48 protein-coding genes (2 of these 48 cut by a window edge) are annotated in these 56,656 nt (G+C 69.4%); 21 read left to right on the top strand and 27 right to left on the bottom strand.

The genetic code is table 11. The features are described from left to right. The 3 genes from pgk to ACCD06_RS30330 form a co-directional block, all read left to right on the top strand. A protein-coding gene (gene pgk, locus ACCD06_RS30340; protein ID WP_413345810.1) for a phosphoglycerate kinase crosses the window boundary here: on the top strand, positions 1-601 show its 3' portion. 140 nt of this gene lie to the left of the window's left edge; the window shows 601 of its 741 coding nt (coding positions 141-741); the start codon falls outside the window, past its left edge; its stop codon occupies positions 599-601. A 102-nt stretch (positions 602-703) separates the two neighbouring features. Beyond that, entirely contained in the window at positions 704-1,726 is a 1,023-nt protein-coding gene (gene gap / locus ACCD06_RS30335; RefSeq protein ID WP_413345808.1) for a type I glyceraldehyde-3-phosphate dehydrogenase, read from the top strand. 38 nt (positions 1,727-1,764) lie between these two features. Further along, positions 1,765-2,010: a hypothetical protein gene (locus tag ACCD06_RS30330; protein ID WP_413345806.1), complete on the top strand. Its 246-nt coding sequence runs from the start codon at positions 1,765-1,767 to the stop codon at positions 2,008-2,010. Between the two features lie 27 nt (positions 2,011-2,037). Here the strand turns inward: ACCD06_RS30330 and ACCD06_RS30325 are convergent, their stop codons facing one another. The 3 genes from ACCD06_RS30325 to ACCD06_RS30315 form a co-directional block, all read right to left on the bottom strand. Continuing rightward, positions 2,038-3,123 (bottom strand): FUSC family protein, encoded by a 1,086-nt coding sequence (locus ACCD06_RS30325; protein ID WP_413345804.1) that lies wholly within the window; start codon positions 3,121-3,123, stop codon positions 2,038-2,040. 125 nt (positions 3,124-3,248) lie between these two features. Then, positions 3,249-4,880 carry a caspase family protein gene (locus tag ACCD06_RS30320; RefSeq protein ID WP_413345802.1) on the bottom strand — a complete coding sequence of 544 codons (1,632 nt, stop codon included), beginning with the start codon at positions 4,878-4,880 and terminating at the stop codon, positions 3,249-3,251. Between the two features lie 60 nt (positions 4,881-4,940). After that, complete coding sequence (locus tag ACCD06_RS30315; RefSeq protein ID WP_413345800.1) at positions 4,941-5,903, bottom strand: LysR family transcriptional regulator; 963 nt, start codon at positions 5,901-5,903, stop codon at positions 4,941-4,943. Positions 5,904-6,010: 107 nt separating this feature from the next. On the opposite strand from ACCD06_RS30315, the gene ACCD06_RS30310 reads away from it, so the two are divergent. After that, positions 6,011-6,841 (top strand): SDR family NAD(P)-dependent oxidoreductase, encoded by an 831-nt coding sequence (locus ACCD06_RS30310; RefSeq protein WP_109075883.1) that lies wholly within the window; start codon positions 6,011-6,013, stop codon positions 6,839-6,841. Positions 6,842-6,850: 9 nt separating this feature from the next. Here ACCD06_RS30310 and ACCD06_RS30305 read toward each other — a convergent pair whose 3' ends face one another. Continuing rightward, complete coding sequence (locus ACCD06_RS30305) at positions 6,851-6,976, bottom strand: hypothetical protein (RefSeq protein ID WP_413345798.1); 126 nt, start codon at positions 6,974-6,976, stop codon at positions 6,851-6,853. Between the two features lie 55 nt (positions 6,977-7,031). On the opposite strand from ACCD06_RS30305, the gene ACCD06_RS30300 reads away from it, so the two are divergent. Then, the gene (locus ACCD06_RS30300; RefSeq protein WP_413345796.1) at positions 7,032-7,595 is read left to right on the top strand and encodes a histidine phosphatase family protein; all 564 of its coding nucleotides are present in this window, start codon (positions 7,032-7,034) and stop codon (positions 7,593-7,595) included. 37 nt (positions 7,596-7,632) lie between these two features. After that, complete coding sequence (locus tag ACCD06_RS30295; RefSeq protein ID WP_413345794.1) at positions 7,633-8,070, top strand: EamA family transporter; 438 nt, start codon at positions 7,633-7,635, stop codon at positions 8,068-8,070. A 151-nt stretch (positions 8,071-8,221) separates the two neighbouring features. Here ACCD06_RS30295 and ACCD06_RS30290 read toward each other — a convergent pair whose 3' ends face one another. The 8 genes from ACCD06_RS30290 to ACCD06_RS30255 all read right to left on the bottom strand — a co-directional run bounded on the left by ACCD06_RS30290 (position 8,222) and on the right by ACCD06_RS30255 (position 20,701). Further along, positions 8,222-8,872, bottom strand: coding sequence for a response regulator transcription factor (locus ACCD06_RS30290; protein WP_109075886.1), 651 nt, complete (start codon positions 8,870-8,872; stop codon positions 8,222-8,224). Further along, positions 8,872-10,383 (bottom strand): response regulator, encoded by a 1,512-nt coding sequence (locus ACCD06_RS30285; RefSeq protein ID WP_413345791.1) that lies wholly within the window; start codon positions 10,381-10,383, stop codon positions 8,872-8,874. Before ACCD06_RS30285 ends, ACCD06_RS30290 begins: the two co-directional genes overlap by 1 nt. Continuing rightward, complete coding sequence (locus ACCD06_RS30280) at positions 10,380-15,440, bottom strand: AAA family ATPase (protein WP_413345789.1); 5,061 nt, start codon at positions 15,438-15,440, stop codon at positions 10,380-10,382. Before ACCD06_RS30280 ends, ACCD06_RS30285 begins: the two co-directional genes overlap by 4 nt. A 162-nt stretch (positions 15,441-15,602) precedes the next feature. Further along, positions 15,603-16,556, bottom strand: coding sequence for a helix-turn-helix transcriptional regulator (locus tag ACCD06_RS30275; protein WP_413345787.1), 954 nt, complete (start codon positions 16,554-16,556; stop codon positions 15,603-15,605). A 216-nt stretch (positions 16,557-16,772) separates the two neighbouring features. Beyond that, positions 16,773-17,579: an alpha/beta fold hydrolase gene (locus ACCD06_RS30270; RefSeq protein ID WP_413345785.1), complete on the bottom strand. Its 807-nt coding sequence runs from the start codon at positions 17,577-17,579 to the stop codon at positions 16,773-16,775. Between the two features lie 171 nt (positions 17,580-17,750). Next, positions 17,751-18,080, bottom strand: a complete 330-nt coding sequence (locus tag ACCD06_RS30265) for an HPF/RaiA family ribosome-associated protein (RefSeq protein WP_136701983.1) — start codon at positions 18,078-18,080, stop codon at positions 17,751-17,753. 211 nt (positions 18,081-18,291) lie between these two features. Further along, entirely contained in the window at positions 18,292-19,374 is a 1,083-nt protein-coding gene (locus tag ACCD06_RS30260) for a YeiH family protein (RefSeq protein ID WP_413345783.1), read from the bottom strand. A gap of 124 nt (positions 19,375-19,498) precedes the next feature. After that, a complete protein-coding gene (locus ACCD06_RS30255; RefSeq protein ID WP_109075892.1) occupies positions 19,499-20,701 on the bottom strand; it encodes an ATP-dependent DNA helicase in 1,203 nt (400 codons plus the stop codon). A gap of 129 nt (positions 20,702-20,830) precedes the next feature. On the opposite strand from ACCD06_RS30255, the gene ACCD06_RS30250 reads away from it, so the two are divergent. Continuing rightward, positions 20,831-21,805 (top strand): MBL fold metallo-hydrolase, encoded by a 975-nt coding sequence (locus tag ACCD06_RS30250; protein ID WP_413345781.1) that lies wholly within the window; start codon positions 20,831-20,833, stop codon positions 21,803-21,805. 6 nt (positions 21,806-21,811) lie between these two features. On the opposite strand, the gene ACCD06_RS30245 is transcribed toward ACCD06_RS30250, so the two are convergent. Further along, entirely contained in the window at positions 21,812-22,798 is a 987-nt protein-coding gene (locus ACCD06_RS30245; RefSeq protein ID WP_413345779.1) for an aldo/keto reductase, read from the bottom strand. Positions 22,799-22,986: 188 nt separating this feature from the next. Between ACCD06_RS30245 and ACCD06_RS30240 the strand changes: the two genes are divergently transcribed. After that, positions 22,987-24,087, top strand: a complete 1,101-nt coding sequence (locus ACCD06_RS30240) for a hypothetical protein (protein WP_413345777.1) — start codon at positions 22,987-22,989, stop codon at positions 24,085-24,087. Between the two features lie 272 nt (positions 24,088-24,359). Here ACCD06_RS30240 and ACCD06_RS30235 read toward each other — a convergent pair whose 3' ends face one another. Continuing rightward, the gene (locus tag ACCD06_RS30235; protein ID WP_109075895.1) at positions 24,360-24,857 is read right to left on the bottom strand and encodes an Lrp/AsnC family transcriptional regulator; all 498 of its coding nucleotides are present in this window, start codon (positions 24,855-24,857) and stop codon (positions 24,360-24,362) included. 109 nt (positions 24,858-24,966) lie between these two features. On the opposite strand from ACCD06_RS30235, the gene ACCD06_RS30230 reads away from it, so the two are divergent. Next, positions 24,967-25,854, top strand: a complete 888-nt coding sequence (locus tag ACCD06_RS30230; protein WP_413345775.1) for an EamA family transporter — start codon at positions 24,967-24,969, stop codon at positions 25,852-25,854. Positions 25,855-25,885: 31 nt separating this feature from the next. On the opposite strand, the gene ACCD06_RS30225 is transcribed toward ACCD06_RS30230, so the two are convergent. From ACCD06_RS30225 to ACCD06_RS30195, 7 genes are all read right to left on the bottom strand, one after another. Beyond that, complete coding sequence (locus tag ACCD06_RS30225) at positions 25,886-26,986, bottom strand: lactonase family protein (RefSeq protein WP_413345773.1); 1,101 nt, start codon at positions 26,984-26,986, stop codon at positions 25,886-25,888. 105 nt (positions 26,987-27,091) lie between these two features. After that, positions 27,092-28,615, bottom strand: coding sequence for a galactarate dehydratase (gene garD, locus ACCD06_RS30220; protein ID WP_413345771.1), 1,524 nt, complete (start codon positions 28,613-28,615; stop codon positions 27,092-27,094). Between the two features lie 178 nt (positions 28,616-28,793). Then, positions 28,794-30,131, bottom strand: a complete 1,338-nt coding sequence (gene gudD, locus ACCD06_RS30215; protein WP_413345770.1) for a glucarate dehydratase — start codon at positions 30,129-30,131, stop codon at positions 28,794-28,796. 41 nt (positions 30,132-30,172) lie between these two features. Continuing rightward, entirely contained in the window at positions 30,173-31,243 is a 1,071-nt protein-coding gene (locus tag ACCD06_RS30210) for a mannonate dehydratase (RefSeq protein WP_413345768.1), read from the bottom strand. A gap of 67 nt (positions 31,244-31,310) precedes the next feature. Beyond that, entirely contained in the window at positions 31,311-32,699 is a 1,389-nt protein-coding gene (locus ACCD06_RS30205; protein ID WP_413345766.1) for an MFS transporter, read from the bottom strand. A gap of 163 nt (positions 32,700-32,862) precedes the next feature. Next, positions 32,863-33,774 carry a 5-dehydro-4-deoxyglucarate dehydratase gene (kdgD, locus tag ACCD06_RS30200; RefSeq protein ID WP_413345764.1) on the bottom strand — a complete coding sequence of 304 codons (912 nt, stop codon included), beginning with the start codon at positions 33,772-33,774 and terminating at the stop codon, positions 32,863-32,865. Between the two features lie 264 nt (positions 33,775-34,038). Then, positions 34,039-34,770, bottom strand: a complete 732-nt coding sequence (locus tag ACCD06_RS30195; RefSeq protein WP_247871714.1) for a FadR/GntR family transcriptional regulator — start codon at positions 34,768-34,770, stop codon at positions 34,039-34,041. Positions 34,771-35,133: 363 nt separating this feature from the next. On the opposite strand from ACCD06_RS30195, the gene ACCD06_RS30190 reads away from it, so the two are divergent. Beyond that, complete coding sequence (locus ACCD06_RS30190) at positions 35,134-36,714, top strand: aldehyde dehydrogenase (NADP(+)) (RefSeq protein WP_413345761.1); 1,581 nt, start codon at positions 35,134-35,136, stop codon at positions 36,712-36,714. Between the two features lie 58 nt (positions 36,715-36,772). Here the strand turns inward: ACCD06_RS30190 and tcuB are convergent, their stop codons facing one another. Together tcuB and tcuA are read right to left on the bottom strand one after the other, a co-directional pair. Next, a complete protein-coding gene (tcuB, locus tag ACCD06_RS30185) occupies positions 36,773-37,918 on the bottom strand; it encodes a tricarballylate utilization 4Fe-4S protein TcuB (RefSeq protein WP_413345759.1) in 1,146 nt (381 codons plus the stop codon). Continuing rightward, positions 37,905-39,419, bottom strand: a complete 1,515-nt coding sequence (gene tcuA / locus ACCD06_RS30180) for an FAD-dependent tricarballylate dehydrogenase TcuA (RefSeq protein WP_413345757.1) — start codon at positions 39,417-39,419, stop codon at positions 37,905-37,907. The genes tcuB and tcuA overlap by 14 nt, the downstream gene beginning before the upstream one ends. Between tcuA and ACCD06_RS30175 the strand changes: the two genes are divergently transcribed. From ACCD06_RS30175 to ACCD06_RS30135, 9 genes are all read left to right on the top strand, one after another. Next, positions 39,418-39,960, top strand: coding sequence for a hypothetical protein (locus ACCD06_RS30175; RefSeq protein WP_413345755.1), 543 nt, complete (start codon positions 39,418-39,420; stop codon positions 39,958-39,960). The genes tcuA and ACCD06_RS30175 overlap by 2 nt on opposite strands. A gap of 275 nt (positions 39,961-40,235) precedes the next feature. Beyond that, positions 40,236-40,883, top strand: a complete 648-nt coding sequence (locus ACCD06_RS30170; protein WP_413345752.1) for an EboA domain-containing protein — start codon at positions 40,236-40,238, stop codon at positions 40,881-40,883. Between the two features lie 4 nt (positions 40,884-40,887). Beyond that, complete coding sequence (locus ACCD06_RS30165; RefSeq protein WP_413345750.1) at positions 40,888-41,793, top strand: TatD family hydrolase; 906 nt, start codon at positions 40,888-40,890, stop codon at positions 41,791-41,793. A gap of 5 nt (positions 41,794-41,798) precedes the next feature. Then, the gene (locus tag ACCD06_RS30160; protein ID WP_413345747.1) at positions 41,799-43,184 is read left to right on the top strand and encodes an alkaline phosphatase family protein; all 1,386 of its coding nucleotides are present in this window, start codon (positions 41,799-41,801) and stop codon (positions 43,182-43,184) included. Between the two features lie 7 nt (positions 43,185-43,191). Further along, a complete protein-coding gene (locus tag ACCD06_RS30155; RefSeq protein ID WP_413345745.1) occupies positions 43,192-44,385 on the top strand; it encodes a 3-dehydroquinate synthase in 1,194 nt (397 codons plus the stop codon). Next, complete coding sequence (gene eboE, locus ACCD06_RS30150; RefSeq protein WP_413345743.1) at positions 44,385-45,578, top strand: metabolite traffic protein EboE; 1,194 nt, start codon at positions 44,385-44,387, stop codon at positions 45,576-45,578. The genes ACCD06_RS30155 and eboE overlap by 1 nt, the downstream gene beginning before the upstream one ends. Then, complete coding sequence (locus ACCD06_RS30145) at positions 45,554-46,435, top strand: UbiA family prenyltransferase (RefSeq protein WP_413345741.1); 882 nt, start codon at positions 45,554-45,556, stop codon at positions 46,433-46,435. Before eboE ends, ACCD06_RS30145 begins: the two co-directional genes overlap by 25 nt. Positions 46,436-46,554: 119 nt before the next feature. Beyond that, positions 46,555-47,289: a DUF4396 domain-containing protein gene (locus ACCD06_RS30140; protein WP_413345739.1), complete on the top strand. Its 735-nt coding sequence runs from the start codon at positions 46,555-46,557 to the stop codon at positions 47,287-47,289. 86 nt (positions 47,290-47,375) lie between these two features. Continuing rightward, positions 47,376-50,858: a NahK/ErcS family hybrid sensor histidine kinase/response regulator gene (locus ACCD06_RS30135; protein WP_413345737.1), complete on the top strand. Its 3,483-nt coding sequence runs from the start codon at positions 47,376-47,378 to the stop codon at positions 50,856-50,858. 7 nt (positions 50,859-50,865) lie between these two features. Here the strand turns inward: ACCD06_RS30135 and ACCD06_RS30130 are convergent, their stop codons facing one another. Beyond that, the gene (locus ACCD06_RS30130; RefSeq protein ID WP_413345735.1) at positions 50,866-51,549 is read right to left on the bottom strand and encodes a LuxR C-terminal-related transcriptional regulator; all 684 of its coding nucleotides are present in this window, start codon (positions 51,547-51,549) and stop codon (positions 50,866-50,868) included. Between the two features lie 178 nt (positions 51,550-51,727). Here ACCD06_RS30130 and ACCD06_RS30125 point away from each other — a divergent pair, with 178 nt between their 5' ends. Together ACCD06_RS30125 and ACCD06_RS30120 are read left to right on the top strand one after the other, a co-directional pair. After that, entirely contained in the window at positions 51,728-52,825 is a 1,098-nt protein-coding gene (locus ACCD06_RS30125) for a TRAP transporter substrate-binding protein (RefSeq protein ID WP_413345733.1), read from the top strand. 48 nt (positions 52,826-52,873) lie between these two features. Next, the gene (locus tag ACCD06_RS30120) at positions 52,874-53,440 is read left to right on the top strand and encodes a sigma-70 family RNA polymerase sigma factor (protein WP_413345731.1); all 567 of its coding nucleotides are present in this window, start codon (positions 52,874-52,876) and stop codon (positions 53,438-53,440) included. A gap of 22 nt (positions 53,441-53,462) precedes the next feature. Here the strand turns inward: ACCD06_RS30120 and ACCD06_RS30115 are convergent, their stop codons facing one another. The 3 genes from ACCD06_RS30115 to ACCD06_RS30105 all read right to left on the bottom strand — a co-directional run. Further along, the gene (locus ACCD06_RS30115; RefSeq protein ID WP_413345729.1) at positions 53,463-54,764 is read right to left on the bottom strand and encodes a DUF2254 domain-containing protein; all 1,302 of its coding nucleotides are present in this window, start codon (positions 54,762-54,764) and stop codon (positions 53,463-53,465) included. A gap of 5 nt (positions 54,765-54,769) precedes the next feature. Beyond that, positions 54,770-56,257: a DegQ family serine endoprotease gene (locus tag ACCD06_RS30110; RefSeq protein ID WP_413345727.1), complete on the bottom strand. Its 1,488-nt coding sequence runs from the start codon at positions 56,255-56,257 to the stop codon at positions 54,770-54,772. 151 nt (positions 56,258-56,408) lie between these two features. Then, positions 56,409-56,656, bottom strand: the 3' portion of a protein-coding gene (locus tag ACCD06_RS30105; protein WP_109155894.1) for a hypothetical protein. It continues 142 nt past the right edge of the window; the window shows 248 of its 390 coding nt (coding positions 143-390); the start codon falls outside the window, past its right edge — the gene reads right to left on this strand; its stop codon occupies positions 56,409-56,411.

Raw genomic sequence — 56,656 nt, 5'->3', positions numbered from 1 at the left:
CGGCGGCGTGAACCTGTCGGCCAAACTGGACCTGCTGGTCCGGCTGGTGGCGCGGGTCGACGTGCTGGCGTTGGGCGGCGGCATCGCCAACAGTGTCCTGGCGGCGGCCGGCACCGACATGGGCGCCTCGCTGTGCGACTACGAACAGGTCGACGGGGCGCGCAAACTGCTGGACCGGGCGAAGGCCTGCGGCTGCGAGGTGCTGCTGCCGGTCGACGTGGTGGTGGCGACCGAGGCGCGGAAGGGGGCGGAGGACCGCATCGTTTCCTGCGCCGCCATCGGGCCGGAGGACATGGTTCTCGACATCGGCCCGGCGTCGGCGGCCCGGCTGACCGCCTGCGTCGACGCCGCCCGGACGGTCGTCTGGACCGGCCCGCTCGGCGTCTGCGAGATCGCCCCCTTCGACGGCGGCACCGACGCGCTGGCGTGGTTCATCGCCCGGCGCACCCGCGACGCCGGCCTGCGCTCGGTGGCGGCCGGCGACGACACCATCGCGGCGCTGGCCGCGGCCGGGGTGGAGGACCGCTTCAGCGAGCTGACCACCCGCGACGCCCTGCCGGCATGGCTGGATGCGATGTCGCCGCGCGCCGTCCCCGCCTGAACGGACATTGCAATCTTTGCGGGTTGAAACCCGCTTTCCCTGGTTGACACGAGTCTCCGCCCCAATCGGCACGAGACCGCAACCGAACGACTGGAGCACATCATGGCTGTACGGGTAGCGATCAACGGGTTCGGCCGCATCGGCCGTCTGGTTCTGCGCGCCATCTACGAGAGCGGCCGCAAGGACGTGGAAGTCGTGGCGATCAACGACCTCGCCGATCTGAAGGCCAACGCGCACCTGCTGAAGTACGACAGCGTCCACGGCCGCTTCCCCGGCACCATCGAGACCGCCCAATCAGAAGACGGGGGCGGCGTGCTGATCGTCAACGGCCACTCCATCAAGGTCGTGCAGGAGCGTGACCCGGCCAAGCTGCCGTGGAAGGATCTCGGCGTCGAGATCGCCATGGAATGCTCGGGCATCTTCACCAAGCGCGCCGATGCCGCCAAGCATCTGGAAGCCGGCGCGCAGAAGGTGCTGATCTCGGCCCCGGCCACCGACGAGGACATCACGGTCGTCTACGGCGTCAACCACGACAAGCTGACCGCCGAGCACCGGATCGTCTCCAACGCCTCCTGCACCACCAACTGCCTGGCCCCGGTCGCGCATGTCCTCCACAACCTGGTGGGCATCGAGAAGGGCTTCATGACCACGATCCACTCCTACACGGGTGACCAGCGGATCGTCGACACCAACCACAAGGACCTGCACCGCGCCCGCGCCGCGGCCCTGAACATGATCCCGACCTCCACCGGCGCCGCCAAGGCCGTCGGCAAGGTGCTGCCGGAGTTGAAGGGCAAGCTGGACGGCACCGCCATGCGCGTCCCCACGCCGAACGTGTCGGTCGTCGACTTCAAGTTCACCGCCAGGCGCGCCACCTCGGTCGAGGAGATCGTCAAGGCGATTGGTGAGGCCGCCAACGGCCCGCTGAAGGGCATCCTGGCCGCCTATGACGAGGATCTGGTGTCGTCGGACTTCAACCACGACCCGCACAGCTCGACCTTCGCCAGCAGGGAGACGAAGGTTGTGGACGGCAATTTCGTTCGCGTCATGGCATGGTACGATAACGAGTGGGGCTTCTCCAACCGGATGGCCGACACCGCCGTCGCCATGGCGAACGCCAAATAAATCAACCACGCCGACCCAAGACCAAAAGGAGCCGGACGATGAGCAAGACGATCATGTGGACCGAGACCGACGCCAAGGGCTTCGAGTCCGAGTGCCTGTTCAACGAGGACAGCCGCCAGTACGAAGTGATGGTCTGCGCCTCGGGCCGCCGGCTCTGCCGGTCGGAGTCCTTCCCGGCCCAGTCCGACCCGATGCAGGGCATGAGCGACGACGACCGCCAGCAGGCCTTGCAATGCGCCGAACGGCTGGTGACCGAGATCGAGCACGATCTGGGCGACCGCTAAGCGGCCGGTTCCGGCTTTCACCACCGCCTACCCATGGGCGGCGAAGTCGGCGGTCCGTTCGACGAGGTCGTCCAGATTGCGGCGGAACTGCTCCAGCGCGAAGCCGGTGCCGAACATCCGCCACAGCCAGTCGGTCGGCATGTGGCGAGTCTGCCTTGCGGCCCGCGTGCGGTCGATTCCGCTGCGGTAGGCCGCCAGCGCATCGGCGAGTGCGGTGGAACGGTCGGGCGGCTGACCGGTGGCCAGTGCATCGGCCAGACCACGCAGAATGGCCGCTCCCGCCGCGGCGACCGGAGTCCAGTCGGGGCAGACGTCGCGGTCGGGGATGTCCTGCCGCGGCTCCCCCACCGCCCGGCGCAGCATCACCACGTCGTGCCGCAGGCGCATCAGCGTGCGCAGCAGCGGATCGGGATCGGGCATGTCGGCCAGCCGGCTCCGCCGCTCCCGCGCCGCTTCCCCCACCAGGGTTTCCAACCGGGTCAGGGACTGCTGGGTGCGCACAACCAGCCGGTTCATGGTCGCCTGGGAGGCCTCGTCGGCGACGGCCAGCGCGTCGAGCTGGTCGGCCATCAGCCGCGCCACCTCCGCCGCCGTGTCCAGCACGGAGCGGGAGGCGCGGGCCGGCGCCACCAGCAGCGACACCAGGATGGCGACGACGCAGCCGAGCCCGACCTCCAGCATCCGGTCGGTGGCGAAGCTGAGCGGGCCGAGGTTCGCCCCGGCGGTGCCCAGCAGCACGATGATCGCGGTGATCGGCGCGATGCGGAAGCCGGCCGACATGGCGGCGAGATAGGACAGCGGCGCCACCGCCGCCAGAAGCGCCACGGCACGCATCAGCCCGTCGGTGTGCGGAATCAGCAGGCCGATCACCCCGCCATAGGCCACGCCGACCAGCGATCCGACGAAGCGGTCCAGCGCCGCCTTCAGCGATCCGCCGACATTGCTCTGGGTGACGATCAGCGCCGTGATCACCGCCCAGAAGCCCTGCGGCAGGTCCAGCGCCTCCGCCAGCAGGAAGGTCGCCAGGGTGGAGACGGTCATCCGCAGGGCATGCACCAGCTTTGACCGGTTCCGCGCCATCCACGACGCCGGCACGCTCCGCCACCCGCTCATCCCGTCAATCCCGGTCCATCTCCGACTGATGCCCAGTGTCGGGCATGACGACGCAAATCACCAGAGACAGTGCGATGCGGCGGTCGGCCGCCGCAGTCCGCGGCGCGGCGTTCCGGCGTGCCCGCTCAGTCCTCCTCCTCGTCCTCCTGCTCGCCCGGCAGCTCGTCGAGGACGACCGTGTCACCGACGGCGTAGAGCATGCACTCCTCCTTGCCGCCGGCCTGTTCGCACTTCTCCACCGCCGCGGTGCCGGCCTCCTCCTCGCTGTCGCGGTCCCACACCGACGCCCAGCGGCCGGTCAGCGTCAGGGCAAGAGCCTTGTGTCCGGGATTGCGCTGGTAGTTCACCATGCCGACCTTGCGCGTGTGTTCGCTGACGAAGGGCACGCGCGCCGGATCGAAGCGGCCGGAGCCCAGGATCTCCACCGGCATCGGGACGAAGCGCTTGCCCTCCATCACCACCGCGTCGCCGACCGCATAGAGGGTGCAGGGTTCCTCCGCCCGGTACTGGCAATATTGCAGGGCGCTGCGCTTCACGTCCTCCTCGGTCCGGCTGTTGGACTTGTTGGAGAAGTAGGCGTAGTTCCCCTTCGCCGAGATCGCCAGCGCCTTGGGCGACGGCAGTCCCGGATACATGGCCAGCGCGGCCCGCGACTTGCCGCTGAGATAGGGGATCGCCGACACATCCATCGGCGCGGTTGCAGGAGCCGGGACCGGGGCCGGAACCGGGGCTGGTGCCGGCACCGGCGGGGCGGCGAGCGCGGCGACCGACACCGGCGCCCGTTCCGCCGGCGCGGTCCCGCCCAGTTCGGCGACCCGCGCCTCGGCGATCGGGGCGAAGGTGCCTTGCGGGAACTGCTTCAGATAGGCTTCGAACAGGCCGCGGTTGGAGCTGCCCTTGATGCTGTCCCAGAACAGCGTTTCCTTGTCGGCAGCCGCGGCGGACCCGGCGGCCGGCGCATCGGCCGGGGGCGCCGTCACCACCGTGGTCGGCCCCAGGAAATAGAACCGCCCCTCTATGGGGGAGGCCGAAACCCAGGGCTGCTGGACGCCGCCGGAGTTGCGCTTCACCGTGATGCCGACGTCGTTGAAGACGTCGAACACCGCCTCCCCCGGTTTCAGCATGGCCTTCGACAGCGCCTCGGTATAAGGGCTGTTGGCCCCGGCGCCGTCGGCCGCCACCGCGCCGGGCTGGGTCGCATAGGCGATGATCGTGCCGGCCGGCGCCTGCATCTGGGCCAGACCGGGCGACGCCGCGCGCAGGCCGCGCCCGCCGAAGGGGTTGTTGCGGCAGGCGTCCAGGATGACGATGTTCAGCCGGCTTTCCGCCAGCGCCATCTCGTCCAGCACCATGGCGACGTCGATCAGCTCGTACCGGACATCGGCCTCCTTCTCCAGATTGGCGGAGACCGGCAGAAGATAGTTGGTGCCGCGGGCCTGCATGCCGTGTCCGGCATAGAAGAACAGCCCGACATCGGCGCCGCCCAGCTTCGCGCCGAAGCTGCGGATCGCCTTCTCGGTCCCTGCCCGGTCGAGGTCGAGTTGCGGCGCCCCGCCGATCAGCTCGAACCCGGCCGCGCGCAGGGACTCTGCCATCGCCTTGGCATCGTTCACCGGGTTGGGCAGTCTCGGCGCATGGTGATAGCTGCTGTTGCCCATCACCAGCGCCACCCGCTTGTCCGCCGCGGCCTCTCCCGATCCGGCCACCCAGACGAAAAGGGACAGGGCGAGCGCGATGGTGCGTCCCAGGGTGTTCAAGGCCGATGTCCTTCGGGTCGGAAGCGTTGCCGCCACTCTGCCCGCGCAACAGCACGGGTTTCAAGGACGGCGACGATCATCCTGCCGCGGCCGGGCATCCACATCGTCGTCCACCCTGGACTCTACCGCGCGAACCGCGTCGATGAAGGCCCGCAAGGCCGGGGCCATCTGCCGCTGGCGCGGATAGCACAGGAACCGGCCGGGAAAGGCGGCGGACCAGTCCTCCAGCAGCGGAACCAGCTCTCCCGCCGCGATATGGCCGGCCACCGCATCCTCGATACAGAAGCCGATCCCGATTCCCCGCAGGGTCGCGCGCAACGCCATGTCCTTGTCGTTGAAGATCAGCGGCCCCTCGACCGCGACCTCGAACCAGGATCCGTTTCCGAAGAACTCCCAGGCATAGGGCATCACATGGCCCGGCCAGCGCCATCGGATGCAGCGATGGCCGACCAGATCGCGCGGATGAGCCGGCCGGCCATGAAGATCGAGATATTCGGGCGACGCCACGGCGATCTGCCGCAGGTCCGGACCGAGACGCACGGCGACCATGTCGCGGTCGATCACTTCGCCGATCCGGATGGCCGCATCGAAGCCGCCGGCCACCAGATCCACCACCGCGTCGTCCAGCGTGATGTCCAGCACGACGTCCGGAAAGTCCCGGGCGAAGGCCGCCAGCATCGGCTCGATGTAGAGTTCCGCCGCCGCGCGGAAACTGTGGACGCGCACAATGCCGGACGGGCGTTCGCGATACCGGCGCACCTGCCCGATGGCGTCGCCGAGTTCGGAGACGGCCGGCTGGACGCGCCGGAACAGATTTTCACCGGCGTCGGTCAGCGCGACACTGCGCGTGGTCCGGTTGAGCAGCCGCACTCCCACCCGTTCCTCGAACCCGCGTACCAGCTGGCTGAGCGCCGATGGGGAAACGCCCAGCCGCTCCGCCGCGCGGCTGAAACTCAGCGTCTCGCCGACGGCGAGGAACGCGCGAAGCTGGTTGTAGTCGCTGCCGGAGAGCAAGGGATCCATACCGCAAGGAAACATCTTTTTAGCAAGGCTTACAAGTTTCATCAGAAATCCGGCCATTCTGTAAGCCAGTCACCGGATGTATCTCTGGCCGCGAAAGGAGACTTCCCATGACTACATGGTTCATCACCGGCATCTCGCGCGGCCTTGGGCTGGCACTCGCCAAGGCGGCCCTTGCGGAGGGCGACACCGTCATCGGCACCGTCCGCAGCGGCAGGCCGGACCTCTCCGTCGAGCACGGCACCCTGCATGTCCTGACCGCCGATCTCGCCGACGGCGATGCCGCCGAGGCCGCCGTCGGCCGGGCCTTCGCGCTGGCCGGCCGCATCGACGTGATCGTCAACAATGCGGGCTACGGCCTGCTGGGGGCGGTCGAACAGGCGAGCGACGACGAGGTCGCCCGCCTGTTCGCGGTCGACGTGTTCGCCCCCTTCCGCATCATCCGCGCCGCCCTGCCCCGCCTGCGCGCCCAGGGGACAGGGCACATCGTCAACATCACCTCCATCGCCGGACGGGCACCCGGCGCCGGTTCCGGTCTCTACGCAGCGGCCAAACACGCCCTGGAGGGATTGTCCTCCAGTCTTGCGCAGGAGGTCGGCCCGCTCGGCATCAAAGTGACGGCCGTGGCGCCCGGCGCCTTCCGCACCGATTTCCTGTCAACCCATTCGATCCGCAAGAGCGCTGCCGAAGACGCGGCCTACGCCGACAGCGTCGGGCGGATGTCGTCCGCTTTCGACGGCATGGCCGGCCGTCAGGTCGGCGACCCGGATCGCGCGGCGCAGGCCATCCTGGCCGCCGTCCGTTCCGACAGCCCGCCGCTCCATCTGCTGCTTGGGTCCGACGCCCTCCACCGAGCCCGCGCCAAGCTCGACGCCGTGATCGCGGAAATCGACGCCTGGGAAAGCGTGACCCGCGGCACCGACTTCGTCGAACAGGGCTGAGGCTACAGTCTAGGCGATCAGCCGTCCCGACGCCGGCAGGCCCACCCACGGCAGGAGGGCGACCGCCGCCGTGACGGCGAAGCTGGCGGCAACAAGGACACGGGATCGGGTGTTGAGCAGGCGGTTGCGGACCATGATGACGCTCTCCCGGCAAAAGGAGGCGCAGCACCGCTCCCCGATGGAGATGCCAATGCCCACCGTGTTTCGCCGCACCCTGCTGGCCCTGTCCGCCGCCGTCCTGCTGCCGGTCCTGACGGCGGCACCCGCTGCGGCCATGGAGACGGCCGGCCTCGTCGTGCTGATGCGCCATGCGGAGGCGCCCGGAACCGGCGATCCGCCCGATTTCGAGCTGGACGACTGCGCCACCCAGCGCAACCTCGGCGACGGCGGCCGGGCCCAGGCGGCGCGGATCGGCGAGCGGCTGCGGCAGCTCGGCATCGATCAGGCGCGGGTCCTGTCCAGCCAATGGTGCCGCTGCCTGGAGACCGCCCGCCTGCTCGACCTCGGCCCGGTGAAGGAGATGCCGGCCCTCAACTCCTTCTTCGGCCGCCAGGAGGAGGAGAAGGACAGAACCACCCAGCTGCGCCAGTTCCTGGCCGACCTGCCGCGCGACGGCAAGCCGGTGGTGCTGGTCACCCATCAGGTCACCGTCACCGCCCTGACCGGCATCTTTCCGGCATCGGGCGAGGCGGTTCTGCTGCGGGCGAACGGCACTCCCAACCCGGAGCAGATCGACCGGGTGCGCGTACCCTGATACCCAGGGAATTGGAAAGCTGAAGGAAACCAAGAGAATGACCGATGGCCTGCTTCCATCCTGGATGCTGTGGGCGCTGTTGTCGGCCTGCTTCGCCGCGCTGACCGCCATCTTCGCCAAGGTCGGCGTCGAGGGCGTCGGTTCCGACATGGCGACGCTGATCCGAACCGCCGTCATCTTCGTGATGCTGATCGGCATCGTCGTGGCCTCCGGCCAATCGCTGTCGCCGTCGGCGGTGTCGGGCAGGACGTGGCTGTTCCTGCTTCTGTCCGGTCTCGCCACCGGGGCATCCTGGCTGTGCTATTTCCGCGCGCTGAAGCTCGGCCCGGCGTCCCAGGTGGCCCCGGTCGACAAGCTCAGCGTCGTGCTGGTCGCCCTGTTCGGCGTGCTGTTCCTGGGCGAGAAGCTGTCGGGTCCGAACTGGCTGGGCGTCGTGCTGATCGCCGCCGGGGTGATCCTGCTGGCGTTCAAGTGAGCGCCGGACCCATAGCGGACCCGGCGGACCGGTGGTCTTCGGCCTTCAGGCGCTCTCAGGCCGCCCGCACATGGCGAAGGAACTCCTCCGCCTGATCGCGCAGGGACAGCGCCTGCCGACCGACCCCGCCAATGGTCACGTGACGCCGACCTTACTGACCTCGCCCTTCGACCGTCGTCGTCAGCCCGTCGACCATCCGCACCAGTTCGACGACGGAGCGGGCCTCCATCTTGCGCATGGCCTGCCCGCGGTGCAGCTTCACCGTCGCCTCGCTGAGGCCGAGATCGTCGGCGATCTGCTTGTTGCGCAGGCCGGACACCACCATCAGCGTGATCTCGCGTTCGCGCGGGGTCAGCGTCTCGAAGCGGGCGCGCTGGGTGGTCAGCCCGCGCTCCTGGCAGCGGCGCTCGCCATGGGCGGCGATGGCGGCGTGGATGGCGTCCAGCAATTCCTGGTGATGGACGGGCTTGGTCAGGAACTCGAAGGCCCCCGCCTTCATCGCACGCACCGACATCGGCACGTCGGCATGGCCGCTGATGAAGATCACCGGCAGGCTGTTGCCGGACCGCGCAAGCTCCGCCTGGAAATCCAGGCCGCTGCGCCCCGGCAGCCGCACGTCGAGCACCATGCAGCCGACGTCGATGGCCGGGCGCTGGTCGACATACTGCTGCACCGAGCCATAGCTCTTCACCTGCAGCCCGACGGACTCGAGCAGCCCCTCCAGCGCTTCGCGGACGGCTTCGTCATCGTCGATGATGACGACGGTCTCGACCACCGCCACGGCTTCCGCCTTCCTCCCCATCACTTGCCTCCGGGCGATACGGGCAGCACGAATTCGAACACGCTTCCGCCGGACGCGCCGGGCGTCGCGGTCAGCCGTCCGCCATGCAGCTCGACGATCGACCGGCTGATCGACAGGCCCATGCCCAGCCCGTCGGGCTTGGTGGTGTACAGCGCGCGGAAGATGGCGTTGACATCGGTTTCGCCAAGCCCCGGCCCGCTGTCCTCGACCCGGACGCGGAACCAGCCGTCGGCGCTGCCGGTGACGATGCGCAGGCGCCGTTCCGGCAAATCCTCCGCCGACATCGCCTCGATGGCGTTCATCACCAGATTGAGCACCAGCTGCTGCAGCTGCACCCGGTCGCCATGGACCCAGGGCGGTTCGGCCTGCAGGTCGGTTTCCACGATGACGCGGGCGCGGCGCAGCTCCGCCCGCACCAGCTCCAGCGTGTCGGCGACCAGCGCGCTGATGTCGACCCAGCCGGGATCGGCCGGGGTGCGGCGGGCCAGCGCGCGGATGCTGCGGACGACGTCGCCGGCCCGCTGGGCGTCGCGCACGATCCGCTCCACCACCACGCGGGTCTTGTCGAGGTCGGGCTGCGGCTGCGACAGATGCTGCAGACAGGTGCCGGCATTGGTGACGATGGCCATCAGCGGCTGGTTCACCTCATGCGCGACCGCCGCGGCCAGTTCGCCCATCATGGTCAGCCGGCCGATATGGGCAAGGTCGGCCTGGGCCGTCCGCAGGGCCTCGGCGATCCGCCGGCGCTGGGTCAGGTCGCGGAACACCAGGATCGAGCCGACCAGCTCGCCGCGGTCGTCGATGATGGCGGAGCATCGCTCCTCCACCACCAGTCCGGCCGGATCCCCCCCGTCGCGGGGCAACAGCCGGGACTGGCGTTCCGGCGGGGCGAAATCGCCGCTGCGCAGGACGACGGCGGAGAAATCCTCCAGCGGCTCCAGCGTTTCCTCGTCCACCGCGACGAAGACGGCGGACAGCGGCTGCCCGGCGGCCTCCGCGGCGGTCCAGCCGGTCATCGTCTCCGCCGCCCGGTTCATGAATTCGACCCGGCCGTCGCGGTTGCTCAGGATGACGCCGTCGCGGATGCTGGCCAGCGTGGCGGCATAGCGCCGTTCGCTGAGCCGCAGCCGGGTGTCGCTGGCATGCTTGTACAGCGCCATCTGGATGACGGTGCGCATCTGCGGCTCTTCGAAGGGCTTCAGCAGATAGCCGAACGGCTCCGTCAGGCTGGCGCGATGCACCACCTCGTCATTGGCGTAAGCGGTCAGGAAGACGATGGGAATTCGGTGGGCATCGCGGATCCGGCGTGCCGCCTCGATGCCGTCCATCTCCCCTTCCAGCCGGATGTCCATCAGGACGAGGTCGGGCTGCTGGCTGCACGCCTGCCGCACGGCATCCTCGCCGCTGGCCGACATGCCGACCACCACATGGCCCATGCGGGACAGTTGATGCTGAATATCGCGCGCAACGATGCGGTCGTCTTCGACGATCAGGATGCGTGCCGCGATCATTCACTTCCCCGATTGCGCCCCTTCAAAGGAAAGGTGACGATGAATTCGGCGCCTGTGTTGAAGCTGTATTTCAGAGTTCCGTGCAACTGACTGCTCAAATCCGAAACAAGCTGGAAACCTACGGAGTCCATCCTATCGGGATCGCAACCTTCGGGCAAGCCCACGCCGTCGTCCCGAACGGATAGCCGGCAATCCCGGCCGTCCGTCGTCAGCACCACGCGCAGCACCCCGCCCCGCCCGCCCGGATAGGCATGCTTCAGCGCGTTGGAGACCAGTTCGTTGACGATCAGCCCGCAGGGCACCGCGCGGTCGAGGTCCAGCTTCAGGTCGTCCAGCTCGGTTTCCAGCCGCACCGCCCCGGCCTGGCGGGAATAGGCGCGCAGCAGATGGGCGCAGACCGAGTCCAGATGCTCGCGCATCGGCACGCGGGCGAAGTTACCGAGGCGATAGAGGCTTTCATGGACCAACGCCATCGACCGCACGCGGTCGCGGCTGTCGGCGAACAGGGCGGCCACCGCTTTGTCCTCGATCCGGCGCGCCTGGAGGTTCAGCAGGCTGGTGACGAGCTGCAGGTTGTTCTTCACGCGATGGTGGATTTCCTTCAGCAGCGCGTCCTTCTCCTCCAGCGTCGCCGTCTCCAGCGACGCCGCCGCCTGGGCGCCCAGCAGGGTCAGCACATTGACCCGCTGCGGGGTGAAGGCGTAGGTCGCCAGCGCGTTCTCCAGATGCAGCAGCCCGACGACCCGGCGGCGGCGGACCAGCGGCAGGCACAGGATGGAGCGCGCCTCCGTCTCGTGGAAATAGGGGTCGGCGGACAGCGGGCCGGCGGCGCGCGTGTCGTCGACGATCACCGCCTCCTGGTCGCGGATGGCGCCGTGGATGATGGCGTGGGGCAGCGGGAAGCGGTCGGCGTCCTCCTGCACCAGCCGGACCGACACGCCGTAAAGCCCGGTGGTCGCCTCCGCCTCCACCCGCAGGCGTTCGCCGCGGGCGAGGATCAGCAGGCCGCGGCTGGCCCCGGCATGTTCCAGCACCAGGGTCAGCAGGGTGGTGGTCAGCTGCTCCACCCCCGACTGGTCGGAGACGGCGCGCAGCGTCTCCAGCAGGGAGGCCAGATCGACGCCGTCGAAGCCGCGCGGCGCCTCCTGCACCGCGGCCTCGGCCGGCTCCAGGGCGAGCGACGGATAGCGCTGGGCGAGCTGCCGGACCTTGGCCGTCGCCCCCCAGTGGCCATAGCGGTCCGCCGCCTCGCGGATGCAGGCCAGCTCCAGCGTCGGCAGGCCCATGCGACGGTAAAGGCCGGCGGCGCATTCCTGGGCCAGCGCCTCCACATGCGGCAGCGCGGTGCGGCGGGCGGCCTGGACCGCGCGGTCATAGCCGCGCATGGCGTCTTCGGTCCGCCCCTGGCTGCGGGCCGCCTCCGCCTCCACCAAGGCGAAGCGCGCGTCGAAGCTGTCGGGACTGTGGCCGGCCCATTCGCGCAGCTGGCCCAGGTGGCGGGACAGCGCAACGCTGTGGCGGGCACGCTCTTCGGGCTCCGCGCCATCCATCGCGCCAGCCCTGGCGAGCGCGGCGTGGAAATGGAACTCCGCCATCTCCCAATGGCCCGACGTGGTCCACAGCAACCCTTCGGCCCGCTCGGCCGCTTCGACCGCCGCGGCCATCTCGCCGGCGATGCAGCGGAGCTGAAGCGTGCGAATCCAGTGCCAGCAGGTGGCGATGTCCAGGCTGGGGTTGGCCAGCAGCCGCGCCTCGAACGCGGCATTGTCGAAGCCCTTGCCGTCGAAGGACCCCAGTGCATCGGTCCGCCCACGCAGGGCGCGCACGAGTTGCAGCTGCGTGGTCAGGATGTCGGCGCACAGCCCGAACTTCACCTGCCGCACATAGGCGAGCCGCGCCTCCGCCGTGCGCTGCACCGTCGCCAGGGGATCGCCGGACGCCAGCATGCTGGTGACCAGCGTCACGCTGGTGAAGCCGCCATAGGTGACGTCGCCGGCCTCCCGTGCCTCCTCGAACGCGCGCAGAAGCAGGGGGCGCTCGCTGCGGATGTCGCGGGTCCAGGGCACGACATGATAGGCGAAGGTCATCAGCACGCGCGCCCGGTAGCGGGTCCGCCCCTGCCGCTCCGCCAGATCGTAGCCGAGCCGGCCGAACTCGTATCCGGCGGCGTAATCGCCGAAGTAAGGCCCGGCCATCATGCCGAGATAGGCGAATCCCAGCGCGGAGGCGTCGCTGCGCCCATGCCGCAGCGTCAGGTTCGCCATCCGGCACAGGATCAGGCAGACCAGATTGCGGTCGCTGAAGAAGGCGGGCGGCAGTGCCGCGGCCAGCACGTCCATGGTCGCCCGGCTGTCGGGGTCGCTCACCGCCGACAGCGCCGCCAGCGAGGCGACGGGCCGGTCGCCGATGGCCGCGCGCAGGTCCGCATATTCCTCCTGCGCCAGGGCCGCCGGCGGATGGGCCGGCCAGTCGATCCCGGCGCCGCGCAGATAGGCCAGACAGGCGTCGATGGCGCGGTCGCTGCGGTCGATGGCGGTGTAGACGGTGACCAGCAGCGCGGTGATGGCGGCGCGGTCGGCCGGACATTCGGCCCGCCCGACCAGCCCCTGAAGCCGCAGCTCCGCCCGCCGCAGATCACCGCTGAGGAACTCGCATTCGGCCTGGAGATGCTCCAGCGCGAAGGCCAGCCGGTGCCGCCGCTCCCACTGGCCACCCTCCAGCAGGCGCAACCCCGCCAGGGCATAGGCGAGGGCGGAGCCGTGGGCGCTGGCGGCCTTGGCCTGATGCCCGGCGGCGAGGTGGAGGGTCGCCACCTCCTCCCGCTCGCGCCCCTCCTGGATCAGCGACAGGCAGCGGTCATACTGGCCGACCAGCGCGAACAGCCGCTCCCCCGACAGATCGGCCGCGAATCCGCGGTGCAGGGCGCGGGCGATGTCGAGATGCAGCCTGCCGCGCCCCTCCGCCGGCACCAGGGCATAGGCCCCCTCCTGCACCCGGTCGTGGAGGAAACGGTACCCCCCGTCGATGCGCAGGATCAGCCCTTCGGCCAGCACCGGTTCCAGGTTCCGCTCGGCCTCCGCCTCGGTCAGGCCGGCGGCCAGCGCCAGGGTGGCCAGCGGCGCGCTGGCGCCGAGCGCGGCGAGTCGGGCCAGCAGGTCGCGCGCCCCGGCGGGAAAGGCGCCCAGCCGCTCGGTCATCAGCGTGGCGATGCCGGCGCCCGACCGCGCCGTTTCCACCGCCGCCATATCCCAGTCCCAGCGCCTGGCCTCACGGTCGAACCACAGCCGGCCGGACCGCTCCAGCGCGGTCAGAAGCTGCACGGCGAAGAAGGCGTTGCCGCCGGTCCGCTCCTCCAGCAGGGCGGCCAGCGCCGCCACCTCCTCGGGCTTGCGGCCCAGGCTGTCGGCGACCATCCGGCGCAGATCGCCGGACGACAGCGGCCCCAGCGCGATCTCGCGGCAATCGATTTCCGCACCCGCAGGCCCGGAAGCCGAGCCCCTGATCCGCTCCAGCAGGGCGGCCAGCGGGTGGTCGGCCCCCACCTCGTCGCTGCGATAGGCGCCGACCAGCAGCAGATGGCCGATGCCGCCGTCGGCGACCAGCCGGTCCAGCAGGTCCAGCGTCGCGCGGTCCAGCCATTGCAGATCGTCGAGGAACAGGACCAGCGGGTGGTCGGGACGGGCGAACAGCTGGAGCACCCGGCGGAACAGCAGGTCGAAGCGGTTCTGCGCCTCCTGCGGCGGCAGCGGCGGCACCGCCGGCTGTTCACCGATCAGCAGGGCGAGGTTGGGGATCAGGGCGGTCATCAGCGCGCCGCCATCGCCCACCGCCTCCGCCAGCCCGCGGCACCACTGGTCGCGGTGGGGGACCGGCAGGGCCAGGATGCGGGTGACCAGCCCGCGAAAGGCCTCGGCAAGGCTGGCATAGGGCAGGTCGCGCCGGCCCTGGTCGAACTTGCCGGCGGCGAACAGGCCGCGCGGCGGCACCAGCTGCTCCTCCAGCGCATAAACGACCGCCGACTTGCCGACACCGGACCGGCCGGAAATCAGGACGATTCCCATCCGGCCACGGCCGGCGACGCGGTCGAAGGCGGCCTGAAGCACAGCGACCGGCTCCTCCCGCCCATAGAGCGACGGCGGCGGCTCCAACCCCTCCGGCAGGTCGCGCCGGCCGGCCGGAAAGGCGGGGATGCCGCCTTGCGCGTCCCATAGCTGAAGGGCATGGGCGAGGTCGCGGACAAGGCCGTCGGCGGTCTGGTAACGATCCTCCGCCACCTTGGCGAGAAGCCGCAGCAGGATGTCGGCAATGGCCGGCGGCAGGTCGGGGGCGTGGCTGGCCGGCGGGATCGGCGCGCGGGCGAGATGGCTGTGCACCCACTCGATCGGATCGCGGGCGGCGAAGGGCAGTTCGCCGGTGAACAGCTCGTACAGCGTGACGCCCAGGGCATAGAGGTCGCTGCGGCGGTCGACCGGCCGGTTCATCCGCCCCGACTGTTCCGGCGCCATGTAGGGCAGCAGCGCCGCCGGCCGCTCGACCTCCTGCCGCTGCGGGTCCGACAGGTCGGCGGCGCGGCCGAAACCGGTCAGGCGCACCGCACCGTCCTCCGCCACCAGCAGGTTGAAGGGCCGCAGATCGCCATGCAGAAGCCCGCGGCGATGCAGCTGCGCCACCGCCCCGGCGATGCGGATCGCCAGGGTCAGCCTCTGGCGGAAAGCCCCGATGAAAAATGACGGGCCGGAAAAGGACGGCGTGGAGACCGCCAGCGCCGACAGCGGCTGCCCGCCCGGATCGGCAAGCGTCAGCACCGGCACGGCGCCATGGCGCAGCAGATCGAGCGGCTTGACCGCCCATGCCGGGTCGAGCCGGCGGGACAGCTCATGCTCCCGCCGGAACCGGGCGAGCACCGCATCGGCCGGCGCGGCCGCATCGGCCATCCGCGCGAGGATGGGAAAGGGCTGCCCCGGCCGCGTCACCCGCAGCAGCCGCGTCTCCCCGTCGCCGCCCAGCGCATGGGTGCCGGATCCCGCCTCCGTCAGATGGTCTAGACTGGACTCCATGAAACGGCCTTTCCCCAGCGCAGCATCGGTGAGATCTCCCTCTCCCCCCCGGGGAGAGGGTCGGGGTGAGGGGGGTACGCGGCGAGGATTCTCGGGATAGCCACGTAGTGCATCCCCCTCACCCTAACCCTCTCCCCGGGGGGGAGAGGGGATTATTTCGCCTCAAAAGGAGATTTCAGCCGGCGCGCAGGGCGGTCGGCCCACCGGCATCGGCGTGTCTGCTCCAACGTTGCGTCGCCGCCAGCTGCGAGGCGAAATGCCGACCAGCCGGCTGAAGGTGCGGGTGAAGTGGCTCTGATCGGCGAAGCCGCAGGCCAGCGCCACGTCGGCCAGCGTCTGCGACCCGTCCCGCATCAGCGTCTTGGCATGGTCGATCCGCTGGTGCAGCAACCACTGGTAGGGCGTGGTGTTGGCGGTGCGGCGGAAGGCGCGGACGAAATGCCCAACCGACAGCCGGCATTCGGCGGCGAGGTCGGCCAGCCGGATGTCGCCGTCGAGATTGGCGGCGATCATCTCCTTCACCCGCCTTTCCTGCCAGGGAGCCAGAGTCCCGCCGGGCTTGGGCGCGCTCACCCGGCCATAGGCGGTGACGATGTGGGTCGCCAGCGCCGAGCAGACATGGTCCAGATACAAGAGGCTGATCCGCTCCGGAAACTCCAGCGTCGGCAGGATGGCCGATGCCAGCGCCCGCACCGTCGGATCGTTCATCGGGGTGCTGGGCGGGATCGAGAGGTCGGCCAGACGCCCGCCGCGGGACTCGGAACAGGCGCCTTCCAGCACCGCGCGGGGCAGATGGAAGGTCAGCGTGTCGAAGGCCGTGCGCATGTGGCAGTCGATCTTGCGGCGGTAGTCGTGGATCGAGGTCAGCCCGGTGATATCGGCCGGTTTCTCCACCAGCCGTCCGTCGACCCAGACGTCGGACTGGAAGTTGGAGAGATGATGGCTGACCAGGAACGCATCTTCCGATGCCGGACTGAAATAGCCGACGCCGCCGGACGCGCAGCGGATGCGCGAAACCCCGACCATGCCGCCGCCCGATCCGACGACCAGCACCTCCGGCTCGTCCGGCGTCGGAACATAGTGCAGATGCAGATTGGTCTGATGGGCCGAGGCCATGTGCGTCTCCCTTGCGTTTGCTCGCGGCCCGGCGTCTCCGTCTTCCGGAAGACCGCCCGCCCGACTTGCCCGCACAGGGTAAACGCGACCATATGCCGCGAACCACTAGACGCAGATTAACCACGGCAGTGTTTAGGTCGAACCACCCTATACCTTGGTTTAGGTTCTAAATGTTCGACGCAGGATTTCCGTAACGCCATCACTAAATTAGCAAACTCAGGAGAGATGACGGGCAAGCGCGGCGATCACCGTTTCGGGTGCCGACAGGTGGGGCAGATGGCCCGATGCGTCGAGGATCTCCAACACGCTGTCCGCCAGATGGTCGCGCAGAAACTCCGCCGCCTCAATGGTCACCGCGGGATCCTGCCGGGTCTGCAGGATGACCGCCGGCACCGTGACATCGCCCAGGCGACTGCGCAGATCGCTGCGCAGCACGGTCAGCAACAGCGACAGCGCCATGTCCGGGCGCATCGCCCGCATGCTGGCGACGAACTCCCGCACCGTCGGGTCCTCCGCCGGACGGTCGACGACCATTTGCCCGAAACGCGCCGTCCACTGCATATAGTCCTGGGTCGCGCTGTCGATCAGTCCGTTGATGTCGCCGCCGTCGAACCCGCCGCGATAGTCGCCGACATTGCCGTAGCAGGCCGACGCACCCAGCATGATGAGCTTGCGGAACTGGTACGGCGCCCTGATCGAGGCCAGCGCCGCCACCATCCCCGCCACCGAATGCCCGACGCAAACGCAATTCTCGATCCTGAGCGCTTCAAGGACGGCCGTCACGTCGCGGGCATAGGCGTCCAGGGAGCCATAGCGGACATGGTCGAAGTGGGATTGGCTTCCCGGCCCGACTCCCGCCAGATCCAGCAGCACGATGCGATAACCGCCCCGGAATGCCGCCACCACATGGCGCCAGGCCACCTGTTCGGTGCCGAAGCCGGGTATCAGGACCAGCGTCTCCGCCCCCGATCCGACCACGGAGACATTGTGGCTCTCCAGAATCGAGGAACTGTTTTCGATCATTTCAGGACCCTGACGATGGGCATTGGGTGATACAACCATAGTGTGCAGCGCACCCGCAAGCAGGATCGGTCCGGCACGGTCCCGACGCAGAAATGCAATGCGCCCGTCCGGACGGACCGGACGGGCGCGGAAGGGATGGTTCAGGGTAGGTCTGCTGGAAGGCGCCGGCCTTCACTCGCCGCGCTGTTTCTCGGCGAAGCGCTCCAGCGAGCGGCGGGCGGCGTCGAAGGCATCGCGGATGGCTGCATCGGCGCTTTCGTGGGCATGGTTGCCGGACTTGTCGCTGTGCACGACCAACTCGTCACCGGGAACGGTCAGCGCGACCTGGACGGTGTAATGCTTGCCCTGATGCTGGTGGCGGTGCGGCACCTCGAAGACCACGCGCTTGGCCATGATGCCGCCGAAGAAGCGGTCGAGCTTGTCGGCATGTTCGCGGATCAGATGCTCCAGGGCGGGAGAGGGGTCGATGTTGCGGAAGGCGATCTGCACCGGTTGACGCATGACCATACTCCTTGTTCTGCGCGGGAGCGGCACCTGCAAGGCGTCTCCCCCGCGGGGCCCGCCCCGCCGCCCGGCCGATTGGTTTGGGGGGCCGGCGGGAGGGGTTGGTGATCTCAGGATCGCACAGTGGCGGAATTCTGCATTAATCTGAATCAATGCGCTCCCTGGTTGCCGGATGTAGACTCCCGCCCGTTTCAGGCCCAGGCGGATCTCAGGCCAGCCCGATCAACCGGATCAGCGTCAGGCTGATGCCGCCCAGCACCAGCAGGGACAGGACGACCGCCGCGGTGACCCGCCCCCCGGCCCGCGCCACCGTCCGCACATCGACCCCCAGCCCCAGCGCCGCCATCGACACCACCGTCAGCAGGGTCGCCGCATGCTCCATCGCCGGCAGGGCGGCCGGGGGAATGAGCCCCAGCGAGCGCAGGACGATCATCGCCAGGAAGCCCTGGATGAACCACGGCACCAGATGGTGGACCGGCGGATGGGTCCGGCGCGGACGCTCCGCCATGTCGGCGCAGGCGCCGGCCCCCTCCCCGCCCAGCCGGGGCGCCAGCAGCGACAGCAGCAGGCAGACCGGCCCCAGCATCAGCACCCGCACCAGCTTCACCAACGTGCCGATCTGCACGGCGGTGGCGCCCAGCGGCGCGGCGGCGGCGATCACCTGCGGCACGGCATAGACGGTCAGCCCGGCCAGCGCGCCGTACTGCACGCCGCTCAGCTGCAGCCCGATGCCGAGCAGCGGCAGGCCAAGCACGACGGCGACGCCCAGCACGGCGGTGAAGGCGATGGAGGCGGCGACATCGTCGCTGTGCGCGTCGATCACCGGCGCCACCGCGGCGATGGCCGAATTGCCGCAGATCGCGTTGCCGCAGGCCACCAGCACCGCCATGCGCACCGGCAAGCCGAGCAGCCGCCCGATGCCGAAACCGGCCAGCAGCGCCATCGCCACCACCGCCGCGATGCCCAGCAGAAGGGCCGGTCCCGCCGACAGGATGGTGGCGGCGCTGACCGACGCGCCGAGCAGCACGACCGCCACCTCCAGCAGGATCTTGGCGGAAAAGCCGATGCCGGGATGCCAGCGCGCCGATGGCGTCCAGGCGGTGCGGATCACGGTGCCGATCAGGATCGCCAGGACCAGCGCCTCGATCCAGGCTTGGCCGAACAGCGCCACCTCCGCCGCCGACGCCGCGAAGGCCAGGGCGGTCACGGCAACGCACAGGGCAAGGCCGGGCAGAAGGCCGCCGGCGCGGGAAAGCACGGGGCTTCCCGGTGCTGCGGTATCACGAACCATGGGAAGAAGTCTCCGGAAGCGGTCGGGAGCGGAAAATACCGTCCCGACACGTGAAATATGGAGACCGCTTCCGATCACATCCAACGCAAAGAAGTGATGCGTTCGATAAACTGGGTTTATTGGTTCAGGCCGGCAGGCAGTCGTCGAATTCGGGAACCTGCCACGGCCCGCCGAGGTCGGCGTTGCGCAGCAGAAGCACCAGCTCCTCGCGCGAGCGGGTGACGGCGGTGTAGAGCCAGCGCCAGCGGTGCTCGCGGAAGGCGGCCGAATCGTCGACCACGGTGACCGACGGGAACTCCGACCCCTGCGAGGCATGGCAGGTGATCAGCCACGCCCAGTCATAGAGCTGGATGTCCTTGCCCACCCGCGGCTGCACCATGCCTTCGCTGTAATGGGCCTGGAACATCCAGGGATGGACGATCAGCTTGCCGCGCGACCGCACCTCGTCCTCCATCTGCACGCCCAGCGACCACAGGCCGGCCTCGCGGCCCTGCGCCTCGGCGGCCGGCCGGGTCAGCGCGCCGATCATGCCGTTGTAGAGCCCCTCGTCCTTCTGGTTGCGCCGGCAGATGACCCGCTCCCCCGCCTGCGGCATCACCGAATCGTGGCCCAGCAGTTTGCGCATCCGCTTGGTGTAGGTGGTGCGGACGCGGTGGGTGCCGCAAATCGCCTGCGCCGAGGTCCGCATCACCAGCGACTGGGTGCGGTTTTCCAGCGGCAGGACATGGACCTTGCCGACCGAGCCGAAGCGCCGGGGCATCTCCTGCCGGCGCAGCAGGTGGGCCAGCCGGATCACCGGGCTTTCGCGGGCGGTGCGGTGCGGCTCGGTCAGGCGGAAATCCGGTTCGCCGCTGGTGAACAGCCCCTGGCCGGAGACCGGCGGCAGCTGGTAATCGTCGGCGATGACCAGGATCTTCTTGCCGGTCCGCATCAGGTCGCGCGCCAGATCGTCGCCGATCATCGACCCCTCGTCGCAGACGATCAGGTCGGCGTCGGCCACCGGCCCGTCGCTGCGGCGGGCGAAGAACAGCTCGCCGGTGTCGCCGTCCTTGCGCGGGGCGTAGAGCAGCGAATGCAGGGTCGCCGCCCCCTCGATCCCCTTCTGGCGCAGCACCTGCGCCGCCTTGCCGGTCGGGGCGCCCACCACATAGTCGGTCAGCCGGCGGCGCTCCAGCAGATGCTCCAGCACGAAGGCGGTGGTCTTGGTCTTGCCGGTCCCGGCCTCCCCGGCCAGCCAGAAGACCTGCTGGGCGTCATCGTCCTTGTACCAGGCGTCGATCGCCTGGATGGCGCGATGCTGCTCGTCGGTCGGGGTATCGGACTGCATTGGATCGAACCGGGATCAAACCATGAATGAAGACGGCACAGTAGCCCGAGCACGCACCGATGGTCCATAGAACTTCGCCGCAGCGACACCATCTCCTCCGGGACCATCGTTGCAAAGGAACCGATGCGCATGCGCAATCCCTATTGGCAGGGTCCCGCCACGTCGAACTTCGACGGGCTGCGCTTCTTCAATCCGGGCGAGCCGGAGACCGACCGCAGCCTGCGCCAGCTGCTCCGCTGGCAATGGGGCCGGAAGGCGGCCAAATGGCCGCGGCGGGTGCCGGTCGCGCCGGTGATGCCGGCCCGGCACGTCGATGGGCTGCGCGTGACGGTGGTCGGCCATGTGACGACGCTTGTCCAAGCCGCCGGGCTGAACGTCCTGACCGATCCGGTCTGGTCCGACCGCGCCAGCCCGGTCCGCTTCGCCGGACCGAAACGGGTGACCGCGCCGGCCATCCGCTTCCATGACCTGCCGAAGATCGATGCGGTTCTGCTGTCGCACAACCATTACGACCATCTGGACGTGGCGACGCTGAAACGCCTGCACCAGCGCGACGCGCCGCTGATGGTCACGCCGCTCGGCAACGACACCATCCTGCGCAAGCATATCCCCGGCGTGCGGACGGCGGCGGGCGACTGGTGGAGCCGGTTCGAGCTGGGGGGGCAAGCGGAGGTCCACATCGTACCGGCCAACCACTGGTCCTCGCGCACCGGGCGTGACCGCCGGATGGCTCTGTGGGGCGGCTTCGTCCTGCGCACGCCCGCCGGCTCGGTCTATTTCGCCGGCGACACGGGCTATGGCACCGGCGCCGCCTTCCGCGCCATCGGCGAACGGCTGGGGACCTGCGATCTGGCGCTGATCCCCATCGGTGCCTATGACCCGCGCTGGTTCATGTCCGCCCAGCATTGCGACCCGGACGAGGCGGTGCGGATCATGCTGGACGTCGGGGCGAAGAAGGCCGTCGGCATCCATTGGGGCACCTTCTCCCTGACCGACGAGGCGCGGGAGGAGCCGCCGCAGCGGCTGCGCACGGCGCTGGCCGCCCACGGCATCGCCCCCACCCGCTTCGAAGCAGCCCATCCCGGAACCGTGGTGGAGGGCTGAGGCACCTCAAGCCGGCGTCGGCGCCTGTTCCGGCAGGACGCCCGACGCCTTCAGCTCCCGCCAGAAATCGGCGGGGATCGGCTGTCCCATCAGGTCGACGTTCTCCCGCACCCGCGCCGGATTCTTGGTGCCGGGAATGACCGAGGCGACGACCGGATGCGCGGCGCAGAACTGCAGGGCCGCCGCGCGCAGATCGACGCCGTGGCGCTTGGCGATCTCCGCCAGCCGATCACGCGCCGCCACCTTGTCGGACGGGGCCTCCTGATACTCGAAAGTCTTGCCCCCGGCGATCAGGCCGGAATTGTAAGGGCCGCCGACCACCACATGCACGCCGCGCTCGCCGCAGCGCGGGAACAGCTCGTCCAGCGCCGGCTGGTTCAGCAGGCTGTAGCGCCCGGCCAGCAGGAAGACGTCGGGGTCCGCCCGCTCCAGCGCCATCACGCAGGGCTCCACCCGGTTGACGCCAAGGCCCCAGGCGCGGATCACCCCCTCTTCGCGCAGCCGGGTCAGCGCCACGGCGGCGCCTTTCATGGCGGTGTCGAACACCTCCAGCCAGCGGTCGCCATGCGCGTCCTCGGCGCAGTCGTGGATATAGGCGATGTCGATGCGGGCCATGCCCAGCCGCTGCAGGCTGTCCTCGATGGACCGCCGCACGCCGTCGGCGGTGTAGTCGTAATCGACGCGGAACGGCAGTCCCTTCACGAAGGGACCATGCTTTCCTCCCTTGCTGGAATCGGCGCGCAGCAGCCGGCCGACCTTGGTCGACAGCACGAATTCGTCGCGCGGCCGGTTGCGCAGGACATGGCCGAAGCGATGCTCCGAAATGCCGGGCCCATATTCGGGGGCGGTGTCGAAATAGCGGATGCCGGCGTCCCAGGCGGCGTCGAGCGTGGCTTCGGCCGTCTCGTCCGGCACCTCCTCGAACATGTTGCCCAGGGGCGCGCCACCGAAGCCGAGCGGGCCGGGCGGGGCGAAATGGGTGCTGTTGGACATGGAGGAAAACCTTTCCGTCTCTGACGCCTGATCGTTGCACCCGGTCAACACCGCGCTTCGCCGGGCCGTTCCGGTCCCATACGGCCACTGCCGACCGTCCAGCCGGCGCTTGATTGCCATTCCGGCCATGCCCAGCTTGCTACGCGGAACGGATGGGAACCAGGGCGCGGATGGCGATGGGAGCGGCGATGGGAGCGGATGACAGTACGGAAATCCTCGGCGAGGCCCGCCGCATCCTCGCCGCCGGGGACGAAAGCGCGCTGGCGCCCCCGGCAATGCTCGGCGATCTGGAAGCGTTGCTCGCCGATACCTTCGACGAGAGCTACACCGCCGAAAGGGTCCTTGCCCTGCTGACGCCCGCCCGCCGCCGCGCCTTGAAGAACCGCTTCGCAGCCGCGGACGACGGTGGCGGCGCCGAGGTCTGGCTGCCTGCCGACATTCTGGACCGGCTGCGCAGCGTCGCCGACACCCCGCTCGACGCCATCCGCGCCCTGCTGGACAGCGGGCGCGGCCTGCCGGAGCCGGGCAGCGAGGAGCATTGCCGCAAGCGCCGCTGTGACCCCCATGTGCTGCTGTCCGATCCCGCCGCCTGGCAATGCCGGACTTGCGGTCTCACCGGCCGGGTCGATCTGCCGCCGAACCCCATCGTCGCCGCGCACCTGATCGACCAGCGCAGCCGCGTCGCCGAGTTGCACGCCCTGGCCGCCGCGCTCTACGAGGGATGGGCGGCCGGCGACCGCTTCACCGTCGCCGACGCCGCGGCGAACCGTCAGCCCGGCATCCCCGCCGACCGCGACCGGCTGAAGGCCCTGCTTGCCGACCTTCTGCGCGAGGGCCTGCTGGAAGAGGCACCCGGCCCGCGCGGCGGCGCCGGTTACCGCGTGCTGGAGGAGCCGCCGGACTGGATCGCCGACGCCCTGGCCGACCGCCGCCGCCAGCGCGAGGCGGAGGCCCGCATCCGCGAGGACCGGGCGGCGGCCTTGCGCCAAGTCCTGGAAGACGGCCTGACCCACACCACCGCCGCCGGGGAGATCGTGGAGATCGCCCAAAGCGAGCGCGGGCTGGAACTGCGCTTCCCCGCCATCCCCGCCTGGGAGTTGCGCGAAGAGATGAAGCGCCAGGGCCATTGCCGCTGGGACGGCCGCCGCCGCCGCTGGTGCCGCACCTCCCCCGTCACCAGTGTCGAACCCTGGCTGGCCGCGGCTCTCGACGCCGGCGCCACGGTGGCCCCGCTGGGCACCGCCGACCCGGATGCGGAGGATTGGGGGTACGAGGAGTGGCCGGACTGAGCGGCCGTAAGATTTTGGGGGCGATGATCGGCCGTCACCCCTGCGAAGGTGCTAAAGGATGTACACATCTCAGCGTCACGTAAGACGTTGGAATAAAGCGATTTTGTCGGTCGTCATTCCCGCGAAGGCGGGAATCCAGCCACATCCGCCGCTGATCTGCGGAGTTTCCTGGATCCCCGCCTTCGCGGGGATGACGGCAAAAAAACGCGCATGCTGTGATCGGATGAGAGGCGGGTCAAACCCGAAACATGTTTTGGCAGGGTCACCCTACCCTACAAATCCACCTCCAGCGTCACCTTCACCGGGTCGAGCACGACCATCGTCTGGAAGGACTGCACCAGTTCGTTGTCGGCGAACAGGCGGCGCGACAGCACCTCGTAGCTCGCCATGTCCGGGACCAGCAGGATCAGGACGAAACTGGCCTTGCCGGTGATGAAATAACACTGCTGCACCTCCGGCGCCTCGCGGAACAGCCGCTTGGCGGCGGCGATGGTGGGTGAGCGGTCGTTGACCGTCTGGACCTCCACCACCACCGTCACGCCCTGCCCGACCGCGGCCGGATCGACCACCGCCACGTTGCGGCGGATGACTCCGGCCGCCTCCATCCGGGCGATGCGGCGCTGCACCGCCGGGGCGGAGAGGTGGACCGCCTCGCCGATTTCGCGCTGGGAGGTCTTGTTGTCGCGCTGCAGGATGCGCAGGATCGCGCGGTCCTGGTCGTCGAGCTGATTGGCCAACTGGTCGGGCGGGCGAGCGATCGTTGAGCGCATGGCGGCTTTCGCGAAAGAACGGTGCGTCTAACTCCCGAAACTTAAGCGCCCGGCGCCCCTTCGTCACAGTATCTTTTCGCCTGATCATCCTCTGCCGGGAGCCGGGCGCGTGGCGAACGCATCCATCGACACCACACCCGCAACCGCCGCGCAGGCAGAGCCGGCGGCGCTGCCGCTGCTGCTTCTGCTGGCGTCGCTGCTGTCGCAATATGTCGGAGCGGCCTCGGCGAAGTCGCTGTTCCCGCTGGTGGGCGCGGAGGGGGTGACCGGCCTGCGCGTCGGGCTGTCGGCGCTGATGCTGCTGGCGATCCTGCGGCCCTGGCGCCGCCTGCCGGGACGGGCGGACATTGGCAATCTGCTGGTCTACGGCGCCACGCTGGGGGCGATGAACCTGTCGATCTACCGGGCGATGGAGCTGATCCCCATCGGCATCGCCATCGCCATCGAGGTGACCGGGCCGCTGGCGGTGGCGCTGCTGGGGTCCCGCCGCCTGAAGGATTTCCTGTGGATCGCCTGCGCCGCCGTGGGCCTCGTCCTGCTGCTGCCGCTGCGGGAGGCATCCGCCGCGCTGAACCCCGTCGGCATCGCCTATGCGGCGGCGGCGGCCTTCTGCTGGGCGCTCTACATCGTCTTCGGCAAGCGCGCCTCCGCGCTGCCGGGGGGGCAGGCGGTGGCCTGGGGCATGCTGGTGGCGGCCAGCTTCACCGTCCCGCTGGGGATCGCCCACGCCGGCGCCGGGCTGCTGGTGCGAGCGGTCCTGCTCACAGGATTCGCCGTTGCAGTGCTGTCCAGCATGGTGCCCTACCTGCTGGAGATGATGGCGCTGCGCCGCCTGCCCAGCCACGTCTTCGGCCTCGCCGTCAGCGCCTCCCCCGCCGTGGCGGCGCTGATCGGCTTCCTGATGCTGGGCGAGCGGCTGAGCGCCGTGCAGTGGGCCGCCATCGCCTGCATCATGTTCGCGTCGGCCGGCAGCGCGCTGACCAAGGGCCGGCGATGAGACCGTCCCCCACCGAGACGGCGCCGCGGCCTCACTTCACGCTGACGAACTCCACCCAATTCGGCTGCTTGCCGGTCGGATAGCGGGCCAGCGTGGTCAGCGCGCCGCTGCCGCCGTCGATGCGGTAGACCGTCATGCCGTCGGACTTCTCGCCCACCGCCGCCAGGAAGCGGCCGGTCGGGTCGATGTTGAAGCCGCGCGGCTGCTCCTCCGTCGCCACGCTGCCGAGCGGGGTCAGCAGGCCGCTTTCCGGGTCGATCCGGAAGGAGCGGATCGTGCTGGTCCGCCGTTCGGAGATGTAGAGGAAGCGGCCGTCCGGCGTCGCATGGATGTCGGCAGCCCAGGGCTCACCCTTGAAATCGGCCGGCAGGGACGGCAGGCGCTGCTTTTCCGTCAGCGTGCCGGTCTTGGGATCGTACGCGAACACGGCGACGGCGGCATCCAGCTCGTCCACCAGATAGAGATGGCGGGCGTCGGGATGGAAGGTGATGTGGCGCGGCCCAGACTTCGCCGGCAGCGTCACCGACGGCGGGTCGTTCTCGCTCAACGTTCCGGTGGCCGCGTCGAGGCGGAACTGCACCAGCCGGTCGGACCCCAGATTGGTGGCGAAGGCGAAACGGTTGTCGGGCGACGGCTGGATCGAATGGGCGTTCTTGCCGGTCGCGACCACCTGCTGCGGCGGTCCCACCTTGCCGTCCGGCCCGATCGGATTCACCGCCACCTTGTCGCCGCCATAGGACGCGCTCAGCAGATACTTGCCGCTGCGATCGGTGACGATGTTCGCCATGCTGTCGGCCAGCGGACCGCTGCCGAGATGGCTCAGCTTCCCGGTCGCCGCATCGATGGCGAAGACCTGCACCTGATAGGGCTGCGACCGCACGCCGGCATAAAGGAAGCGCCGGTCCGGGCTGACCGCCAGGGGGGTGGAGGAACCGGGCTTGTCGACCCCGACGAAGTGCACCGTCCCCATCGGGGTCATGGCGCCGGTCTCGCCGTTCAGCCGGAAGACGCTGATGTCGTTGCTGGCGGCGTTGGACACATACGCGAAGCTGTCGGCTTGCGCCGGCACGGCTGCGATGAAGGCAGCGGAAGACAGCAGCATCGCCAGCGCGATGCCGTAACGGCGTCCCATGATTTCCTCCCTTGTGTGGTTGTCCACCCGCCGCGGGCGCCGGTTGCTCCGGTCATCTCCGCGGCAGGGGGCATGAGATCCAGCCCCCGATCAGGTGAGCGCAAATCAGGTCACTGGCGCCGGGTTGAACAGGGTCAGCGCGTTGCGCAGGCCCCAGTGATCGGCCCAGGTCTGCTTGCTGCCGCTCGCCACCTCCAGGATCAGGCGGAACAGCTCCCAGCCCACCTCCTCGATGGTGGCCTCGCCGGTGGCGATGCGGCCGGCGTCGACGTCGATCAGGTCGTGCCAGCGCGAGGCCAGCTCCGTCCGCGTCGCCACCTTGATGACCGGCGCCATGGCGAGGCCATAGGGCGTGCCGCGGCCGGTGGTGAACACCTCGATGTTGCAGCCCGACGCCAGTTGCAGCGTGCCGCAGATGAAGTCGCTGGCCGGCGTGGCGGCATAGAGCAGCCCCTTGCGCGTCGCCCGCTCGCCCGGCGACAGCACGCCGACGATCGGGCTGGTGCCCGACTTGGCGATGGAGCCCAGCGCCTTCTCCACCACGTTGGCGAGGCCGCCCTTCTTGTTGCCGGGGGTCGGGTTGGCGCTGCGGTCGGCCGACCCGACCTGGAGGTAATCGTCGTACCAGCGCATCTCGCGGATCAGCGCGCGGCCGGTCTCCTCGTCGATGGCGCGCGGGGTCAGCAGGTGGATGGCGTCGCGCACCTCCGTCACTTCGGAGAACATCACCGTCGCCCCGGCCCGCACCAGCAGGTCGGCGGCATAGCCCACCGCCGGGTTGGCGGTCACCCCGGAAAAGGCGTCGCTGCCGCCGCATTGCAGCCCGACGACGAGATCGGACGCCGGGCAGGTCTCGCGCCGCCGCTCGTTCAGTTGCGCCAGCCGGCGGTCGGCCATCTCCAGGATGGACGCGACCATGTCGCCGAAGCCCTGGTGGCGTTCGTCCTGCAGGGTGACGATGCTCGGCTCCACCCCGGCCGGCAGCAGCCGTTCCGGCTGGAGCTTCTCGCAGCCCAGCCCGACCACCATCACCGCCCCGCCCAGGTTGGGGTTGCGGGCGAGGTTCTGCAGCGTGCGGATCGGCACCACCGCCCCCGGCGCGTTGATCGCCACGCCGCAGCCGTAGGTGTGGTTCAGCGCCACCACGTCATCGACGTTGGGGTATTTGGGCAGCAGCTCCTTCTTGATGCGGTCGATGGCGAAATCCATCACCCCGGCCACGCACTGCACGCTGATGCTGATGCCCAGCACATTCTTGGTGCCGACCGTCCCGTCGGGATTGCGATAGCCCTGGAAGCTATAGCCGTCCAGCGCCGGGGCGTCGGGCGGCACGGCGGTCGCCAGCGGCAGTGTGTCCAGCTCCGGCGCATCCGGCAGGCGGACCAGCGATTCCTCAATCCAGGCGCCGCGGCAGATCGGCCGGGCGGCGGTGCCGATCACCTGCCCGTAGCGGACGATCGACGCCCCCTCATCCAGATCGGCCAGCGCCACCTTATGGCCCTGCGGCACGAAGTCGGTCAGGACCAGCCCGCACTCGAACTCCGTCCCCGGCGGCAGCCCGCCGGAATTCACCACGATGGCGACGTTGTCCTCGGGATGGACCAGGATATAGAGAGGCTTCTGGGTCATGGCTTGCCCTGACTGTTTTGCCAAATACCCCCTCTCCCCCCCGGGGAGAGGGTCGGGGTGAGGGGGATGCACGGGGAGGATTCTCGGTAAAGGTCTGCCACGCGTCCCCCTCACCCTAACCCTCTCCCCGGGGGGGAGAGGGGATTCTCCCGGCGTCACGCCTCGTAGGAAAACAACCTCACCGCACCAGACACGGCCGCTTGTTGTCGAACGTCCAGCCGGCGATCAGATACTGCATCGCCGTGGCGTCGTCGCGCGCCCCCAGCCCATGCCGCTTGTAGAGGTCATGCGCCTTCGCCAGCTCGTCCATGTCGATCTCGACGCCCAGGCCCGGCTTCTGCGGCACGGCGACCAGACCGCCCTCGATGCGGAACGGCTCCTTGGTCAGGCGCTGGCCGTCCTGCCAGATCCAGTGGGTGTCGATGGCGGTGATCCGGCCCGGCGCGGCGGCGGCGACATGGGTGAACATCGCCAGCGAAATGTCGAAATGGTTGTTGGAGTGCGAACCCCAGGTCAGCCCCCACTCGTGGCACATCTGGGCGACGCGGACGGACCCTTGCATGGTCCAGAAATGCGGGTCGGCCAGCGGGATATCGACCGACTGCAGTTGGATCGCATGGCCCATCTGGCGCCAGTCGGTGGCGATCATGTTGGTGGCGGTCGGCAGGCCGGTGGCGCGGCGGAACTCCGCCATCACCTCGCGACCGGAATAGCCCCGCTCGGCGCCGCAGGGATCCTCGGCATAGGCCAGCACGTCGCCCTTCCCCTTGCACAGGCGGATCGCCTCCTCCAGCGACCACGCGCCATTGGGGTCCAGCGTCACGCGCGCCTGCGGGAAGCGCTTGGCCAGCGCCGTCACCGCCTCGATTTCCTCCTCGCCGCGCAGCACGCCGCCCTTCAGCTTGAAGTCGTTGAAGCCGTAGCGGTGATGGGCGGCCTCGGCCAGCCGCACCACCGCGTCGGGGGTCAGCGCCACCTCGTTGCGCAGGCGGAACCAGTCATCCCTGGCGTCCGGCTCCGCCCGGTACGGCAGGTCGGTCTTCTTGCGGTCGCCGACGTAAAACAAGTAGCCCAGCATCTCCACCGCGTCGCGCTGCTGCCCCTCGCCCAGCAGGGCCGCAACCGGCACCTCCAGGAACTGGCCCAGCAGGTCGAGCAGCGCCGCCTCCAGCGCCGTCACCGCATGGATGGTGATGCGCAGGTCGAAGGTCTGCAAACCGCGCCCGCCGGAATCGCGGTCGGCGAAGCCGCGGCGCACGCTGTTGAGGATGTTGTTCCAGGCGCCGACCGGCTGGCCGACCACCAGGGCGCGGGCATCCTCCAGCGTCTGGCGGATCTTCTCGCCGCCCGGCACCTCGCCGACGCCGGTGTGGCCGGCGCTGTCCTTCAGGATCACCACGTTGCGGGTGAAGTAGGGCGCATGGGCCCCCGACAGGTTCAGCAGCATGCTGTCCTGGCCGGCGACCGGCACGACCAGCATTTCGGTGACTTTGGGCGAGGACATCTGAGTGGCCATGATGCGGGGTCTCGACAGCGGGAAATGCGGGGAAAAGCGGATCAGGCGGCTTGCAGCAGCGCCTGGGTATAGCCGAGCGCGAAGGCGAAGAACCGCTCGCGGTCGGGATCGACCTCGGAGAAGGGTACATGGTCGGGGCAGAGGATGCCCCGGTATCCGACCTCGCGATAGGCGCGGATGCAGGCCGCCATGTCGACCGACCCCTCATCCGGCATCGCCTCGCGGAAGTCGAGGTAGCCGCCCTTGATGTTGCGGAAATGGACCATGAAGATGCGGTTCTGCGGCCCGAACTCGCGGATCGCCTCCAGCACCGTCGCGGTCGGATCGCGCGACATCTCGGCGATGGTGCCCTGGCAGAAATTGAAGCCGAGCGACTTGCTTTCCGGCGCCAGATTGATGAAGCGCCGCAGGCCGTCCAGCGACCCCAGCACATGGTGCACGCCGTTCAGTCCGCCGGGCGGATAGGCCGGGTCGTGCGGGTGGCAGGCCAGCTTGACGCCGGCCTTCTCGGCGGTCGGCAGGATCGCCTCCACCAGATACTCGATGGCGCGCCAGCCGTCAGCCTCGCTGACGCCGCCCGCTTCGCTGGCCATCACCTGCCCGCAGGTTTCGGCAGCGCCGCCGGCACGCGCATCCTCGTCGTCCGGCAGCACGGTACCCCAGTAGGAGAAGCGGGCGTCGTTCTCCGCCCGGTACTCGTCGGCCTTGAAGGTCGAGCAGCGCATGCCGCCGCGCCCCTCCACCTCGCCGGTGCGGGTGATGCCGACCATGGCGACGGTGTATTTCACGGTGTCGACACCGCCGTCCGCCGCGGCACGGATGTTGTGGCGCAGCCGCTCCGCCGTCGCCGCCGCCTTCTCCGGCGCCCGCAGGCTGTCGAGCAGGATGGAGCCGACGTCCAGCGCCAGACAGTCCAGCGTCAGGCCATGGCCCTCCACCCATTTGCGCTGGGCGGCGACCTTGCGGCCGTCCCACAGGCCGGCCTCGACATCACCGTCGGCCATCACCGGCGCGTTCGGCCGGCTGTCGATGACGATGCCCCGGGCACCGAGCTGGGCGGACAGGCGCAGGCGCTTGTCGGTGGGGTTGATGAGCTGTTCGCCGATATACATGGGATGACCTCTGCCAAACCGTTCGACACGGACCGGATCGGGGGCGGGAACCCCGCCCCGCCGGCCGTTACGTCCTCAGTTCCATCCGCTTGATCTCGCCGACGATGACAAGATAGCTGACCGCCGCGATCAGGGCGTTGGCGCCGACGAAGACCAGCGCGCCGTTGAAGGAGCCGGTGGTCTGGATGATGTAGCCGATGATGATCGGCGTGGTGATCGACGAGATGTTGCCGCACATGTTGAACACGCCGCCGCTGAGACCGGTGATCTCCTTCGGCGCGCAGTCCGACATGACCGCCCAGCCCAGCGCCCCGATGCCCTTGCCGAAGAAGGCCAGCGCCATCAGCGATACGATGATCCACTGCAGGTCGGTGTAGTTGCAGGCGATCATCGCCATCGACATCAGCATGCCCAGCACGATCGGCGTCTTGCGGGCCGCGGTCAGGGAATAGCCCCGGCGCAGCATCGCATCCGACATCACGCCGCCCAGGATGCCGCCGGCGAAGCCGCAGATCGCCGGGATGGAGGCGATGAAGCCGGCGTTCAGGATCGACATGCCGCGGGCCTGGACCAGATAGACCGGGAACCAGGTGATGAAGAAATAGGTGATCGCGTTGATGCAGAACTGGCCGAGGAAGATGCCGACCATCATGCGGCTGGCGAAGAGCTGGCGGATGTAATCCCATTTCGCGCCGCTCTCGGCCACCGCCGTCTTCTTGCCGTCGTCCATGTTGACCAGACCGCCGCCGGCGGCGATGTAGTCCAGCTCGGCCTGATTGATGCGGGGATGGTCCTTGGGAGCATAGACGGTCTTCATCCACACGCCGGCCATGACGATGCCGAGGCCGCCCATGACGCCGAACACCCAGTGCCACCCGAAGGAATGGGTCAGCCAGCCCATCAGCGGCGCGAAGATGACCGTCGCGAAATACTGGGCGGAGTTGAAGACGGCCGACGCGGTGGCGCGCTCGTTGCCCGGGAACCATGCCGCCACCACGCGGCTGTTGCCGGGGAAGGACGGCGCCTCGGCGAAGCCGACGGCGAAGCGCAGAGCGAACAGCATCATCACCGCGGCCCCGCCGGCCAGGAAGCCGATGGTGCCCTGCATCAGGGTGAAGACCGACCAGGTGAAGATGCTCAGCCCATAGACGATCTTCGACCCGAAGCGGTCGAGCAGCCAGCCGCCCGGCAGCTGGCCCAGCACATAGGCCCAGCCGAAGGCGGAGAAGATGAAGCCCATTTCCGCCGCGCTGATTCCCAGTTCCTTCGAAATCACCGGGCCGGTGATCGACAGGGTGGCGCGGTCGGCGTAATTGACGACCGTGACCAGGAACAGCATCGCGAGGATGAGGTAGCGGACGTTGGTCCGCTTGGCCGTGGCCGCTGCGGCGGAAAAGGCGGACCGTTCGGCCGCGCCGTTGGCGGTGGTGTTCTCGGCGGTGCTCTCGAATGTCATGGAATTTCCTCCCTCAAGGCATGAGGGCGGGCAGGCGCGGCAGTCCGTTTCCGGACCCGTTCGACGGATCCGGCGTCATTGGCTGCACCTTGTGTCCGGCGTCGGGGACTGAAGCCCGGCGCCTGCCCGACCGGCGATGGCGTGTTGCCGTGGCTTACTTGAGTTACTGGGGACCCAGCGCCTCGATCAGGGCGCGCAACTCCTCGACCTCAGCCGGCGTGCAGTCGGTCAGCGGCGCGCGCACCGGGCCGGCGGGTCGGCCGACAATGGCGGCGCCCGCCTTGACGATGCTGACGGCATAACCGGCCTTGCGGTTGCGGATCGCCAGATAGGGCAGGAAGAACTGGTCGAGCAGCCGGTCGGTGGTGGCGGTATCGCCCGACGCGATCGCGCGGTAGAACTCCATCGCCGTGCGCGGGATGAAGTTGAAGACGGCCGACGAATAGACCGGCACGCCGATGGCGCGGTAGGCGGCGGCATAGACCTCGGCGGTCGGCAGGCCGCCCAGATAGCTGAAGCGGTCGCCCATCTTGCGGCGGATGGTCGTCATCATCTCGATGTCGCCCAGCCCGTCCTTGAAGCCGATCAGGTTGGGACAGCGCTCCGCCAGCCGGGCCAGCCGGTCGGCGCCCAGCTTGCAGGTGGCGCGGTTGTAGATGATGACGCCGATGCCGACCGACTTGCAGATCGCCTCGACATGGGCGGCGACGCCCTCCTGGTCGGCTTCGGTCAGATAATGCGGCAGCACCAGGATGCCGGCGGCGCCGGACTTCTCGGCGGCCTGCGCCATCTCGATCGCGATGCGGGTGGAGTAGCCGACGCCGGCGATGATCGGCACGTCCTTGCCGCAGACCTCGACGGCCAGCGACACGATGCTCTTGTGCTCGTCCGGGGTCAGGGAGAACAGCTCCCCGGTGCCGCCGGCGGCGAACAGGGCGGACGCGCCATAGGGCTTCAGCCATTCCAGGCGGCGGGCATAGCCGCCCGGCTCGAAGGTGCCGTCGGCGGTGAAATCGGTCAGCGGGAACGACAGAAGACCTTCGCTGACGACGGCCTTCAGGGCTTGCGGTTCCATCGGGGGCATCCTTGGAAAAACGGTGGTGACTGTCCGCGGAGACGAAGCCGCGGGCCGGTGTTGCGGCGATCCGTTCAACACCGGCGGCGTCCGATGACAGGACGACTACCATCATATCAGTCATCATACAAGTGGTTTGATGCGCACAGAGGCAATCAGCCTTCCCACCAATCGGCGGGCGGTAAACGCCCTCTCCGGCCTCGGGAGAGGGCGCAACAGGCGACAGCTTTTCTGCTGTGTCGGGGACCGAATTTGTCCCGGCGTTCAGCCCGCCGCGGCGGCCGTCTTGAAATCGCCGCCGGCGCGCAGCCGGTCGCGGCTGCCGTTCAGATGCAGGCGGATGGCGGCGCGGGCGCCTTCCGGATCCTGGCGTTCGATGGCGGAATAGATGGTCTGGTGCTCGTCGTTGATCCGCCGCAGATACTGCCGGCGCGAATCGCCCTCCAGATGGCCGTAGCGCACGCGGGCGCGCGGGATCAGCAGCGATCCGAGATAGGAGAACAGGGCCAGGAAATGCTTGTTTCCGGTCGCCGCGGCAATGGCGCTGTGAAAGGCAAGATCGGCGTCGATGGCGTCCTCGCCCGCCTCCACCGCCGCCGTCATGGTGTCCAGCGCCTCGCGCATGCGGGCCAACTGGCTGTCGTCGCGGCGGATGGCGGCCAGATAGGCAGCTTCCGATTCCAGGCTGATGCGGACCTCCAGCACCGAAATCGCCTCGTTCACCGCCTCCAGTGACGATTCCTCGATGCGGAAGGGCAGGATCGCGGCGTCGCGCAGGACGAAGGCGCCCAGCCCCTGCCGGGTGGAGACCATGCCGACCGCCTTCAGATTTGCGATCGCCTCGCGCACCACGGTGCGGCTGACGCCGAATTCGTCGATCAGATCCTGTTCGCTCGGCAGCCGGTCGCCGCTCTTGAACTGTCCGCTGGAAATCCGTTCGGCCAGGGCATCCACCAGTTGCTTCGCCAGCGGATCCCGGCGCCTGCGCGCTGTCATCACCATCCTCACCCAACCTAAGGCTCCGGGCCGAACGCCCGTCACCACGCCACCCGGAAAGTTAACACCCACAAAACCTATACGACAATAGACAAGCAAACCAGGGCGGCAGCACGATATTGGCGCATATGGGCGGGTCGGATTGTTGCGCACTTGTATGATGAGTGATGACGTGATAGATGGCATGCCCAGCAGATGAACGCGGATTGCGGCGGCGTTAGACCCCCACCCTAACCCTCCCCCGCTGGGCGGGGGAGGGGACAAGTGCTTAAGCGGGAGAGTGGCGGCAGTCCCTCCCCTGCCCAGCGGGGGAGGTTAGGTGGGGGCAATCGCCAGCCGACCCCTGCCCACAAAGGAGACATCATGACCATCACCGGCGAGATGCTGATCGGCGCGAGCGCCCACCGCGGCGCCCAGGGCGAGTTCCGCGCCGTCGACCCCGCCACCGGCGAGGTGCTGGAGCCCGTCTTCGGCGGCGGCGGCGCGGCAGAGGTGGAGCGCGCCTGCGCCCTGGCCTGGGCCGCCTTCGACAGCTTCCGCGAGACCGGCCTGGAGCAGCGCGCGACCTTCCTCGAAACGGTCGCCCAGAACATCCTCGACATCGGCGACGACCTCATCACCCGCGCCATGGCCGAATCCGGCCTGCCGCGCCCCCGGCTGGAGGGCGAGCGTGGCCGCACCGTCGGCCAGCTCCGCCTGTTCGCCCAGGTCGTCCGCGAGGGCAGCTGGATCGAGGCCCGCATCGACCCGGCCCTGCCGGCGCGCACGCCGCTGCCCCGATCCGACATCCGCCAGCGCCACATCGCGCTGGGGCCGGTCGCGGTGTTCGGCGCGTCCAACTTCCCGCTCGCCTTCTCGGTGGCCGGTGGCGACACGGCCTCGGCCTTCGCCGCCGGCTGCCCGGTGGTGGTGAAGGGCCATGGCGCCCATCCCGGCACGTCGGAGCTGGTCGGCCGCGCCATCCAGGCGGCGGTCGCCTCCTGCGGCCTGCATGAGGGCGTCTTCTCCCTGCTGTTCGGCACCGGCAACGAGATCGGCACGGCGCTGGTCGCCGACCCGCGGATCAAGGCGGTCGGCTTCACCGGCTCGCGTCGTGGCGGGCTGGCGCTGATGGAGGTGGCGGCCCGGCGGCCGGAGCTGATCCCGGTCTATGCCGAGATGAGCAGCATCAACCCGGTCTTCCTGATGCCGGCGGCGCTGTCCTCGCGGGCCGAGGCTCTGGGCAAGGCGTTCGTCGCCTCGCTGACCATGGGCGCCGGGCAGTTCTGCACCAACCCCGGCATCCTGCTGGGCGTCGAAGGGCCGGACCTCGACCGCTTCGTCGATGCTGCGGTTGCGGCTCTCGGCGGCAGTGCGGCCTCGACCATGCTGACGCCGGGCATCCACGCTGCCTATGACGCCGGCGTCGCCAAGCTGGCCGGCAGCGGCGATGTGACGACGCTGGCGCGCGGTCTGGCCTGCAGCGGCCCGAACCAGGCGCAGGCGGCCTTCTTCACCACGACGGCCGACGCCTTCCTGGCCGACACCGAGTTGCAGGAGGAGGTGTTCGGCGCCGCGTCGCTGCTGATCCGCTGCCCGGACGTGGCGGCGATGAAAGCGGTGGCGGAAAAGCTGGAAGGGCAGCTGACGGCGACCTTGCAGATGGATGCGGAGGACAAGGGCGCGGTGGCGGGTCTGATCCCGACGCTGGAGCGCAAGGCTGGCCGCATCCTGGCGAACGGCTGGCCGACGGGGGTTGAGGTCTGCCACGCGATGGTGCATGGCGGCCCGTTCCCGGCGACCTCGGACCCGCGCAGCACCTCGGTCGGCACGCTGGCGATCCGCCGCTTCCTGCGCCCGGTCTGCTACCAGGACTTGCCGCCCGACCTGCTGCCGGAGCCCTTGCGCGACGGCAACCCGTTGGGGCTGTGGCGGCGGGTGGATGGAGAACTGGGTCGCACCTAATCGCCAGCCCAAGTCCCCCTCTCCCCGCTTTCGGCGGACCAAAGGTCCGCCTGTCGCGTCAGCGCAAACTACGTTTGCGCGTGAGCGGGGGAGAGGGCTTCTGCTCCATCGCCGCCCGCAGCAGGGCGGCGACGCGGAACGGCGCGTGCAGGAACTTGCTGTAGGGCAGCGTCGCGAACCAGCCGAGCACGAGGCCGAGATGGACCAGCAGCAGCGGCCCCATCGCCGCCGTTTCGCGCATCGCGAGCAGCCCTAGGCCGCTGGCCGCCACCAGGAACAGCAGCGCCAGCAAGGCGCCATCGCCACCGGTCAGGCTGCGCGCCACCGGCCCCGGATCGGCGCGCCGCTTGAGCAGCGCCAGCCCGGCCGTGCCGACCACCATCCCGACACCCCCCAGCCCGCCGAGCAGGACCGGCAGGCTCAGCAGCGGATAGGGCGCCTGCCAGCCCAGTCCATGGTCGTAGACGGTCGCCACGCCGGTGGCGGCGAAGCAAAGCGCCACCCCATAGAACAGCGCATGGTGGAACCGCCGCCGCGCCTGGGAAAAGCGTTCGTCCCTATCGTTGCAGCCGGCCCCGCCGCCGCCGAGATTGCGCAGGCTGGCCGCATCGCGGAGCGCATCACGCACAGCCGGCCACAGCGCCGCTCCGGCCGGCGCCGGCCCCATGCCGCGCCAGAAGGACGCCACGCTGAAACAGATGGCGAGCAGCGACCACAGCATCACCGCCCCGGCGACCCCGGCGATGGCCCCCCACGGCACCAGCCGGTAGAAGGCGCCCGGCCCGTCATGCCGCCCGAACAGCACCTCCGCCGGCAGGCTCAGGACCGCCGGCAGCGCCACCAGCGCCATCGCGGCCAGGGTGACGGCGGCGACGAAGGACCACCCCGCGCCGGGCAGGCGCCCCCTCAACACCGGCGGCCAGACATGGTCGCGGTAGGTCTGCTGCCGGACCAGACTGAGGCTTTTCGGCAGGTTCAGGTCGAAGGCATGCGGCGGTGCGTACTGGCAGGCGTGATAGCAGGACCGGCAGTTGTGGCAGAGGTTGGACAGGAAGGTCAGGTCCGCCGCCAAGACCAGTCTTCGCGGCTTCAGCGCGGAGAAGACCGCGCAATAGCCGTCGCAGAACTGGCAGGCATTGCAGATCTCCAGCGCCCGCCGCGCCTCCCCCGCGATCCGGCCGGCCTCGTCGTCAGCGCAGGGCATGGGCTGCGGCCTCCCGTCCGGCGATGCGGCCGAACACGGCGCCGACCGTCATGGCGCCGCCCGCCAGATAGCCGCAGCCGAGGATGTTGGGCGCCATGACGACCCCGGCGGCATAAACCCCCTCCAAACCGGCCCCGTCCCGCCGCAGCACCCGCGCGCGTTCATCGACCCGCACCCCCAGGCAGGTGGAGGTGACGCCGGCCCGCACCGGATAGGCGCCGAAGGGCGGGACCATGATCGGTTCGGCAAGCCGTGTCTTCGGCGGATCGACGCCCGCCGTGCCGCCTCCGTCGGTGATCGCGGCGTTGAAGCCGGCCATCGTGGCCTCCAAGGCCGGCGGAGAAATCCCCAGATCCCTCGCCAGTTCGCCGATGCTGTCCGCCCGGATCGCCGGAAAGATGGAGGGCCGGAACCGCGTCTCGATGGCCGCATCGAAGATCGAAAAGGCGACGGCGCCGGGGCACCGGACCACCAGCTCGCCCCAGGCCGTGTAGCGCGACGGCCCGACGACCGCCCCTTCGTCGGCGAAGCGACGGCCGTCCCGGTCCACGACGATGCCGTGGGCGATGCCGTCCAACCGGGTGACGATGCCGCCGTCAAAGGGCGGCGCGCGGCCATCCACCGCGACCATGTGGCAGCGATCCGCCGCCCCCACCGGCTCCGCCCCCTCGTCCAGCAGCGCCTTCAGCGGAATGCCGGTCGCATGCGGGGTGCCGCGGATCGCGAACCGGTCGGCAGCCTTGCCCCACTCCCGCCGCAGCCAGCCGGGATCGGCCTGGAACCCGCCGGAGACGACGACGAGCGCCCGCGCCGTCACCGTGACGCCCGGCTCCCCCACGGTGACGGCCGGCGCCCCGTCGCGCAGATGCAGCCCTCGCACGGTGCTGTCATACCGGATGGCGACGCCCAGCCCATCGGCGGTGGCATAGAGCGCATTCACCAGCGCCTTCCCGCCGCCGAGGAAGAAGGCGGTCTTGCGCGAATAGGGCAGCACCTCGTCGGCACAGCTTTGGAACCGCACGCCGTTGCCGGCCAGCCAATCGACGATGTCGGCGCTGGCGTCGACGAACAGCCGCGCCAGCCCGTCATCTGCATCCCCGGCTACGCGCCGCAGGTCGGCCAGATAATCGTCGGCCGGATAGCGCCCCCGCACCCACGGGGTCGGCGCGTCATGCATGACCCGCATGTTGCGGGAATGGCGGGCGTTCCCGCCGCGCAGCGCCTTGGGCGCCGCCTCCAGCAGCAGGACCGCCGCGCCGGCCCGGCGGGCGGCGATGGCGGCGCAGAGCGCGGCGTTCCCGCCACCCACCACCAGAACGTCGCAGTCGTACGGTACACCGGTCATCGCCATGGCTTTAGACCCGGACGGCCTGCGCTGGGAAGGGCCAAGCCCTGCGACACAGGGCAGCGCCCCGACTTTTGCACAAAAACTCCCCAGAACAGGATCAAATTCCCATAAGCTCTCCGCCAAAGGTTCCACCCATCCAAGGAGCAAAACCATGGCGCTCGACAGCCGCACCCTTGCCCCCAACGCTCTTGGCGACCGTTTCCCCCGCTGGGCCGAAGAGCCGCCGGTGCCCGCCGAAGGCTCGCTCATCCCCGGATCCCAGTTCCACGAGGAGCAATGGATCATGGCTGCCGGCATGCTGGCGCGCGGCAGCAGCTTCCTCCAGGTCTCGCGTGCCATGGGGTGCAGCCGGACGACTCTCTGGCGGGCCTATTACGGGTCCAAGGATTTTCGTCACAGGGTGTGGTGGGAACGGCAGGCGCTGAACCGCGAGGCCGAACTCCGCCTGTCCTCGATCCGCGCCCTGGTCGCCGAGCAGATCGAACGGCTGGTCTCCATGGGCGATCCGGCGACGGTGCGCTGGCTGGCCGACCGGCTGGGGCTGTTCGCCGGTCTCGACGCCCCGGCGGCCGAACGCCCGGCCTCCCACCCCCGGCCCCCCGGCCGGAAGATCCGCCCACCGTCGCCGTCCCCGAACCGGACGACGACCTCGCCGGAAACCTGCGCGAGCGCACCCCTCCCAGCCCCGAGATGATCGCCGCCATCCTGGCCCGGCCGCCGCTGGATGGAACATCCGCCAAAAACTGTTCCACGCCGTTCCACCCCAGACCGATCCATTCCCCGGAGCTGACACGTATCGTCAGTTGACATACCAACGTTTCATGCATCCCATATGGGGTGTCGCCGGCCGACACCCGCACCCAAACTTGCGCTGTCGGCCTACAGAACGTCGCAACGCAGGAGCCGGCACCCATGACGACCATGGAGTGTGGAGCAGGGGCGTGTGGAGCAGGGGCATGTGGAACGGGGATGGCCGATCCGACGATGCTGCCCGCCGCGGCACCCGAAGCCATGCCCGGCATCCTGACCGCCCTGGTCGCCGAACAGGACCGCGAGGCCGCGGCATGGCTTGAGACGATCCTCGCCGCCCCGCCCCTGCCCGGCACGGCGGAGTTCATGCGGCTGTTCGCGATCGCCGGCCGCAGGCTGGGCGCCACCGCACCGCAGGGCTGGCCGCCCTCCCGCATCGCCCGCGCCGCCCTGCTCGCCGCGTCGGTCATTGCCGCAGGGGAGAAGGCCCCCGCCCGGCTGGCGACCGCCTTCCGCCGGTCGGACAGCACGGAGCGGGCGGCGATCCTCCAGTCGCTGATGTTGTTGCCTGACCCCGCCCGCTTCGCCGGTCTCGCCGCCGACGCCTGCCGCTCCAGCGTGCAGCCGGTGTTCGAGGCCATCGCCTGCGACAACCGCTATCCCGCCGACCATTTCGCCGAGCCGGTCTTCAACCAGATGGTGCTGAAGGCGGTGTTCACCGGCGCATCGCTAGCCCGCGTGGTCGGACTGGCGGACCGGACGACGGCCCGACTGCGCCGCATGGCCGCCGATTTCCGCGATGAACGGCGGGCCTCCGGCCGGCCGGTGCCGGCGGACCTCGACTTCCTCCTCGATCTGGGAACCTGACGTGATGAAGCTGTTTGACCCGCACATCCACATGACGTCGCGCACCACCGACGATTATGCCGCCATGCGCCGGGCCGGCATCGTCGCGGTGACCGAACCGGCCTTCTGGCTGGGCCAGCCGCGCACCCACGCCGGCAGCTTCGAGGATTACTTCCTGTCGCTGATCGGCTGGGAACGCTTCCGCGCCAGCCAGTTCGGCATCCGCCATTTCTGCACGCTGGGCCTGAACCCCAAGGAGGCCAACACCCCCGACATCGTCGACGGCGTGCTGGAACTGGTCGACCTCTACCTGGAGAAGGAGGGCGTCGTCGCGGTGGGCGAGATCGGCTACGACGACATGAGCCCGGCGGAGGACGACATCCTCGCCCGGCAGGTCGAAATGGCCAAGAACCACGGCCTGCCGGTGATGATCCACACGCCCCACCGCGACAAGAAGGCCGGCACCCGCCGCACCCTGGACTTGCTGCGCGAGGCCGGGATGCCGCCGCACCTCACCCTGATCGACCACAACAACGAACTGACGCTGGAAATGGTGCTGGAGAGCGGCTGCTGGGCCGGCCACACCATCTATCCCGGCAGCAAGATGGACGAGCCGCGCATGGTCGGGCTGGTCCAGGCCTTCGGGCCGGAGCGGATCATGGTCAACAGCTCCGCCGACTGGGGGATCAGCGACCCGCTGAAGGTGCCGAAGACCGCGCAGGCCATGCGCGACGCCGGCATCGCGGAAGAGGCCATCGAGACCATCGTCTGGCGCAACCCCATCGCCTTCTACGCCCAGAGCGGCCGGCTCGACCCGGCGGAGCTGGAAATCCCGCTGCCGGTCGACCAGCGCCTGCTGTTCGAAGGCAACACCGTCCTGCGCGGCCAACCCCCGACCGTCGAGATGGCGGCCGCCGGATCGGACCACTGACGGCGATGAGGCGCACGCTGGTCCTGAACATCGTCGGGCTGACCGCCGACCTCCTGCCCCATGCACCCGCCATTTCCCGGCTGGCGGCGCGGGGGATGCGTCCGCTGGTGCCGGTGCTGCCGGCGGTCACCTGCTCGGTGCAGGCCAGCATGCTGACCGGGCTTCCCCCCTCCGGCCATGGCTGCGTCGCCAACGGCTGGTACGATCGCGACCTGTCGGAAATCCTGTTCTGGAAGCAGAGCAACCGGCTGGTCGCCGGCGAAACGCTGTGGGAGGAGGCGCGGCGCCGTGACCCGGCCTTCGTCGGGGCGAAGCTGTTCTGGTGGTACAACATGTACTCCGGCGCCGACATCAGCGTCACACCACGCCCGATCTATGCCGCCGACGGCCGCAAGCTGCCGGACATCTACACCCACCCCGACACCCTGCGCGGCGAGCTGACACAGGCGTTGGGACCGTTCCCGCTGTTCCGCTTCTGGGGCCCCGGCGCCGATCTGGTGTCCAGCCGCTGGATCGCGGACTGCGCGGCGGAGGTGGAGCGGCGCTTCCGCCCCAGCCTGTCGCTCGTCTATCTGCCGCATCTCGACTACGACCTGCAGCGGCTTGGCCCCGACGACCCGCGCATCCCCGCCCAGGTCGCCGCCGTCGACGCCCTGGCCGCTCCACTGATCGAGGCGGCGGAGCGCGAGGGCACGCGGGTCGTCGTGCTGTCGGAATACGGCATCACCGGCGTGTCCGGCCCCATCGCCATCAACCGCGCCCTGCGCTGGGCCGAGCTGATCGCAGTACGGGAGGAACAGGGCGGCGAACTGCTCGACCCCGGCGCCTCGGCCGCCTTCGCCGTCGCCGACCACCAGCTGGCCCATGTCTATGTCCGCAACCCCGAACAGGTGGCGGCGGTGCGCGACCTGCTGCTGGGCCTCGACGGGGTGGAGCGGGTGCTGGACGCCGAGGCGCAGCAGGCCGCCGGCATCCGCCACCCGCGCGCCGGCGAGCTGGTCGCGGTCGCCCGCGCCGACCGCTGGTTCAGCTATCCCTACTGGGTGGACGACGACCGGGCGCCAGACTTCGCCCGCACCGTGGAAATCCACCGCAAGCCCGGCTACGACCCGGCCGAACTGTTCCTCGACCCCGCCCTGCGCTTTCCGAAGGCATCCATCGGCTGGCGGCTGGCGAAGAAGGCGCTGGGCTTCCGCACGCTGATGGACGTGATCCCGCTCGACGCCGGGCTGGTGAAGGGATCGCACGGCCGACCGACCGACCGGCCGGAGGCCGGGCCGCTGCTGATCTCCTCCGAACCCGCCCTGCTGCCCGATGGCCCGGTGCCGGCGGAGGCGGTCAAGTCCCTCCTGCTCGCCCATCTCTTCGACCCCATCTCTTCGACGAGGTGACCGCCCGATGACCTCCACTCTCCATCCGGACGTCTGCTCCCCCATCATCCGCCAGCGCTTCGCCGTCACCTTCGACTACGCCGTCGCCTTCACCCGCGATGCCTTCGACCCGGCCAACCCGACGCTGGCCGACGCCATGGGCACGGCGGGTGCCGATCCGCGCCCGCGCTGCCTCGCCTTCGTCGACATGGGCGTGCTGGCCGGACACCCGGCCCTGCCGGAGGCCATCGCCGCCCATTTCGCCGCCCGCGACGATCTGCCGACCCTGGTGGCGCCACCCCGCCTGCTGCCGGGTGGGGAGGCGGTGAAGAACGACCCGGCCCTGATCGGGCAGATGCATGACGCCATCCTCGGCCACGGCATCGACCGCCATTCCTATGTGCTGGCGGTCGGCGGCGGCGCCTTCCTCGACGCGGTTGGGCTTGCCGCCTCCACCGCGCACCGCGGCGTGCGGCTGGTGCGCATGCCGACCACGGTGCTGGCGCAAAACGATTCCGGCGTCGGGGTGAAGAGCGCCATCAACCTGAACGGCGCCAAGAACCAGATCGGCACCTTCGCCCCGCCCTGGGCGGTGGTCAACGACGCCGCCTTCCTCGACAGCCTGCCGCAGCGCGACCGCATCGCCGGCATGGCGGAGGCGGTGAAGGTGGCGCTGATCCGCGACGGCGCCTTCTTCGAATGGCTGGAACGGTCGGCCGACGCCCTGACCCTGTTCGAGCCCGACGCCGTCGCCCACCTGATCCGCCGCTGCGCCGAGCTGCACATGCGCCAGATCGCCGAGGGCGGCGACCCGTTCGAACAGGGCAGCGCCCGCCCGCTCGATTTCGGCCATTGGGCCGCCCACAAGCTGGAGACGCTGAGCCGCAACCACCTGCGCCATGGCGAGGCGGTGGCCATCGGCATCGCGCTCGACACCCGCTATTCGGTGCTGGCCGGGCTTCTGCCGGAGGGCGAGGATCTGCGCGTCGCCGTCCTGCTGGAGCATCTGGGCTTCCGCCTGTGGCACCCGGCGCTCGCCCGCGTCGATGCCGCCGGCCGGCCGCAGGTGCTGGCCGGGCTGGAGGAGTTCCGCGAGCATCTCGGCGGCCGGCTGACCATCACCCTGCTGGCCGGCATCGGCCGGGGGATCGAGGTCAACGCCATGGATGCCGCCTTGGTCGAAAGCGCCATCGGCTGGCTGTCGGCGCGGGAGGCCGCCTGATGCGCCTGTCCGGCGGCGGCACGCTCGGCTATTGCCTGAACGTCCACCCGACCCAGAGTTTCGCCGAGGTGCGGGCGGCCCTGCTGGGGCCGGTGCGCGAGATCAAGCGCCGGCTCTGCCCCGACCGCCCCTTCGGCGTCGGGCTGCGCCTGTCCGCCGAGGCGGCGTCGGAAGCGGGCGTGGCGGCGGAACTGGCGGCGATCTTCGACGGCGAGGGGTTCGCGGCCTTCACCATGAACGGCTTCCCCTATGGCCGCTTCCACGGCGCGCCGGTCAAGGAGGCCGTCTACGAGCCGGACTGGACGACGGCGGAGCGCGTCGCCTACAGCCTCTCCCTGGCCGAGACCATGGCCGCCCTGGTCCCGCCGGGCGGCTTCGCGACAATCAGCACCGTGCCCGGCGGCTACGCCCCACGCGTGACCGGGCGCGAAGCGGCGGTGGCCGACGGGCTGTTGCAGGCGGTGGCCGGGCTGGTCCGGCTGGAGCAAAGCACCGGCCGAACCGTGGCGCTGGCACTGGAGCCGGAACCCTGGTGCCTGCTGGACAGCACCGCCGATGCCGTCACCTTCTTCCGGGCGCACCTGTTCACCGATGCGGCGGCCCGGCGGCTCGGCGCCCTTGCCGGGCTGACGGCGGACGAGGCGGCGGCGGCGCTGCCGCGCCATCTCGGCCTCTGCCTCGACGTCTGCCACATGGCGGTCAACTTCGAGGAACCGGTGGAGACGCTGGCCGCCCTGGCCGCCGCCGGTATCCCGATCCACAAGGTCCAGCTCAGCGCCGCCCTGCGGATCGAGCGGGCCGATGCCGTAGCGCGCGAGCGGCTGGCCGCCTTCCGCGATGCCGTCTATCTCCACCAGACCGTCGCCCGCGCGGCGGATGGCACAGCGGCAGGCAGATTGCGGCGCTTCGTCGACCTGCCGCAGGCGCTGGAAAGCCCCGGCGGCGAGGACGAGGAATGGCGGGTCCATTTCCACGTCCCGGTCTTCGCCGAACCCGAACCGCCGCTCGATTCCACCAGCGGCGCGCTGGAGGGGGTGCTGGCGATCCACCGCGGCCGGCCGGTGGCGCCGCATCTGGAGGTCGAAACCTACACCTGGGATGTCCTGCCCGCCGAAGCCTGCGGCGCGGGTGCGATGAGCGTCGTCGACGGAATCGAAAGGGAATTGCGATGGGTGTTGGAACGGCTGTCCTGATCCGCCCGCGCGCGGCCCTGATCCTCGGCCGGGTTTCCAACCTGCCGACGGTGCTGAGCAACGCGATGGCAGGGATCGCGCTCTCCGGTGTCGGAACGCTGGACGGAGTTGCCCGCGCCGCCATCGTGCTGGCGCTGTTCTATGTCGGCGGCATGTACCTGAACGACGCCTTCGATGCGGAGATCGACGCGCGGGAACGGCCGGGCCGCCCGATTCCGAAGGGCGATGCCTCCCTCGGCGCGGTGTTCGCCGCCGGCCTCATACTGATCGCGCTCGGCGTCGCCCTGGCCGCCCTGTCGGGACTGCAGGCGGGACTATGCGGCGGGCTGCTGGCGGGCGCGATCCTGCTCTATGACGCCCTGCACAAGCGCACGGCGGCGGCTCCGGCGATCATGGGTCTGTGCCGGCTGCTGTCCTACGCCACCGCGGCGGCCATCGCAGGCGGCGGCGCGCTGGCGCCCTGGATGCTGCTGGGGGCGGGCGGGTTGTTTTGCCATGTGGTCGGGCTGACCTTCGCCGCCCGGCAGGAGGCCTACGACCGGCTGGACAAGGCTTGGCCGCTGGGCGTGCTGGCGGTCCCGCTTGCCGGCGCGCTGTGGGTCGCGCTCGGCAACCCGGCGGCGCTCGTCCTGTGGGCGGCGCTGGCGGCGGCGACGGGCTGGGCGGTGCATCGCCTGTTCCGCCGCGCGCCGGGTGACGTTCCGCGCGCGGTGGCGGTCCTGATCGCCGCCATCGCTCTCTACGACGCCGTGCTGATCGCCGCGGCCGGAGCCGGTGCCGCCGCCCCGCTCGCCGTTGCCGCCGCACTGTGTTTCCCGCTGACCCTGGCGCTCCAGAAGGTCATTCCGGGGACATGAGCCTGCCATTCCGAGCCGCACCCCGACATCATCAGGAACCCACCGCCGCCATGCCGAGTTGTCGCCCGGGGCCGGACGCCATCGTTCCGCCCCGATCACGGCGACGCGGAGGTTCTTTGATGGTTCCCGACTGGCTTCATCTGCTGTCCATCGCCGCCCTGGTCTTCGGCGGGCTGTGCGCGCTGGTCGTGCTGGTCGATGTGGTGCGCCATCCCCAGCACATGTGGATCATGAACGTCGTCTGGCCGGTGACCGCCCTGTTCGGGACGGTCCTCACCCTCTGGGGCTATTTCACCTATGGCCGGCTGGCGACCCACGAGATGATGCGGCAGGCGAAGGAGCGCGGCGAGGAAATGCCGAGCAAGCGCGACACGCCCTTCCCGATGATGGTCGCCAAGGGGGCGGCCCATTGCGGCAGCGGCTGCACGCTGGGCGACATCATCGCCGAATGGCTGGTGGTGTTCGCACCGACGGTGGCGGTCTGGTTCGGCTGGCGCAGCCTGTTTGCCGAGAAGATGTTCGCGGTGTGGATCGTCGACTTCATCTTCGCCTTCGCATTCGGCGTCGCCTTCCAGTATTTCACCATCAAGCCGATGCGCAACCTGTCCCCCGGCGAAGGGCTGGTGCAGGCGGTGAAGGCCGATGCGGCCTCGCTGACGGCGTGGCAGGTCGGCATGTACGGCTTCATGGCCTTCGCCGGCTTTTACCTGTTCGGCACGGTGCTGGGCGCAAAGCTGGAGCCGGCCTCCCCGGAGTTCTGGTTCATGATGCAGATCGCCATGCTCTGCGGCTTCGTCACATCCTACCCGGTCAACTGGTGGCTGATCTCCACCGGCGTGAAGGAGAGGATGTAGGCTGGAACCCGCCCCTTTTGCCCTGATCCTCCCCGATTTTTCCGTTGTGCCGCAGGACGTCACCTCCGAACTCAGGAGGCATGCTGATGAGTGGAGCGGCTCTGGCCATCGCGCTGGCCTATTTCGGGTTCCTGTTCGCCATCGCCTCCTGGGGGGACCGCCGGGCGCGCCGCCATGGGACGCAGCCGGGGGCGGGATCGGGTCCGCTGGTCTATGCGCTGTCGCTGGCCGTCTACTGCACCGGCTGGACCTTCTACGGCAGCGTCGGCATGGCGTCGACCGGCGGTTATGCCTTCCTGCCGATCTATGTCGGCCCGATCCTGATCTTCACGCTGGGATGGCCGCTGCTGCACAAGATCCTGCGGATCGCCAAGGCCCAGAACATCACCTCGATCGCCGATTTCCTTGCCGCCCGCTATGGCAAGAGCCAGTCGGTCGCGGCCATCGTCACGTTGGGCGCCATCGTCGGGACCGTGCCCTACATGGCGTTGCAGTTGAAGGCCGTCTCATCCAGCTTCGCCGTCCTGCTGCGCTATCCCGAGATCGTCATGTTGGAGCAGCCGGCGGCCTCCCCGATCTGGGCCGACAGCGCGCTGGTCGCCGCCGTGGTGTTCGCCCTGTTCGCCATTTTGTTCGGCACGCGCCACGTCGACGCGACCGAACGCAACGAGGGCATGATGCTGGCCATCGCGGTGGAGGCGGTGATGAAGCTGACCGCCTTCCTCGCCATCGGCGCCTACGCGACCTGGGGACTGTTCGACGGACCGGCCGACCTGCTGCGTCTGGCATCGGCCGAACCGGACCTGCGGCACCAGTTCGCCAGCGGCGTCAACGGTTCCAGCTGGATCACCATGACCGCGCTGGCCGGGTTGTCGGTCCTCTGCCTGCCGCGCATGTTCCACGTCGCCGTCATCGAGAACCGCGACGAGGAGCATATCCGGCAGGCGACGTGGCTGTTCCCGACCTATCTCGCGGCCATGGCCCTGTTCGTCGTTCCCATCGCCGCAGCCGGCCTCCTGCTGTTCCCGGAAGGTTCGGTGGACCGCGACATGACGGTTCTGGCCCTGCCGATGTCCGGCCGGCAGGAAATTCTGACGACCATCGCCTTCGTCGGCGGCCTGTCCGCCGCCACCGGCATGGTGATCGTCTCCTCCGTCGCCATCGCCAACATGGTCAGCAACGATCTGGTGGTGCCCATCCTGCTGCGCCGCCGCGGCGGCCGGATCGATCGTCTGGACATGCGCCGGCTGATCCTGGGCACCCGCCGGGTGACGATCCTGGTGCTGATGCTGCTGTCCTACGTCTATTACCGGATGATCGGGACCGGCTTCCCTCTGGCCTCCATCGGCCTCGTCAGCCTCGCCGCGGTGGCGCAGTTCGCGCCGGCCCTGATCGGCGGCATGATCTGGCGGGGGGCCACAGCGACCGGCGCCGTCTGGGGCGTCGTCGCCGGCTTCGTCGTGTGGGGCTACACGCTGCTGCTGCCGGCGATCATCGAGGCCGGCTGGCTGTCGTCCGCCATCCTGACCACCGGTCCGTTCGGAACCGGCCTGCTGGCGCCGCAGCGTCTGCTCGGCTTCCATTTCGATCCTTTCGTCCATGGCGTGACCTGGAGCCTGCTCGCCAACAGCGTGGTCTACATCGCGGTCTCGCTGCGGACGGTGCCACGGCCGATCGAGCGTTTGCAGGCCGGCGCCTTCACCGACACCGACCTCCAGTGGAGCCATGCCGGGTTCGAACCGCGCACCGGCTCCGTCACGGCGGAAGAACTGAGGACGGTGGCCGCCCGCTATCTCGGCCCCGAACGGGCGGAGCATGGCTTCGCCGGCCTATCGGCGTCCAACAGCACGGGAGAGGCCGACCTGCGCCTGATCCGGCAGACGGAGAAACTGCTGGCGAGCGCCATCGGCGCCGCCTCCGCCCGGCTGGTGATGGCCCTGACGCTGGAACGGCACAGCGTCGGCAAGGGCAACGCGCTGCGGCTGCTGGACGACGCGACGGCGGCCATCCAGTACAACCGCGACGTCCTGCAGACGACCATGGAGAACGTCGCCCAGGGGATCGCCGTCTTCGACAAGGATCTGCGGCTGGTCAGCTGGAACCGCCGCTTCCACCGGCTGCTGGCGATCCCGGCGGAGATGGAACCGGCCGGGATCGCCCTTCCGGAAATCCTGCGCTTCGGCGCCCTGCATGGGCTCTACGGCCAGGGCGATCCCGCCGCCCTCGTCGCCCGGCAGCTCGACGTCTTCCTCGCCAGCATCGCCAACCCGGTCGAGCAGCACCGGCCGGACGGCAGCGTCCTGGAGATGCACACCTGCCGGATGCCCGGCGGCGGCTATGTCACCACCTTCTCCGACATGACTGAGCGTGTCCGCGCCGCCGCGGCGCTGGCCGAAGCCAAGGACCGGCTGGAGCAGCGCGTCCGCCAGCGCACCGCCGAACTGGCCCGTGCCAAGGCCGCGGCGGAGGAAGCCAGCCAGGACAAGACGCGCTTCCTCGCCGCGGCGAGCCACGATCTGCTGCAGCCACTGAACGCCGCGCGCCTCTATGCCTCCAGCCTCGGCGACCGGATGCCGAACGACGCGCTGGTCGGCAAGCTGGACGGCGCCCTGGCGTCGGTGGAGGAACTGCTGGGGGAACTGCTGGACATCTCCCGGCTCGACGCCGGCGCGGTGAAGCCGGAGCGGCAGAGCTTCCCGCTCGGCCGACTTTTCGCCACGCTGGCGGTGGAGTTCGCGCCGCTGGCGGAGCAGCGGGGGCTGCAGCTGCGCATCCTGCCCTGTAGCCTCGCCGTCGACAGCGACTGGCGCCTGCTGCACCGGCTGCTGCAGAACCTGCTGGCCAATGCGATCCGCTACACGCCGCAGGGCCGGGTGCTGCTGGGCGCCCGCCGGGCCGCCGGCCATGTCCTGGTCCAGGTCTGCGACACCGGCATCGGCATTCCCGAGGACAAGCAGGCCCTGGTCTTCGGCGAGTTCCGGCGCTTCGCCGAGGCACCGGGGGTGGAACATGGGCTGGGGCTGGGGCTGTCCATCGTCGAGCGTATCGGCCGTGTGCTCGACCATCCGGTGACGCTGCACTCCATCCCCGGCCGCGGAACCGTCTTCGCTGTCCGCATCCCGCGCGGCGTGTCGCTGCCGGATGCACAGGCCGATCGTCAGGCGGCGGATGCGCAGTCCACGCCGGCCGAGCAGACGAGCATCCTGTGCATCGACAACGACCCCACCATCCTGGACGGGATGCGGACGATGCTGGGCGGCTGGGGCTGTCGGGTGCGGACCGCCACCGGGCTCACCGCCGCCCTGGCCGAAGCGGAGAGCGGAGCGCCGGATCTCATCCTCGCCGATGTCCATCTGAACGAAGGAGAGGACGGTTTCGCCTGCGTCCAGGCGGTGCGGCAGCGGCTGCGCCAGCCGGTTCCGGCGGCCCTGATCACCGCCGACCGGTCCGCCGTCGTCAAGGAACGGGCGGAGAGCCTCGGCCTGCCGCTGCTGAACAAGCCGATCCGCCCGGCCGCCCTGCGCACGCTGATGCGCCGCCTGACCAATGCGCGGCCGGCGGCGGAATAAGGCTCCCTCAGCCTGCCCGCCGCTCTTCCGCCGCGCGGCGGATCATCTCCTGCGGGGCGTCGGCGTCCTCGGCCAACTGGCGGACGAGGATCACGGCCTGGGTGCGGCTGGTGACGCCCAGCTTTTGCAGGATCGCCGAGACATGCGCCTTCACCGTGCCTTCGGACACGCCCAGCTCATAGGCGATCTGCTTGTTCACCAGCCCGTCGTTCAGCATCATCAGGACCCGGACCTGCTGCGGCGTCAGGCTGGCGATGCGGGCAGCCGCATCCTCTTCCGCCCCGACACCGTTCGGCTCCTGCAGCGCCGGCCGCCACAACTCGCCCGCCAGCAGGGCCTGCAGCGCCTCGCCCAGCATGTCGGACGGGGCGGATTTCGGGATGTAGCCGCAGGCGCCGGCGCCAAGGGCACGGCGGATCACCCGCGGCTCCTCGTTGGCGGAGATCACCGCGATGGGCAAGGCGGGAAAGCGGCTGCACAGATAGACCAGCCCGGCAAAGCCCTGCATCCCCGGCATGTTCAGGTCGAGAAGAAGCAGATCGGCGTCCGGGCTTTCCTCCAGCGCCGCCGCCGCCGCATCCAGCGTCCCGGCCTCGACGATTTCGGCCTCGGGCAGCGAGCGGGCGATGGCGAGACGCATGGCGTCGCGGAACATGGGGTGATCGTCGGCGACGACGATGTGGGTGGGCATGATCGGGTCCTGTTGGCTTCGCCGCTAAACCAAAGTCACATGGAAGTCACGAGGGGGACGACATAGCTTTCTGAACGAGTGAGAAACACTTCGCACCGCCGGAAACCGCATTGCGCCGATGGGCTAATGCGGACGCCCAGTCCCCGGGCGGTGTCGACCAGAGACGGAAACAGGACCGATGAAGCGGCGCAACCTCCTGACGGCCATGGGCCTCGGGCTGGGCGGAGCCGTGCTCGCCACCCCGGCGATCGCACAAGGGCCGCCGCAGATCCGATGGCCGCTGGCCGCGACATTCCCGAGGGAACTGGACATCCTGAACGGCGGGGTGGAGGTCCTCGTCCGCCGGGTCGCTCGGCTGACCGGAAACCGGTTCGTCATCGACCGCGACTCCTCCCTGCTACCGAAGACGGATCAGCCGATGCTCGATTTCGTCGGCAGCGGCGGCGCGCCGATCGGACTGGGCGCCAGCTATCAGGCGATGGACCGCGAGCCGGCGCTGGTCTTCGACACCTCGGTCCCCTTCGGATTGAACGCGCGGCAGCAGAATGCCTGGATGTACCAGGGCGGCGGACTGATGCTGATGCGCGAACTGCTTGCCGACCACGATGTGGTCCCTTTCCCGGTCGGCAACACCGGCTCACAACTGGGAGGCTGGTTTCGGCGGGAAATCCGCGCCGCGCAGGATCTGAACGGACTGAAATTCCGTGTGTCCGGAATGGCCGCCGACGTGCTTCGCCGCCTGGGCGGCCAACCGCAGCGGACCGGCCATGCCGGGCTGCGCACCGCGCTGGAGGACAAGACTCTCGACGCGGCGGCCTGGGCCGGCCCGCATGACGATCTGCGGCTCGGCCTGCACAAGGTTGCGCCCTATTGCTACTACCCCGGCTTTCTCGAGGGGAACGCGCAGCTGTCCTGCTACGTCAACCGCCACGCCTGGGACCGGCTGCCGCCCGAGTACCGGGAGGCGGTGGAGGTCGCCTGCGCCGACGCAAATCTCTGGGTCACCGCACGCTACGACGCCCTCAACCCCGCCGCCCTGAAGCAGCTGACGGCCGAGGGGGCGATCCTTCGTCCCTTTCCGCTGGAGATATTGCGGGCCGCCCACCGAGCCACCGAGGAGCAGTTGGAGGCGCTGGCCTCGGCGAACGGCCGCTTCCGCAAGGTCTACTCCTCATGGAAGCCGTTCCGCGACGCCCAGCATCTTTGGTTCCGCATCGCCGAGAACAGCTTCGACCGTTCCGCCTCCCTGCAGTCGCCGGAGACTTCCCGGAACTAGGCCCGAAACCAGGGAGACCACCCCCCTGCGCCAACCCAAAAGGAGCGCATGATGACCTATGACTTCGACCGGGACCTGATCCGGTCCATGCCAGCGATGGAGCGCTTCGCGCGCAGCCTGACCCGCAACCCCGCCGAGGCCGACGACCTCGTCCAGGACTGCATGGAACGTGCGCTCCGCCACCGCGAGAAGTTCGAGCAGGGCACGAACCTGGAAGCCTGGCTCTGCACCATCCTGAAGAACGTCCATTACAGCAAATGGACCCGCAAGCGCCGCTTCGGCGAGGTCGAGGTGATGGACGGCGAAATCGCCAGCGGACCGTCACAGGACCATCAGGTCTTGCTGCGGGAGGTGGCGACAGCCATCGGCGGGCTATCGGAGGAGCATCAGCGGCTGATCCGCATCGTCGCCGTCGATGGCGACAGTTATCTCGAAGCGGCCGACGAGCTGGGCGTTTCGGTCGGCACCGTCCGGTCCCGCCTGTCCCGCGCCCGCAACCGGCTGCGGACCGACTGCGAAACGCCGCGCCGTCCACCCCTGGCTCGGCACACCGGACTGCCGATGTCCGCCCGTTCGGCCGGCTACTCGGAGATGGCCCGGCGAACGGCCGGTTAGACCGGCTCCGGGCCGAGCCCCTTCAGTCGGCGGTCCGATCCGACAGACTGTCCCGTGCGCTGCGGCAGCGGACGCGCAACGCCTCGCGGTCACGGTCGAGGAAGTCGCTCCGCTCGCCCGCGGCCTCGATGAGGGCGATCTGCGCCAGCAGCGGCTGCCGGCGCGGCTCGTCGCTGACATAGGGTGCCAGAGCCTCAAGAGCTTCCGCCACGCGGATCAGAACGGCCGGCATGGTGGCGCCCGCCTGCCGGATCTGATCGAAGGCCGCCCGCACCAGCCCGTCATGGTCGGTCACGTTACGGACCACACGCAACGCGCCCGTCTTGTCGCACAGCACCGCCACCTGCAGCGGCCGTTCGAAAATGCGGGACAGCGCCGAGGACAGCATGTCTATGACGGTCAGCGCGGTATAGACGTCGTTGATCCCCGGCGACAGCGCCCGCAATGACATCTCCACCAACTGGCGGATGCCGTATTCGAGGTCCTGGGTCGGGGTCCGCTCGGTCCCGACGATGAAGGCCTGCCGGATGGAGCGGCGGAACGCCTCGTCACAGGCCTCCGGCGGATGCACGGCAAGGTGACGGCCGCGAACGAGTGCGAAATGCCCGGGCCGGACGTCGAGCCACAGAACCGCGTCGGCCTCGCAGGCCCTGCGCACGAGCATGTCGAAGTCGACCGCCTGGACATAGCCGTCCTCTCCCAGCCCGAACCACACCGCGTCCTCCGGCACTGGCGGCGGCATTTTTCCCGCGTCCGCATTCTCCGGCAAAAGCAGATCGATGGACGCGCGCAACTGGCGCGACACGTCGCGCACGGCGTTGTCGTACATGATCGACCGCGCCAGCTTGTGTACGAAGAACAGCAGCACGAACAGACATAAGGCCGAAAGCGCGGTCCCGACGGTGATCGCGAAGTGAGGGATCGCATTGTCGGATGGGGTGCCGATGCTGCGGAAAACCACCAGCAGATAGAGAATCGTCGCCACGAACAGTCCCAGCACCGCCTGCGTCTGGGGATCGCCGATGAAATTGCGCACCAGACGGGGGCCGAGTTGCCCGGCGGCCAGGGTCAGCACCACGACGGTGATGGAGACCACCAGCGACGTCATCGTGATGATGCCCGACAGCAGGGCGCCCATCAGTTGGCGGGCGCTTTCGGGATCGCCACTGTAGACCAGCCACAGCTCGGCCGCCCCGTCGGGCAGCACCGGCCCTCTGGTGACGAGAAGGACCGCCAGCGCCACCGCTGCGAGGCTCATCAGCAGCGGCACGAACCACAGGCTCTCGCGCAGAAACATCCAGTAATAACGCAGGCGGCCCTTCACTCCAATCACCCCAGCGGAAGCGGAACGAACAGCGACTGGCCATCCCGCCGCCGTAGAAGGATAACATGATCCTTCCCGGACTTGCGGGCCTGATCGACGACATTTGCCACGTCACTGGGATCACCCACCGTCTGCTGCCCCGCCCGGGTAATGACGTCACCCGGCTCGAAGCCGGCCTTCGCCGCCGGGCTGTCCGGCGCAACCTCCACCACCGCGGCACCGTTCACGTCGGAATCGAGCGAGAACTCCTTACGCAGTTCGGGCGTGATCGGCGCCAGCGTCAGGCCGAACTGGCCGCCGCCGGGCTGCTGCTGTTTCGCCTCGGCCTGCTCCGCCGGCGGTTGCAGTTCCGCGATCCGCACCTCCAACGTCACCGGCTTGCCGTCGCGCAGGACAACGACGCGGGTGGTATCGCCGGGCTTGGTCTGCGCCACCATCCGGGTCAGCTCATGCGGGCCGGCCACCTGCTTGCCGGCGAATTCGGTGATGAGATCGCCACTCTTCAGCCCGGCCTTGGCGGCAGGGGCGTCCTTGGACACATCGGCAACCAGCGCGCCGGACTGGTCCTTGAGGTCGAGCGCCTGGGCGATGTCCGGCGTGACCGGCTGGATGGTGACGCCCAAATAACCGCGGGTCACCCGGCCGTTGCTGCGCAGCTCGTCGATGACCGGGCGGGCGAGCGACGCGGGAATGGCAAAACCGATGCCGATGTTGCCGCCGGACTGGCTGAAGATCGCGGTGTTGACGCCGATCACCTCGCCCTTGACGTTGAACATCGGGCCGCCGGAATTGCCGCGGTTGATGGCGGCGTCGGTCTGCAGGAAATCGTCGTAGGGTCCGGCGCCGATGTCGCGCGCCCGGGCGGATATGATGCCGGCGGTCACCGTGCCGCCCAGCCCGAACGGGTTGCCGATCGCCACCACCCAGTCGCCGACGCGCATGGTGCTGCTGTCGCCCCAGGAAACGCTCGGCAGCGGCTTGTCGGACTCCACCTTCAGCAGGGCAAGATCAGTCTTGACGTCCGTTCCCACGATCTTCGCCGGCAGCTTGCGCTTGTCGGTCAGGGTGACCTCGACCTTGTCCGCATGCTCCACGACATGGTTGTTGGTGACGACATAACCGCTTGGGTCGATGATGAAGCCGGAGCCGAGCGACATGCCGTGCGGCCGGGCCGGCGCCTCTCCGCGTGGGGCTCCCTGCCCATGGCCGCCGGGGGCGCCCGGTGTCTGCCGCCGCAGCAACTCCTCCATGAAGTCGCGCAGTGGGCTGTCGGGCAGCATGGAGAAGGGGCCGGCGCCGCCCTGTTGGTCGGACTGCGCCATCTGCGGCCGTTCCGGGGCGGTAGAGGCCGTGATCGTCACCACCGACGGCAGCTTCGCCTCGGCAAGGTCGGCGAAGCTGGCCGGCATTTCTCCGGCCGGTCCCGACTTGCCCTGCGCCAGCGCGGGGCCGGCCGGCGCCAGGAGGAGCCCGGCGGCCACGACGAACCACATCCGGCTGCGCCTCCGTACGGGCGCCGGCCCCCGGTCGATAAGCCGGTGTTGATCAGGAAGAACATGCATCGGAAACCTCATTGCTGCGGACATGCGGAAAGGGCGGGGAGACGCCTGTCTCCCCGCGGTTCATGGCTACGTGGACGGCGCCTTACTGCTTTGTCGCGCCGCTGTCCGAACCGGTATGGCCGGTGGTGGAGGTCCCGGACTGGCCGCCGGTCGTCGCAGTGCCGGAGCCGGTCGACGAGCTGCCCGACATCTGCGACGGCGGGTTGATGGTCATGAACACCTGATTGCCGTCCTGGGTCTGGGCCTGGACCAGATAGGCGGCGTCGATGACCGTCACATTCTTGAAGCCGGCCTGCTCCAACTGCTTGCGGAGCTTATCCTGGGTCATCG

This window comes from Azospirillum sp. CT11-132 (genome assembly GCF_047302835.1).
Taxonomy (GTDB): Bacteria; Pseudomonadota; Alphaproteobacteria; order Azospirillales; family Azospirillaceae; genus Azospirillum.
The sequence above is the reverse complement of the archived record's forward strand: the minus strand, read 5'-3'. Positions and strand labels throughout refer to the sequence as shown.

Excerpts from the sequence above, each read along its gene's own strand:
- gap (WP_413345808.1), top strand. The coding sequence starts at position 704 with ATGGCTGTACGGGTAGCGATCAACGGGTTCGGCCGCATCGGCCGTCTG.
- ACCD06_RS30330 (WP_413345806.1), top strand. The coding sequence starts at position 1,765 with ATGAGCAAGACGATCATGTGGACCGAGACCGACGCCAAGGGCTTCGAG.
- ACCD06_RS30325 (WP_413345804.1), bottom strand. The coding sequence starts at position 3,123 with ATGAGCGGGTGGCGGAGCGTGCCGGCGTCGTGGATGGCGCGGAACCGG.
- ACCD06_RS30315 (WP_413345800.1), bottom strand. The coding sequence starts at position 5,903 with ATGGATCCCTTGCTCTCCGGCAGCGACTACAACCAGCTTCGCGCGTTC.
- ACCD06_RS30310 (WP_109075883.1), top strand. The coding sequence starts at position 6,011 with ATGACTACATGGTTCATCACCGGCATCTCGCGCGGCCTTGGGCTGGCA.
- ACCD06_RS30305 (WP_413345798.1), bottom strand. The coding sequence starts at position 6,976 with ATGGTCCGCAACCGCCTGCTCAACACCCGATCCCGTGTCCTTGTTGCC.
- ACCD06_RS30300 (WP_413345796.1), top strand. The coding sequence starts at position 7,032 with ATGCCCACCGTGTTTCGCCGCACCCTGCTGGCCCTGTCCGCCGCCGTC.
- ACCD06_RS30295 (WP_413345794.1), top strand. The coding sequence starts at position 7,633 with ATGACCGATGGCCTGCTTCCATCCTGGATGCTGTGGGCGCTGTTGTCG.
- ACCD06_RS30290 (WP_109075886.1), bottom strand. The coding sequence starts at position 8,872 with ATGGGGAGGAAGGCGGAAGCCGTGGCGGTGGTCGAGACCGTCGTCATC.
- ACCD06_RS30285 (WP_413345791.1), bottom strand. The coding sequence starts at position 10,383 with ATGATCGCGGCACGCATCCTGATCGTCGAAGACGACCGCATCGTTGCG.
- ACCD06_RS30280 (WP_413345789.1), bottom strand. The coding sequence starts at position 15,440 with ATGGAGTCCAGTCTAGACCATCTGACGGAGGCGGGATCCGGCACCCAT.
- ACCD06_RS30275 (WP_413345787.1), bottom strand. The coding sequence starts at position 16,556 with ATGGCCTCGGCCCATCAGACCAATCTGCATCTGCACTATGTTCCGACG.
- ACCD06_RS30270 (WP_413345785.1), bottom strand. The coding sequence starts at position 17,579 with ATGATCGAAAACAGTTCCTCGATTCTGGAGAGCCACAATGTCTCCGTG.
- ACCD06_RS30265 (WP_136701983.1), bottom strand. The coding sequence starts at position 18,080 with ATGCGTCAACCGGTGCAGATCGCCTTCCGCAACATCGACCCCTCTCCC.
- ACCD06_RS30260 (WP_413345783.1), bottom strand. The coding sequence starts at position 19,374 with ATGGTTCGTGATACCGCAGCACCGGGAAGCCCCGTGCTTTCCCGCGCC.
- ACCD06_RS30255 (WP_109075892.1), bottom strand. The coding sequence starts at position 20,701 with ATGCAGTCCGATACCCCGACCGACGAGCAGCATCGCGCCATCCAGGCG.
- ACCD06_RS30250 (WP_413345781.1), top strand. The coding sequence starts at position 20,831 with ATGCGCAATCCCTATTGGCAGGGTCCCGCCACGTCGAACTTCGACGGG.
- ACCD06_RS30245 (WP_413345779.1), bottom strand. The coding sequence starts at position 22,798 with ATGTCCAACAGCACCCATTTCGCCCCGCCCGGCCCGCTCGGCTTCGGT.
- ACCD06_RS30240 (WP_413345777.1), top strand. The coding sequence starts at position 22,987 with ATGGGAGCGGATGACAGTACGGAAATCCTCGGCGAGGCCCGCCGCATC.
- ACCD06_RS30235 (WP_109075895.1), bottom strand. The coding sequence starts at position 24,857 with ATGCGCTCAACGATCGCTCGCCCGCCCGACCAGTTGGCCAATCAGCTC.
- ACCD06_RS30225 (WP_413345773.1), bottom strand. The coding sequence starts at position 26,986 with ATGGGACGCCGTTACGGCATCGCGCTGGCGATGCTGCTGTCTTCCGCT.
- garD (WP_413345771.1), bottom strand. The coding sequence starts at position 28,615 with ATGACCCAGAAGCCTCTCTATATCCTGGTCCATCCCGAGGACAACGTC.
- gudD (WP_413345770.1), bottom strand. The coding sequence starts at position 30,131 with ATGGCCACTCAGATGTCCTCGCCCAAAGTCACCGAAATGCTGGTCGTG.
- ACCD06_RS30210 (WP_413345768.1), bottom strand. The coding sequence starts at position 31,243 with ATGTATATCGGCGAACAGCTCATCAACCCCACCGACAAGCGCCTGCGC.
- ACCD06_RS30205 (WP_413345766.1), bottom strand. The coding sequence starts at position 32,699 with ATGACATTCGAGAGCACCGCCGAGAACACCACCGCCAACGGCGCGGCC.
- kdgD (WP_413345764.1), bottom strand. The coding sequence starts at position 33,774 with ATGGAACCGCAAGCCCTGAAGGCCGTCGTCAGCGAAGGTCTTCTGTCG.
- ACCD06_RS30195 (WP_247871714.1), bottom strand. The coding sequence starts at position 34,770 with ATGACAGCGCGCAGGCGCCGGGATCCGCTGGCGAAGCAACTGGTGGAT.
- ACCD06_RS30190 (WP_413345761.1), top strand. The coding sequence starts at position 35,134 with ATGACCATCACCGGCGAGATGCTGATCGGCGCGAGCGCCCACCGCGGC.
- tcuB (WP_413345759.1), bottom strand. The coding sequence starts at position 37,918 with ATGCCCTGCGCTGACGACGAGGCCGGCCGGATCGCGGGGGAGGCGCGG.
- ACCD06_RS30175 (WP_413345755.1), top strand. The coding sequence starts at position 39,418 with ATGGCGCTCGACAGCCGCACCCTTGCCCCCAACGCTCTTGGCGACCGT.
- tcuA (WP_413345757.1), bottom strand. The coding sequence starts at position 39,419 with ATGGTTTTGCTCCTTGGATGGGTGGAACCTTTGGCGGAGAGCTTATGG.
- ACCD06_RS30170 (WP_413345752.1), top strand. The coding sequence starts at position 40,236 with ATGGCCGATCCGACGATGCTGCCCGCCGCGGCACCCGAAGCCATGCCC.
- ACCD06_RS30165 (WP_413345750.1), top strand. The coding sequence starts at position 40,888 with ATGAAGCTGTTTGACCCGCACATCCACATGACGTCGCGCACCACCGAC.
- ACCD06_RS30160 (WP_413345747.1), top strand. The coding sequence starts at position 41,799 with ATGAGGCGCACGCTGGTCCTGAACATCGTCGGGCTGACCGCCGACCTC.
- ACCD06_RS30155 (WP_413345745.1), top strand. The coding sequence starts at position 43,192 with ATGACCTCCACTCTCCATCCGGACGTCTGCTCCCCCATCATCCGCCAG.
- eboE (WP_413345743.1), top strand. The coding sequence starts at position 44,385 with ATGCGCCTGTCCGGCGGCGGCACGCTCGGCTATTGCCTGAACGTCCAC.
- ACCD06_RS30145 (WP_413345741.1), top strand. The coding sequence starts at position 45,554 with ATGGGTGTTGGAACGGCTGTCCTGATCCGCCCGCGCGCGGCCCTGATC.
- ACCD06_RS30140 (WP_413345739.1), top strand. The coding sequence starts at position 46,555 with ATGGTTCCCGACTGGCTTCATCTGCTGTCCATCGCCGCCCTGGTCTTC.
- ACCD06_RS30135 (WP_413345737.1), top strand. The coding sequence starts at position 47,376 with ATGAGTGGAGCGGCTCTGGCCATCGCGCTGGCCTATTTCGGGTTCCTG.
- ACCD06_RS30130 (WP_413345735.1), bottom strand. The coding sequence starts at position 51,549 with ATGCCCACCCACATCGTCGTCGCCGACGATCACCCCATGTTCCGCGAC.
- ACCD06_RS30125 (WP_413345733.1), top strand. The coding sequence starts at position 51,728 with ATGAAGCGGCGCAACCTCCTGACGGCCATGGGCCTCGGGCTGGGCGGA.
- ACCD06_RS30120 (WP_413345731.1), top strand. The coding sequence starts at position 52,874 with ATGATGACCTATGACTTCGACCGGGACCTGATCCGGTCCATGCCAGCG.
- ACCD06_RS30110 (WP_413345727.1), bottom strand. The coding sequence starts at position 56,257 with ATGTGGTTCGTCGTGGCCGCCGGGCTCCTCCTGGCGCCGGCCGGCCCC.